This is a genomic window from Marinobacterium ramblicola, assembly GCF_019084545.1.
Lineage (GTDB): Bacteria > Pseudomonadota > Gammaproteobacteria > Pseudomonadales > Balneatricaceae > Marinobacterium_D > Marinobacterium_D ramblicola.
The window spans coordinates 115344-172778 of the sequence record NZ_JAHREP010000005.1 but is presented as its reverse complement, the minus strand read 5'-3'; the positions used below and the strand labels follow the sequence as shown (position 1 = coordinate 172778).

Here is a 57435-nt window from a genome sequence, read left to right as displayed (position 1 = left end):
GGCGGAACCAAACAGGCCGTTGCCGCGCTTGAGCAGCTCGCGCAGATCCAGCTGTAGGCGGCAGCACATGGAGCGCACCATGTTCGGCTCCAGGTCGGAGCGGATGAAGTTCTGGAAGTAGGGCAGGCCGTACTTGGCGGTGAGCTGGAACAGCCGATAGGCGTTGGCGCTGTCCCAGTCGAAATCCTTGGTGATGTTGTAGGTCGGGATCGGGAAGGTGAACACCCGCCCTTTGGCATCGCCAGCGTCCATCACCTCCAGGTAGGCGCGGTTGATCATATCCATCTCGGCCTGCAGATCGCCGTAGCTGAACGGCATCTCTTCACCCGCGATCACCGGCACCTGCTCCTTCAGGTCGTCCGGGCAGTGCCAGTCGAAGGTCAGGTTGGTGAACGGGGTCTGGGTGCCCCAGCGCGAGGGCACGTTGAGGTTGTAGATCAGCTCCTGCATGCACTGCAGCACCTGCTCGTAGGTCAGGTTGTCCTTGCGGATGAAAGGCGCCAGATAGGTATCGAAGGAGCTGAACGCCTGGGCGCCGGCCCACTCGTTCTGCAGCGTGCCGAGGAAGTTGACGATCTGGCCCACGGCGCTGGACAGATGCTTGGGCGCGCCGCTCTCGAGCCGCCCGGGAATGCCGTTGAGCCCCTCGAACAGCAGGGTGCGCAGCGACCAACCGGCGCAGTAGCCGGAGAGCATGTCCAGATCATGGATATGCAGATCGCCCTCGCGGTGCGCGAGACCGATCAGCGGGGTATAGACCTCGTTGAGCCAGTAGTTGGCGATCACCTTGCCGGACACATTCAGGATCAACCCGCCCAGCGAGTAGCCCTGGTTGGCGTTGGCGTTGACCCGCCAGTCGCTGCGCTCCAGGTACTCGTCGACCGTGCTCCTTACCTCTACGTTCGCATATCGTTCCATTGCCGCCTCACACTATATGTAGTGTTATTTTTAATCGCTCACCACAACATATAGACCATTATCGACAGCAGCACCGCACTCAGACATTGACTGACATCAAGGGCCGAAAAAAAATTTTCGCCTAGTATCAGGCAACCCTATCAGGAGCTTCAGTATGATCTTTCTGCCCCGCCCTCCTCTGCCCCTGCGCTTACTGCCCAGACTGTCTACCAACCTGCCTAAGCTGGTCAGCAAGGCCGAACCGCATCTCCCGTTCCGGGCCAAGGGGATGGTGCTGGAACGGCTGTTAAACCGGTTATTCCAGCAGCAACTGGAGGATGAGGAGTTCGAGTTTATGGCGCAGCGCCAGCTGGGGCTGGAGGTGAGGGATCTGGGAATACGGCTGGCGTTCGGCTATCGAGACGGGCGACTCAGGGTGGAACCGACCAGCGGCTCCAACAGGAGTCCCGACGCCTGGATTCGCGGCGATTCGCGCGAGTTTATTCGCCTGGCGACGCTGGAGGAGGATCCGGATACGCTGTTCTTTCAGCGCCGCCTGTCGATTGAGGGCGATACGGAACTGGGGCTGGCGGTGAAAAATCTGCTCGACAGTGTGGACTGGAGCGAGATGCCGCCGCTATTTCAGCGGGGTTTGCGGATTATCCGGCGTATGCAGGGATGAGCGGGGCTGACCAGGGTCTGCCGGTTCGGACGACGTGATTCGGCGCCGATCGGACTCCAGGCGGGATTGTTCCAGCGCGTATTCGGCGACGCTCCACTTGGCCTGAGCGATACTCTCTTCCATTTCTTCGCTGAGCGCTTCCAGTTGCTCTATCTCACTGAGAAGAGCATCGACATAGTTTTGCCCGATTAGCCCGTTATCGATCGATGCTTCCAGGCTTTTCAGCTTGCCCCTTATCAGTGCGATTCGGTTTCTGTTGGCGCTTAGCTGTTGCTGCTGCTCTTCGATGGTCGCGGCCGCCCGCTGTATCCGTTCATGCAGTTGCTCCAGCCTTTGTTGCGTCTCATCCCGTGGCTGCTCGACCGCCGGAACGCCTGCCACGGCATCGGCCGTGCTGACCTCGGCACTAAAAAGCGCCCAGCACAGCAAAAATGCCGGTCCAATGACACGCACCTTACTTACCGAGGGATACCGCAGCGACCAACGCCCCGTCATGCGTACTCCTTCCCCTTGGACGCACAGACAAACAGGCGTTTAACTTAGCAAAATCAGAACCTGATCGATACCGGTAAAAACCTCCTTTTTTGGTCAGAAATTTCCGAGACGGCAATCACACCCGATCCATCCCGGGCAGCCCATACCAGTAGCCATTGCACTGCCCCACCCTAAGCAAGGGAATCGACTCTGACTGTTCGCCGTTCAGGCGCCGGGCAAAACGTTCGACCACCTCGACCATCCCCTGACGCTGCGGACTCAGGCGCACCCGATTCACGCCCATCTGCCGCATGGCGTCCAGCTCGTGCTCCAGGTTGTAGTGTTCGCCGGACAGGGTCTGGATGCCGTTCATCGTGAACAACTCCTTGCCCTCCTGCGAGCGCACGGGGATGCCGTCCGGATACTCGATGCAGCAGAAGTTGCAGTTGTCCTTGGGCAGGTTGCGGTAGCGGGCGGTGAAGCAGCGCGCGGCATAGGCCAGCGGCAGACAGCCGTAGCCGAACACCTCGGTCTCCAGCTCCGGCAGACCACCATCCTGCGCCGCCTGCTGCAGCAACTGCTCCAGCGTCTGCGCCGACAGCTCCACCGGCATCACCCAGCGCCGCATGCCGCTGTTGTAGAGTCGCTTGAGCGTGTTCAGGTTGTAGATATTGATCGACGGGCCGGTGACGAACTCCACCCCCTGGTCGCTCAACAGCTGCACCGCGGCCATATCGTTGGCCTCGACGCGGAACTCGCCGTTGGCGCAGATGCGGCGTAGCATCTTCAGTTCCGACTCTGCCTCCAGCAGCGCCAGACCGGAGAGCACCACCTGCTTGCCGCAGGCGCGCAGGTCGCGGCCGATCTCGATCCAGTCGTCGAGCCTGAGCTGGCGCCGCTTGGAGCAGACCGTCTCGCCAAGGTAGACAGTATCCAGCGGTAGTTCCGCCATCTCGGCATAGAAGTTATACACATCCTGCTTGGGCCAGAAGTAGAGCAGCGGCCCCAGGGTCAGTTTCGGTGACTGTTCCATCTCACTCCCCTTACTGCCAGCTGCGGTGGTAGGCACCGAGGGTGGTAGTGCTGCCCTCGGACAGCGCCTCCAGCCCCTGGCCCCACTGCGGTTGTACCTTGAACTCGCCCGGCCGCGCAGCGCTGTCGAGCGCCTCGCGCCAGATCCGGGTCACCTGGGAGACATAGGCGGGGCTGCGCTGGCGCCCCTCGATCTTGACCGCCTGGATGCCGATCCGCTTCAGTTCCGGAATCAAGTCCAGGGTGTTGAGGCTGGTGGGCTCCTCCATCGCGTGGTAGATGTCGCCCTCCACCTCGAAGCGCCCCTTGCACAGGGTGGGGTAACCAGCCTTTTCACCGTCGCTGTAGCGATCGATCAACACCTCGTTCAGGCGTGACTCCAGCCCGCGCGAGGTCTCCTGCCAGCGTACGGCCTTGGCCGGCGAGCAGGCGCCGCAGGTGTTGGGGGATTCGTCGGTGAGATAGGAGGAGAGGTAGCAGCGCCCCTCGACCATGATGCAGAGGCTGCCGAAGGCAAACACCTCCAGCTCCACCTCGGTGTGCGCAGCCAGATGCTCCACCTGCGCCAGCGACAGCACCCGCGGCAGCACCGCGCGTTGAATGCCGAACTGCTGGCGGTAGTACTCCAGCGCCTCGTAGTTGGTAGCCGAGCCCTGCACCGACAGATGCAGGCGTAGCCCCGGATGGTGGTCGGCCGCGTAACCGAGCACGCCCATATCGGCGGCGATCAGCGCATCGACGCCCAGGTCGGCAGCCATGTCCACCGCGGCCTTCCAGGTACTCCAGCCCTCGGGCTGGGGATAGGTGTTGATGGCGCAGAGCACCTTGACGCCACGACTGCGGGCGTAATCTATCCCCTTCTCCGCCTTGCGTCGGTCGAAGTTGAGACCGGCAAACTGGCGCGCGTTGGTCTTATCGCGGAAACCGAAATAGACGGCATCGGCGCCGTTATCCACAGCCGCCTTCAGAGCGGGAAAACTCCCGGCAGGACACACCAGTTCCACAGCAACCTCCTGAGCGAAAACGAGTGCGCCCAGCCTAGCGGTTCGGGAATTACAGCGACATGATGCTTATCAAGGAGTGAATGCTTTACCAAGCGTGCGACAGAGCCTGTACCCATTCATCTGGGTAGCGCGGCCCGAAACCGATCAATCAAGCCTTTTCTTATCGGCATCCTCACGGCTTTTGGAACGCCAGCCCGCCACCCCACACACCAGTGCCAACACCAGCGCGCCACCGGCGATGATATGGATCTGACCACGGTCCCGCTCGAGTTGCGCCGCGGCAGCCGCATCGGGCGCGGCTTTTATCGCGCTCTCACTCGGTGCTTTGGAGATACTCCAACCCGACGCCATCAGCAAACACAAGGCCAAGGCGTACATAAACTCTTTCATCGCACTCTCTCCGCAGGCTCGGTGGGGCCACACAGTAACATCCCCCGCCGCAACCTCGCCAGCACCCTCCCCCTGCTGGTACAGGATTTGCTGTGACCTGCATACCTGTGACTCTATCTGGAGCAGTCTATGAACGGCACCATCCCGACAACCGAGACCTTCTTTCTGGCCTCCAAACGCTCGGAGATCGCCCTGCTGCAGCAGTTGATGGCCAGCTGCGAACTGGTGACCCAGGTCAGCAACCTGATCCATGAACTGCAGCGTGAGCGTGGCTTGTCCAACGTATTTCTCGCCTCTGGCGGTCTGCGCTTCGCGCGTCAGCGGCTGGAGCAGATCCCGAGCTCCGTGGACGCCGAACAGGGCTTCAAGAACCGCCTTCAGCAGCTGGATATCGAAAGCTGGACCCGCGTCGGCAGCGCCCGGCTGTTCAATAATATCGCCTACGCCCTGCATGGGCTGGACGGCCTCGATGCCCTGCGTGAGAAGATCGGCCACCGGTCACTGAGCGCCACCGAAAGCACCCAGGCCTTCAACCGCCTGATAACGGCGTTGCTGTCGGTGATTTTCGAAGCCGCCGATATCTCCGACGACCCCGAGATCACCCGTGCACTGGTGGCGATGTTCAACTTTATGCAGGGCAAGGAGTATGCCGGTCAGGAGCGCGCCTGGGCGGTGATCGGATTCGCTGCCGGCGAGTTCGACCAGTCGCTGCTGCAGCGGTTGTCAGACCTGGTCGACAGCCAGCAGCACAGTTTCCGTACCTTCGAGGAGTTCGCCCAAGCCCCGCCTATCGCCAGCTGGCGTGAGCTGGAGAGCCACGGCGAGACCCAGGAGTTTCTGCGCCTGCGCCTGCTGATCGCTCGTGTGCAACCGGGTACAGGCCTGCCCTCCGAGATCAGCGAGGTCTGGTATGACGCCGCCACCCGACGGATCGACAGAATGCAGCAGCTGGAGCGGCAGCTGGCCGATACGCTGCTGCAGCTCAGTCGCCAGCGCGTGCGTGAGGCAAACAAGGAGCTGAAAAAGCATCACGACAGCCTGGAACTGATCGCCTCGCTGCGTGAGCCCAGTGCATCGCCACTGACCATGCTGCTCGACCCGGAGCAGCCGTTCACACTCACGGAGGCGGGCAGTTCGGGTGCCGCCGGCAGCGACTGGGTACACTCGCTCTACGGCCTGGTCAAACAACAGGCGGAGGGGCTTAAGCAGATGCACGACGAGCTGGCGGCGGCCCGTCAGGCGCTGTCGGATCGCAAGACACTGGAGCGCGCCAAGGGGCTGCTGATGCAGTACCGGGGGCTGAACGAAGAGCAGGCCTACCGCCTGCTGCAGCAAACCTCCATGGCCCAAAACCGCTCACTGGCTGCCGTCGCACACAAGCTTATCACCGACATCGATCAGTTGAAGGGCAAGCCCGGCGGCCTGCAGCACTGACCGACCCGCGCTTCAATTCCGGCCATCAGCGAGCATAACGCTCCTTATTGGTGCACTGTTGCCGTCATCAAACTGCGGCATACCCAAGGCAAGATAAATTTTTCTATTCACGATTAATTATCATTTGTCTTAATATTGTCATCTACAACCTAATCACCCAGTTTCTGTAGCACATTCACCATGCTGTTCGACCTGGATCGTTTCCGAGCTCTCGGGGCTCGCCCCTGTCTACTGGATGCCAGCGGTATCCTACTCAGTTATGCGGAGCTGGCCGAGCAGGCCGCTCACTTTGCGGCCGCATTGGCGCCGTTCAAGCAGCCGGTGTTAATCGCGATCGAAGCCGTATCCGATGCTCAGGCGATTGCCTCCTATGTCGGCGCGCTGGCCGTCGGCCACGCGGTGATGCCGCTACCGACCGATGCCCCGGACAGGATGCGAGCGCTGGCGGAACGCTTTCGCCCGGCCCTGAGTTTTTACCGCCGCGACGGACACTGGGCACTGGAGCAGCACGACTGGCCAGCGGCCGAGCCACACCCCGAGCTGGCGCTGCTGCTGCAGACCTCCGGCAGTACCGGCCAGGGCCGCGGTGTGCGGCTGTCGCGCCAGGCAGTGGAAGCCAATGCGGTTGCCATCGCCGACTACCTGGATATCCGCGCGGATGACCGCGCCGCGCTGATCCTGCCGCTGCACTACTCCTATGGCCTGTCGGTTCTGCACTCTCACCTGCTGCAGGGTGCCTCGCTCTGGCTGCATGGGGATTCGGTACTCAACCCCGGTTTCAGTCAGGCGCTGGCGGACAGTGGCGCTACCAACCTGGCCGGTGTACCGCACCACTTCGCGCTGCTGGAGAGCACTGGGCTGGGCGATGCCCTGCCGGGCAGCCTGCGTTTCATAACCGTGGCCGGCGGCGCCATGGAGCCGGTCAAAGTGGTCGAGTGGGCCAACCGGATGGCGCAGCGTGACGGCCGTTTCGTTGTCATGTACGGCCAGACCGAGGCCACCGCCCGCATCGCCTGGCTACCGCCTGAACTGGCCCGCGACAAGCCCGATGCGATCGGCATCGCCATCCCCGGGGGCTCACTGGCCCTGCGTGATGAACGGGGTAATGAGATCAACACGGCAGAAGGCGAGGGCGAGTTGATCTATCGCGGGCCCAACGTGATGATGGGCTATGCCGAGGACTATCGGGAGCTGGCCCAGGGTGCCCAGCTCAACGAACTGGCTACCGGCGATCTGGCCAGGCGCGACGCCAGCGGTATCTATCGCATCACCGGCCGCCTGTCGCGCATGTCCAAGATCGCGGGGCTGCGCATCGGCCACGACGCGCTGGAGCGCGCCCTGGCTGACCAGGCCCGGGAGATCGCGGTCTGGGGGGATGACCGACGCATCCATATCGGCCTGGTGGGCACAATCCCGGCACTGCATGAGGTTCAGGCCAGGGCCGCGCAGCTGGCCGGTATCGCTACCCAACACCTGGCGATCCATCCGCTCACAGAACTGCCCCGGCGCGCCAACGGCAAGATCGACTATCCGGCGCTGAAAAACAGACATGCACAGAGCACACAGAACGGCAGCGTGCTGGCCGCATTTCGGGCCAGCTTTGCCCCGCGCAGCGTGCGTCCCGACGACAGTTTCAGCAGCCTGGGCGGCGATTCCCTGTGCCATGTGGAGCTGACACTGGCGCTGGAGGAGCGCCTCGGCGGCGTACCGACCGGCTGGGAGCGGATGCCGATCGCCGAGCTTGAACGCGCCCAACCCCGGGCGGGCAAGCGCCTGCCCACCGACCTGCTGACGCGGGTACTGGCGATCCTCGCCGTGGTGGTCAGCCACCAGACCCATTGGCCGGTATACGGCGGCGCCGCGGCGATGGTGATACTGATGGGGATGAGCCTCGCCTCGTTCCGCTGGAAAGCGCTCTGTGAGGGTGACCTGCGCACCTATTTCGCTCCCCTGCTCGGCGTATTGATCCCCTATTACGCGGTACTGACCGGCTACAGTCTGGCCTGGGGCGAGGTGCCCTGGGTATCGGCGCTGCTGCTGGGCAACTTCGCGCTGACCAAACCCTCGACCCATGAGATGCTGCCGTTCCTGTACTGGTTCGTCGAAGCCTATGTGCAGATCACGCTGCTGGTCGCCCTGCCCTTCCTGATCCCGCCGTTGCGACGAAGGCTCGCCAGGCTATCCCCCTTCCACTTCGGTCTCGGCTTGTTGGCGTTTGCGCTGCTGCTGAGGCTCACCCTTCCCGTGCTTTGGCCGATGAATGGACGGGCCCTGTTCACCGTGCCCTGGGTGCTCTACCTGTTTGCCTTGGGCTGGTGCGTGAGTGCAGCGCAGACCCACCGGGATCGCTGGCTGGTGATCGCCCTCGGCTGCCTGATCATGCCGCTGGCTGCATATCTCGGCGGCAACTGGTATGGCGGCTGGATCAAGTATATGAGCCTGCTCGGCGTACTCGCTCTGCTCTGCCTGGTACCGAGCATCCCGCTGCCCGGCTGGAGCCACCGTCCGCTGATGCGACTGGCCCAGGCGGCATTTGCGATCTACCTGCTGCACCGCCTGGTGCCCGAGGTGCTGCTGCCGATGCTCGGACTGGAGGGGCACTCGCCGCTGATCGACAGCCTGGCGATTGTCGGCGGCATCGGACTGGGCCTGCTCGCCGCAGCGCTGCAACGGCGGCTGGCCTCGGTACCCATCCGCCCCGCGCGTGGCATGGGCTGGCGCCTGAAAAACGCCCTTTCCTAACCGGCGACTCCGATTACATACCTTGGAAATGAACCTTAAATGCGCAGTCTCAACTGTCTGCGCACCATTTTTGACCTGGGGACGCGCCGGGAGACAAATCCGAGAAAACTTTTAATCTACTGATTTTATTAGACTTTCTATTTATCGCAAAGACTTGGCACGCTGACTGCTATATCCGAATCAGTATTTGAGCTAACGCTGGCTCAGATCTGACAAGCTGGGATTTCTGGATAATGGCGTCCATCACTGCACCTGCAAAAGGCGGGGCATGTGTGGACGCCATTTTTTGTTGCTCTCAGTCGGTTAGAACCCTTTGTGTGTGATCCCTTAACGTCGAACGAGGCAAAAATATGGCTTACTTAATTCCCGCAGAATTTGTAACCAAGATGGTGGATGCCGGTGAATCCAAGATCTACATGTCCACCCGTGACACCCTGATCCGTGGCTATATGGCCGGTGCCATTCTGGCCCTCGCGGCCGTATTCGCCGTTACCGTCGCGGTCCAGACCGGCGTGTTCCTGATCGGCGCCATGCTGTTCCCGGTCGGTTTCTGCATGCTCTATCTGATGGGCTTCGACCTGTTGACCGGCGTGTTCATGCTCACCCCGTTGGCCTGGCTCGATAAGCGCCCCGGTGTCACCCCCGGACAGATCCTGCGTAACTGGGGCCTGGTGTTCGTCGGTAACTTTGCCGGTGCTTTCACCGTCGCGGTGATGATGTCATTCATCTTCACCATGGGCTACAACACCGACGGCGGCGCCATCGCCGAGAAGGTCGCCAAGATCGGCGAATCACGTACGGTCGGTTATGCCGCCTATGGTGCCGATGGCTGGTTCACTATCTTTATCCGCGGCATGCTGTGTAACTGGATGGTCTCCCTCGGCGTGGTCGGCGCGATGATCTCCACCCATGTCAGCGGCAAGGTGCTCGCGATGTGGATGCCGATCATGCTGTTCTTCTTCATGGGCTTCGAGCACTCCGTGGTCAACATGTTCCTGTTCCCGTTCAGCATGATCATGGGCGGCAACTTCTCCATCGCCGACTACTTCATCTGGAACGAGATCCCGACCGCTCTGGGCAACCTGGTCGGTGGCCTGGCGTTCACCGGCCTGACCCTGTACACCACTCACGTGCGTACCGGTGCCAAGCGTGAGATCCCGGCCAGCGCCCCGTCCAAGCCGGCAACCGTGTAATTTTCCTTCCGAACCCCGGCCACCTGCGGGTGGCTGGGGCTTTTATGTACAGGATGTACGGTCCCGCAGACATCGGGCGGTAGTCGGCAGCAAATATGAGCAACCAACTCAAGCTCAGCATTGGCCAGTATTCGGACAAGGGCCGGAAAGCGCTGAATCAGGATTTTCACGGCGCGCTGATCCCGAAAGAGCCGCAGCTCAGCCTCAAGGGCGCCGCCCTGGCGGTAGCGGATGGCATCAGCTCCAGCAGCGTCAGCCAGATCGCCAGCGCAGCAGCGGTAAAATCCTTTCTTGACGATTACTTCTGCACCTCGGAGGCCTGGACCGTACGCACCGCCGCCGAACGGGTGATCGCGGCCACCAACTCCTGGCTGCACTCGCAGACCCGGCGCAGCGACTACTGCTACGACAAGGACAGGGGCTACGTCTGCACCCTCAGCGCGATGGTGATCAAGGCTGCCACCGCGCACATTTTTCATGTCGGCGACTCCCGCATCTACCGTGTCCACGAGCATGCGTTGGAACAGCTGACCAAGGATCATCGGCTCTGGGTCTCCCGGCAGGAGAGCTACCTGAGCCGGGCGCTCGGCATCGACGAACAGCTCGAGATCGACTACCAGGCGCTGGCGGTAAAGCCCGGGGATACCTTTATCCTCGCCACCGACGGCATCTACGAACATTGCGACACCCAGTTCCTGCTCAATACCCTGCGTGAGCACCCGACATCCCTCGACAACGCCGCCCGACAGATCGCCGAGCACGCGCTGGAACGGGGCAGCAGCGACAACCTGACCCTACAGATCGTCCGTGTCGACCAGGTGCCGGGAGCGGAACACGCCGAGCTGCAGTTGCAGATCGAGAAGCTGCCGCTGCCGCCGCCGCTGGAGCCGCGGATGCAGTTCGACGGCTACGAGATCGTGCGCGAACTGCACGCCACCAGCCGTAGCCATGTGTTCCTGGCCGTGGACCTGGAGAGCGGCAACCCGGCGGCACTAAAAACGCCCGCTATCGATCTGTCCGACGATCCGGACTATCTGGAGCGCTTTCTGCTCGAGGAGTGGATCGCCCGCCGCATCAACAGCGCCCACGTACTGAAGGCACAGTCGCCCAACCGCAGCCGCCACTACCTGTACACGGCGATGGAGTACATCGAGGGCCAGACCCTGCGCCAGTGGCTGCTCGACAACCCCCGTCCCGATATCGAAACCGTGCGTTCGATCGTCGAGCAGATCGCCCGCGGCCTGCGCGCCTTCCACCGCATGGAGATGCTGCACCAGGACCTTCGCCCCGACAACATCATGATCGACCGCCACGGCACGGTGAAGATCATCGACTTCGGCGCCACCCGGGTCGCCGGTATCGCCGAAGCCACCGTGGTCAGCCAGCAGGCACAGATGCTCGGCACCGCTCTGTTCACGGCGCCGGAGTATTTTCTCGGCTTCCCCGGCAGCACACGCTCGGACCAGTTCTCGCTCGGCGTGATCTGCTACCAGATGCTCTCCGGTCGTTTTCCCTATGGTACCGAGGTCGCCAAATGCCGCAACGCCAAGGCGCAGCAGAAGCTCAGCTACGACTCGGTGCTGGACGAAGAGCGGGAGATCCCCGCCTGGGTCGACGAGGCGCTGAAACGCGCGACCCATATCAGTCCGGAGAAACGCTACGACGACCTGTCCGAGTTCATCTACGATCTGCGACACCCCAACCGGGCGTTCCTGAACAAGACCCGGCCGCCGTTGATCGAGCGCAACCCGGTGCAGTTCTGGCAGGGCGTCTCGGCGCTGCTGGCCTGCGCGCTGATCTACCTGCTTGCCAACCCCCTCATGTGAACCAGACCCTAAACGAACCAAAAGGACTACACGATGATCAGCAATCGCGATGAAGTGACCCAGATGATCCTCTCCGCCAAGGTCAGCAAGGGGATCAAATGGAAACAGGTGGCCGAGGCGGTCGGCCTGTCCAAGGAGTGGACCACCGCCGCCTGCCTGGGGCAGATGACCTTCGACAAGGCGCAGGCTGAAACCGTCGGCAAGCTGTTCGATCTGTCCGACGAAGCGGTCGCCTGGCTGCAGATCGTGCCCTCCAAGGGCACCGGCGGCATCCCCACCGACCCGCTGCTCTACCGCCTGTATGAGATCGTCAGTGTCTACGGCGGCTCGATCAAGGAGCTGATCCACGAGGAGTTCGGCGACGGCATCATGAGCGCCATCGACTTCTCGATGGATATCCAGCGCGAAGAAGACCCGAAGGGCGACCGGGTGAATATGGTGCTGTCGGGGAAGTTTTTGCCATATAAGAGTTATTGATAAGGGTTGTCGGACGACCGACCGCTCTGGTGCCAATCCGGGCCGGTGGTACCGCTTCCGTGCGACACGCTTTACGTCGTCCTGACCGCTCGACTGCCGCCGTCCCTGGCGGCAGACGGTCGCCCGGAAGCGGTACCACCACCCCTCTGCAGCGCGGTGCCAGCCAGTGTGCTCACCCAAGGCGATCTTACGTGCTCCCTGCCGATCCAGTCTCTTGATATATCCCCGCGATCCGGTAACGTCTGAGGTTCCTATCCACGGGTATTGGCAGTGCAAGGATGCCCCTATGGCAAACAATTGGTCAGAATCCGAAGTTGAAGCAGCCGTCGAGGATTACTTCGACATGCTGCGTCTGGAACTGCTCGGCCACACGTACAACAAGACCGAACATCGGCGCACACTGCTGGAGCGGTTAAACAATCGCTCGCATGGCTCAGTCGAGCTGAAGCATCAGAATATCAGTGCCGTGCTGATCGAGATGGGAATACCCTATATCGAGGGTTATAAGCCACGCACGAACTACCAAAAGCGATTACTGCCCGAAGCGGTCGCGTCCTATCTTTCCTCGCATCCGGATATCCAACTCCTGTTTCAACAGGACGCCGGCGTCGTTCCGGCCGTTCCGACGGTCGGTGATCTTCTTGCAGCGATGGAGGCGCCTCCGCAACGGGAGGAGCGGCGAGAGTCCGGCATCCAGGAATCACTGGCTATTTATAATCCGGGCGGCATCAATTACCTTGAGTTGGAAGCACAAAACCAGCTACTGGGGGACGCCGGAGAGCAGTTCATCATCAACTACGAACGCGCACGTTTGATCCGTTCCGGCTGCGACTCTCTGGCGGACAGCATCGCGCAGGTATCGGTCACCGAAGGTCCGATGGCAGGCTTTGACATCCGTTCATTCGAGGTCGACGGGCGCGATCGCTTTATCGAAGTTAAAACGACAAAATACGGCAAGAACACCCCTTTCTACGTGACGCCCAATGAGTTGGCATTTTCGCGCAAGAACGCCGAGCGCTATTTCCTCTATCGGCTTTTCAGGTTCCGCACCGAACCGCGCGTGTTCGCTTTGCAAGGTCACCTACAGGAGCAGTTCAAGCTCCAGCCGTCACAGTATCTGGCAAAACCGTATTAGAACGACGGGTGGCATGCGCTATCCAGGGGTGATGCAGTCTCTTGCGGCTGACCCTCTGCGACATGGATGTCGCAGTGGAGCCCCCATGGAAGGGTTCACGGCGAGTCAGACGCAAGAGACTGCATCGGTCCGTATCTCCGGAGCTGCCGTACACCCTTCACCAGACTAGTGATTCGGCAGCTCCAACACCACCTCCAGCCCGCCCTCGGCCCGGTTACTCAACCGAATCTCGCCGCCGTGGGAGTGGGCGATGGTGCGGGCGATGGAGAGGCCCAGGCCGATGCCGCCGGTTTCGCGGCTGCGTGAGGTTTCGAGGCGAACGAAGGGATCGAACACCCGCAGCTGGTCCGCCTCCGGGATCCCCGGCCCCCTGTCGCGCACGGCGATCTGCAGAGAATCGCCTCGGACACTCAGCTCCACCTCGGCTTGCCCGCCGTACTTGCACGCATTCTCGATCAGGTTGGTCAGTGCGCGGCGGACCGAGCCGGGTCGGCACAGGTAGGGCACGCGCTGGGACTCGTCGTATTCGATCTCCTGGCCCAGGTCGCGCAGGTCTTCGCAGATGCTGCCGATCAGCGCCGACAGGTCGACCGTGCGCCGCTCCTCTTCGACCGAGGCTTCGCGGGTGAAGGTCAGCGTCGCTTCCAGCATCTCCTGCATCTGACCGAGGATGCAGAGCACCTTGTCGCGGCGGTCGGCGGGCTCGATAAATTCGGCATGCAGGCGCAGGGTGGTCAGCGGCGTGCGGAGGTCGTGCGAGATCGCGGCCATCATCCGGGTGCGGTCGCCGACGAAGCGCTGCAGGCGCTCCTGCATACGGTTGAAGGCACGGGTGGTGCGTATCACGTCTTCCGAGCCGTATTCCGGGATCGGCTCGTTCAGCTCGCCACGGCCGATACGGTCGGCCGCCTTGCTCAGGCAACCCAGAGGGGCCGACACATGGCGCACGATCAACACCACCACGGTGACCGTCAGCGAAAACAGCGCCAGCGCCACCAGCAGCGGCGCGATCCAGCCCGGCAGGCTGCTCGGCGATCTGAGCGTAGCGTTGAGCCACTGACCATCCGGACGCAGGATCGACAGGCTGGCGATCGGCAGCGCCGCTTCGCCCGGATCGAACAGCAGGTTGGGTTTGAGCAGGTTTTGTACCCAGCTGTAACACCAGTAATAGCGCGGGCTGATCGACAGCTGGGCATGTGCGGCATCGGCGTCGGCCAGCTCTCTGAGGCGTTGATAGAGCGGGTGATCCAGTGCCGCCCGGTTATAGGGATCCGCCGTGGCGCTATCGCCGATGCTGAACTGGAAACGCTCGCTGGTTACCGCGCCAAGCACCTCGCTGCGCATCGCCAGTGGCGTCTCATCCAGCAGGCGGTCCATCGCCGCACTGCGCGACACCAGATCCTCCATCTGGCTCAGGCGCACGGCGCGACCGCGCTCCTCGAAGAACACATACACGGTGGTCGCGTTGACCACGCCCAGGGCCAGGATCAGCAGACCGATCACGCGGCCGGGCAGGCTCTGTCGCAGGTAGCGCAGCATCACCGAACATCCACGGTGAGCATATAGCCGCCGCCCCATACGGTTTTGATCAGTTGCGGATGGGTGCTGTCGCGCTCGATCTTGCGCCGCAACCGGCTGACCTGGTTATCGATACTGCGATCGAACACCTCCGCCTGCCGCCCGCTGGTCAGATCGAGCAGTTGTTCGCGACTCAACACCCGGTGCGGGTGGGCCAGAAAGGTGGACAGCAGCTTGAATTCAGCAGTACTGAGCGGCACCGCAACCTCATCGCTGCCGACCAGTTCACGCCGGGCCACATCGAGTACCCAGCGGTCGAAGCTGAGCCGCTCCACCTGCAGCGGCTCGCGCTGACGCGGCAGCGCCTCGGCCCGGCGCAGTACCGCCTTGATCCGCGCCAGCAGCTCGCGAGGGAAGAACGGCTTGGTCAGATAATCGTCGGCGCCCATCTCCAGCCCCACCACACGATCGGTCTGCTCCGCCATCGCGGTGACCATGATGATCGGAATCTGGCTCGATTCGCGCAGTTGGCGGCAGAGGCTCAGGCCATCCTCGCCCGGCATCATCAGGTCGAGCACGATCAGGTCGATGGCGCTGACCTCCAGTATCCGCTTCATCTCCTGCCCGTCGCGGGCGGTGGTGACGCGAAAGTCGAATTGCTCGAGATAGTTCGCCACCAGGTCACGGATCTCCTGATGGTCGTCGACAACGAGAATGTGGGGGGTGTTGTTCATGATCATGCCAACCGGTAGTACTACTGCATCAGCTTATCCGATCACCGGGCGGTAGTGCGAACGCCAATTGTATCAATCTGTACCCGTTACAGAGGTTGATACAGATTGCGACAAAATGATCCGGGATCGAAAAACTTTTAATACATTTATCAGGCTTAATAGGTCAAAGGATCGGATCAGCCGAGGAGCTCACGTGACATCGATACTGGACAACCCTGTTATCCAAAGCGCGGTATTGCCACTGCTGCTGAGCCTTGGCCTGACCGGTCTTATACGGCTCGTGCTCGGCCCGGCATTCGGCATACGTCTGGCCGCCGTTGCAGTGACGCTCAGCTTCCTGGTCTGTCAGGCGCTGATCCAGGCCCCGGTGTTTCCCCCTCGTTCCTCGTCGCAGAAACTCCCCTATCTGGTGGCGGGAGCCCTGCTGCTGGGGCTGCTGATCGACAGCCTCGATCTGAGGGCTCGTGTGCAGCAGACTGCCATGGCGGTGCTGGCAATTACCGGCATCGGCTGGCTCCTTTACGGACGCTTCGACCGGATCGACGTCGCGGGCTGGATCCTGTTGCCGATGCTGTTCGCCGCACCGATGCTGGCTCAGCAGCGTTGTCTCGAGCGTCGAGACAGCCTGGATGGCGGTATCCTGCTGCTGTTGGCCAGTGCCGGTATCGGCGCCATCACGCTGATCGGTGCCTCGGCCTCCATGGCCCAGATCGGCTTCGCGCTGATGGCGGCACTCGGCGGTTTCCTGCTGTGGAACTGGCCGACCCGGCGCTTCCCGCTCAATGCCACCGTCCAGTTGAGTACACTGACCGCACTGTTGGCGCTGGCCACCCAGATGCTGTTTTACACCAAGGCCAATGGCTGGGCGCTGCTGTTGCTCACCCCGCTGCTGCTGGTAGACCGTGTTGGCCGCAACATGGAGAGTCAGGCGCTGCGCGCCCTGTTGGTGACCGGCACGGCTGTCGCGGTATGCGCCGTGGCCGTCGGCACCGCCTGGATGATGAGCGAGCCGAGCAGCTCAGGATACTGAAACACCGACCCGTTAGCCCCTTAAACCCAACTGGCTTCGACCAGACTGAACCAGAGGATAGGAAAGATGAACGTAAAAGCACTGTTTGGCGCTGGCCTGCTGGCGGCGAGCCTGTCTACCACCGGCATCGCCCAGGCGGCACCGGTACCCTACGCAATGGACATGGCGCACTCTGCCGTGGTGTTCAATATCAACCACCTGGGCTTCTCCAACATGTTCGGCCGTTTCGACAAGTTCGAGGGTGATGTGCAGTTCGATGCCGACAACATCGAAAACTCCAGCGTGACCATCAGTATCGATACCGAATCGGTCAACACCTTCCACGGCAAGCGCAACGAGCACCTGGCCTCGCCGGATTTCTTCAACGCCGCCGAGTTCCCGGAGATGACCTTCGAGAGCACCAAGATCACCAAGACCGGCGACAACACGGCCAAGCTCGAGGGTGAGCTGACCCTGCTCGGCGTGACCAAGCCGGTGACGCTGGATCTGGTGGTCAACAAAGTCGGCCCGCACCCGTTCAACAAGCAGCCGCTGGCCGGTTTCACCGCCACCGGTACGGTCAAGCGCAGCGAGTTCGGCATGAACTACGGCCTGCCGGCGATCGGTGACGAGGTGCACCTGCAGATCGACGTGGAAGCCACGCCGAAGTAAACCAGGCGGCAAACGAAAAAGCCCCGCATGCCTTAACGACAGCGGGGCTTTTTATTACTCCAAACTTAGTCCACGACGCTCACGCGATAGACCGATACCGTACTGCTGACCTCGCTGGTGACCACCAGCCAGCCGCTATCTCCGTTGGCTATGAACTTGAGTCCTTCCGGCGCCAGATCGCCCAGCTCCTCTATGTCCATGACCCCGGCCGCCTTCGGCGCTTTCGGGTTTTCCAGATCGTAGATGAAGATGCCGCTGGTTCGCTCCAGGCCGATAAAGGCGTACGGCTTGCCGTCCAGCTCACCGACCACGATCGACTCCGGCTCCGGCCCCTTGTCGTCGCTGCGGTTATCCTCCCACACCTCGGAGCCCTCACCGGCGTACTGAGCCAGCAGGGTCTCGAACTGGTTGCCGGAATCCCACACCCGCTCCGCCTTGCTGTTCCAGACCGAGAAGGAGCGGGCACCATAGGCATACAGTTTGTCGAAATCGCCGTCGCCATCCTCGTCACCCTGAGAGGTGGTCACCTTCAGGCGGCCGAGGTTCTGCTTCTTCTGCAGTTCGTCGATATCGAAACCGGCGAAGGCGGCCGGGTCCAACAGCAGATCCTTCACCCGCGCCTCCTCCGAGTAACCGTCGTAGTCGCGAGAGTCACCCTCGTTGGCGGAGAGGATATACACCTCGCCGTCGGCATCCAGAGCGGCGATGGCATCGGGCAGGTACATACCCAGTACCGGCCAGTTCTGCAGATTGATGCCGGCATCTTCGTTGCTGGCATCCAGCGTGTTGCTTGGCAGCATGTGGTCCTTGTAACCCAGGCCAACCACGTCGATTACCTTGGCTTTTTCGATATCGACGATCGCCAGGGCGTTGTTCTCCTGCAGCGAAACCCAGGCGGTCCTGGAGTCCGGCGATACCGCAATGTACTCGGGCTCGAAGTCCTGCGCGGCGGTTGCACCGGGTCCGAACAGGCGCACCTCGTAGCTGAGCTGGTCGGCGCCCTTGGCCTTGCCCTGGGCCATTTCAGCCGGGTTTACCCCGTTTTCGACACCGCGATTGGCATCGTTGCTGAAATGAAAGTCAGCGCTGCGCACCCGCCAGCTGCGTTGGGTATCGATAATACTGATCGAGCCTTCCGGATCCCGGGTGTAGCTGTCGTTCGGTTCGCCCTCGTTGGCCACCAGCAGATAGCGCCCATCAGGAGTGAAAGTCAGCATGTCCGGCAGCGCACCGACGCTGATCGAGCGCTGATAATTGCCGTCCAGATCGAACACCACCACCTTGCCGTTCTGCTGTTTGTTGTCAGCTTCGATCGCTACCGCAACCCAATCGCCGTACACGGCAACGCTGTTCGGGCCGCCACCATAGGGCGCAAGATCGATCTCGCTGGGCACGCCGCTCTCTTCGCTCATGGCGCTCAGCGCACCGTTTTCATCCAGCGCCAGGATACGCAGCTTGTTGTCGGTGCCGTTGGTGACATAGAGGCGTTGCGCGGTATGACTGTAGTCGGAAATCTCGGTACAGCCGCCTTCGTCGGTATCGCTGCAGGTCTCGGCGAAATGGCCGGTCTGGGTGACGGAGAATCCCGCCAGTGCGGTGTTGGTCAGCGCCACGCCCAGCGTCAACGAGAGTGCGGATGCAAGCAGAGTCGGTTTCATATCCAGTTTGTCCGTATCCGTTCATGAAGGGGAGCCAATACTCTGAACTCGCCGGATGACAGGCAGGCGACAAACCGGTTACAGATCAAACAGCTGTTTTCGGCGTGCCAATTTCGACAGATTCCCCCACCCGCTCTACGCTCTTACATAGAGATAGAGCTTAAATTCCCATGACAATGACAGCAGGCATGCGTTGTTGCAGCGGGAGGAGGTGGGCCATGAATCATCACCGGTTTTTCGACCGACTCTGGCACGACTATGTGGATATCACGCCACAGGCAGAGGCGATTCAGCAGCTGTTCGTCGAGCGCGGCGAGCAAATCATCAACGACCATGTGGCGTTTCGTACCCTGGCCGACAGCCCGGTAGCGCTGGCGCGGCTACAGCCGCTGCTGGAGCAGCTGGGCTACCGCGCTTACGGCCAGTACCGTTTCGAGCACAAGAAGCTGCATGCGCGCGCCTACATGCATACCGAGGATCCGACGGCGCCGAAGATTTTCCTCAGCGAACTGGAGATAGGCAAACTCTCCGACAAGGCACAGGCGATACTGCACACCTATATCGCCCAGATCCCGCGGGATGCCGCCTCCAGCCCCGATATCTTCTGGCGTGGACGACTCTGGGCCATGCCCACCTATGAAGCCTACCGTGCCCTGCGCGACGAGAGCGAATACGCGGCCTGGCTGTCGGTGCTGGGCTTGCGCGCCAACCATTTCACGGTCAGCGTCAACCACCTGGAAACCCTGCCCAACCTGAAGGCGGTCAACCACCTGCTGAAGGAGAAAGGGTTCGCCCTCAACGACCTGGGCGGTGAGATCAAGGGCTCGCCCAAGGTGCTGCTGGAGCAGTCATCGACACTGGCCGACCGCATCGCGGTGACCTTCGCCGAGGGCGAGACCCACCTCGTACCCAGCTGCTTCTACGAGTTCGCGCTGCGCTACGAGGAGTCTCCCGGCCAGCTGTTTCAAGGCTTCATCGAAGGCAACGCCGACAAGATCTTCGAGTCGACGCATAGTCGATAGCGGTCAAATCTCATGTAATGTGACGCCGGCACCGGCTTCAAGAAATGGGGCGCACCATAAAACGCAAAACCCGGGACAATAGCGGCTATCTGTTTAGCCACAAAACATTCTCAGTGAGCGTCGTCGTAACTGACCTTGATACTGATTGAGACTTTGAATCTGGATAGCCTGCCTGTATTGCCACTCGCGGAGACACCATGACTACCGAAACACTAAATCACCTACGCTCCCGGATTTTGACTCTCTCCAAGTCGGAACGTGCAGCGCCGGCCCGCGAGCTCATAATGAGCCTGGACGGCCCCGGTGACGACTCTGTTGAGCAAGCTTGGAAAGATGAAATCATTCGCCGTGTGTCCAAGGTCAAAAGCGGAAAAGCTACGCTGCTCAGCCGCGAAGAGTTCCGAACCAAGATGCGAGCGAGAATAGGCTTGTAACAGTGCGAACAGTAAGGATACTGGAAGAAGCCTGCAGGAAGCGATAGAGGCTGCAGCATGGTTCTAATATGAGCAACCTTGACTCGGAACCTAGTTTCGTTGCTATTGCTCATCACTCCCGAAAGCCTGGCTATTGGCAAGAATGCAGCACGCCGTAAGCCGAGATCCTCGTTATGCCGGGTGGTTGCGGCCGCATCGGGGCACAGCTGCTCGATATCACCCGGATAGCCGACCATTTAACTAATTACAACTTGCGTATATATACGCGCGGCGTTAATATTTTCCATGATCAAGACATTCAAAGACAAAGCGACCGCCACAATCTTCGACGGCAAAGTAGCCAAGAAGCTGCCGGGTGACCTTCAGGCAAGAGCCTTGACCAAGCTCCGCATGATCGAGGCTGCCACGCAACTGGATGACTTGCGGGTTCCACCAGCCAACCGTCTGGAAGCACTCAAGGGTGACCGCGCCGGGCAATACAGCATCCGCATCAACAACCAGTGGCGGATCTGCTTTGAATGGGAGGAGGGCCACGCCTACAACGTGGAAATAACCGACTATCACTAAGGAGGGTCTATGACCATAGATAAAACCGACATTAAAAAGCTGGACCTCGGGAACCACACCACCGGGGAACTGCTGCCGATCGCTCACCCTGGCACTATCCTGCAGGAGGAGTTCCTGGAGCCCCTGGAGATTACAGCCTACCGGCTGGCCAAGGATATCAGCGTACCTCCGGGGCGCATTACCACCATCATTAACGGTGGCCGGTCCATCACCGCCGATACCGCCCTGCGTCTGGCGCGCTACTTCGGCACCTCGGCCCAGTTCTGGCTGAACCTGCAGAGCGACTACGACCTACGCACGGCAGAACGGGAACTGGGCGACCGGCTGGACAAAGAGGTGCACCCACGGGCCGCGTAAGATGCTGCAGCAGGATACCAAAGGCTTCAGGCTCCACTTCATGGAGTAGGGAACACTGCTTCGAATCGATTTCGACCACAATCGCACTCTCTGCCGCAACAGCGCTAACGACATGATCAGCCAGACTAATCAATGTGAAATTTAGTCCCTAGCTGTCCAGAAGTTCGATCCAGTGCTGTACCGGCACCTCTGACTTGGTCTCCAGATGCAGCTGGCAGCCGATATTGGAGGTGACGATCCGCTCTGGATGGTCACCGGTCAGCGCCTCCAGCTTGTTGGCCAACAAGCGCTGACTCATCTGCGGCTGTAGAATCGAGTAGGTACCGGCGGAGCCGCAGCAGAGGTGGTTATCCCGGGTCTGCGCCAGCTCGAAACCGGCCTTTTTCAGCACCTGTTCCACCACCCCGCCCTGCTTCATCGCGTGCTGCAGGGTGCAGGGGCAGTGCACGGCGATCCTGCCCTGCGCCCTGGTTTTCAACCGACTCAAGTCCTCGGCGAGCAGGATCTCACCGATATCCCTAGTCAGCGCGCTGATCCGCGCCGCCTTGTCGGCATAGGCGGGATCATGGCGCAACAGATGGCCGTACTCCTGCACCATGGCGCCGCAGCCGGAGGCGGTCATGACGATCGCTTCACAGCCCGCTTCGACGGCGGGCCACCAGGCATCGATATTGCGGCGCATGAAATCCAGCCCCTCATCGTGCGCCGACAGGTGATAACTGACGGCGCCGCAACAGCCGGCGTCCGGCGCCTCCACCAGAGTTATCCCCAGGCGATCCAGCACCCGTGCCGCAGCAGCATTGGTATTGGGCGCCGCCGAGGATTGCGCACAACCGGCCAGCGCCAGCATCACCCGCTCATGACGCTGCTGGGGCCAGGGCGATGCCTGTCGCTTGGGCGGCAGCTTGCGCTTCAGCGCCTCCGGCAGCAGCGGGCGGAAGGTCTGTCCAGCCTTCAGCAGCGCCCCAAACCGCTTCGGATAGGGCAGGATCTTGCGCAGTCCCCAGCGCATCAAGCGCTCCGATGGCGGCCGTTGCAGCTTCTGTTCGATCAGCCCCCGGCCGATGTCGACCAGCCGCCCATACTCCACCCCGGAGGGGCAGGTGGTCTCGCAGCTTCGGCAGGTCAGGCAACGGTCCAGATGGGTCCGGGTTTTTTCGCTGACCTCATCGGTTTCCAGCAACTGCTTGATCAGGTAGATGCGCCCGCGAGGGCCATCACGCTCGTCGTTCAGCTCTTGGTAGGTCGGACAGGTCGCGGTGCAAAAGCCGCAGTGCACGCAGGTGCGCAGTATCGCTTCCGCCTCCTGGCCTTCGGGTGTTGACTGATAGTGTTGCAGTATCTCGGTTTTCATCTCGCTCCACCCACTACATCCAGCTATACAAACGTCCACGGTTGAACAGGCCGTCCGGATCGAACGCCTGCTTCAACCGCTGCTGCAGCCGCTGCATCGCCTCGGGCTGGCTATGCATCACCTCGGCGGTGCGGTCACCACCGCGGAACAGGCTGACCTGGCCACCAGCCGTGGCGGCCAGGCGCTCCATCTCAGCCTTATCCACCTGGCCCTGCTCTGCCCTGCCGAGGTACCAGCGCTGCGCCCCCCCCCAGTCGATCAGCCAGTGACCGTCTAGCTTCGGCATTCGCGCAGTCGGGTTGACCGAGAAGCGCCAGAGTGGCTGTTCTCCGGCAGTGGTAAAGAACGGCAACTGGTGGTCGCGCAGCTGCTGCCAGAAATCGTCGGCGTACTCCAGCGGCTCGCCGTCCCAGTAGCCGGCCGTTGCCGCCACCGCCGAGTGGGCGCCGCTGAGACGCAGATAGAGCTTGCCGTCGAGCCAGCAGGCGGCGCTCAGCGGCTTGGGTTCGGCGGCCCGGCGATTCATCATCGACAGCGCTTCGTCGGCGTCACACTCGAACACCAGGGTGCGGCTGTCGGAGGGTTTCGGCAGTACCTTGAGGCTGATCTCGGTGATCACGCCCAGGGTGCCCAGGGCACCGGCCTGCAGCCGCGAGACATCGTAACCGGCGACGTTTTTCATCACCTGGCCACCGAAACGAAGATGCTCGCCGAGGCCGTTGATCATCTTTATACCCAGCACCTGGTCACGTACCGAGCCCCACCAGGGGCGGCCCGGTCCGGACAGGTTGCAGGCCAGAGTACCGCCCAGGGTGGAGGTTCCACCGAACTTCGGCGGTTCGAAGGACAGCATCTGGTTATGCTCGGCCAGCGCCGCTTCCAGTTCGATCAGCTGGGTACCGGCACGGGCGGTCAGCACCAGCTCCACCGGGTGGTAACTGACGATGCCGCTATGACTGTCCAGCGACAGGATCTCCTGCCCGGGCTCGACCTGCCGACCGATAAAGGTTTTGCTGCCGCCGCCAACGATCTGCAACGGCCGCTTCTCCGTTGCCGCGGTCAGGATCTGCTCCTGTAGTTGGCTGCTGATATCACTCATGGTTGCACCTCCCGCTGTGCTGGGCCGCGGCACCCGCATTGGGTTCGATGTTGAGATCCAGGGAGCGGTACTCCTGACACTGGCGCAGCGTCGGCACCCCCTTGCCGGGATTCAGCGTCGCCTCTGGGTCGAACACCGCCTTGATACGGTGGAACTGCGCCAGCTCCTGGTCATTGAACTGCTTCGGCATCTGGCGGATCTTCTCCACCCCGACACCATGCTCACCGGTGATGCAGCCGCCAACCTCGACGCACAGCTCGAGTATCCTGGCGCCGAACTCCTCGGTTCTCTCCAGCTCGCCCGGCACGTTGGCATCAAACAGGATCAGCGGGTGCAGATTACCGTCACCGGCGTGGAACACATTGGCCACGCGCAGGCCGTAGGCCTGGGACATGCGCTCCATCTCGGTCAGCACATGGGCGAGCTGGCTGCGCGGGATGGTGCCGTCCATGCAGTAATAGTCCGGCGAGATACGCCCGACGGCGGGAAAGGCGGATTTACGCCCCTTCCACAACCGGGCCCGCTCCTCCTCGCTGTGCGAGGTGCGCACCGAGCTGGCGCCCAGACGGCGGAACAAAGCCTCCACCGCTTCGATATGTTCGTGGACCTCCTCTTCGGTACCATCCACCTCGCACAGCAGCAGCGCCTGGGCCTCCACCGGGTAACCCGCTTTGGCATACGCCTCTGCAGCCACGATGGCATGGCTGTCCATCATTTCCAGCCCCCCCGGAATGATCCCCTCGGCGATGATGGATCCGACCGCGTCGCCGGCGGTCTGTACCGAGTCGAAACCGGCCATCACCACCTGCGCGACCTCCGGCTTCGGCAGCAGCTTGACCCGGATCTCGGTGACGATGCCGAGCAACCCCTCGGAGCCGGTCAGCAGCGCCAGCAGGTCAGCGCCGCAGCTGTCCAGCCCCTCGCTGCCGATGCTGAGCCGTTCGCCCTCGACGGTGAGCAGTTCCACGCCGAGCAGGTTGTGCACGGTGAGACCGTATTTAAGGCAGTGCACGCCGCCGGAGTTCTCCGCCACGTTGCCGCCGATGGTGCAGGCGATCTGCGACGAAGGATCCGGGCCGTAGTAGAGGCCGTGGGCGTTTGCCGCCTCGCTGATCGCCAGGTTGCGCACACCGGGCTGCACCCGTGCCGCACGGGCCAGTGGGTCGATCTCCAGGATGCGGTTGAACTTGGCCAGCGACAGCACTACCCCCTCGGGGTGCGGCATCGCCCCGGCACAGAGCCCGGTACCGGCGCCTCGTGCCACTACCGGGATTCCCTCGGCGTGACAGATCTGCAGCACCTTCTGCACCTGCTCCACCGTCTCCGGCAGCACCACCAGCATCGGCATCTCGCAGTACACCGACAGACCGTCGCACTCGTAGGGCTTCAGCGTCTCGTCGTCGCTGATCACATATTCCGGATCGATAAAGGTGCGGAACCGATCGGCCAACGCCTGTCGGTTGCGCTTGCGATTCGCCGTTTCTGCCTGAATCATCGCTTCTCCCGTCCTGGCTCAGGTTCCGGCCCGAGCCGCAAGAAAATGATCGATACCGGCCTGGGCACAGGCCATATCCTGTTGCGGCGTACCGGAACTGAGACCGATACCGCCGACCACCTCGCCATCGACACTGACCGGCAGACCGCCGCCCACGGTACTGATCCGGCCACCCACTTCAGTATGGATGCCAAACGCCAGATTGCCCGGCACGCAGACGGCGTTGTAATCGTGGGTCGCCTTGCGCGCCGCTGCCGCCGTGAATGCCTTGTCCTGGGCGATGGTAACGCTGGTCACCTTGCCGCCATCCATACGCTCGAATGCGATCAGGTTGCCGGACTCGTCGACAACGGCGATACACATCGGTACCCCTATCTCCGTCGCCTTTGCCGCCGCCCCCTCGATCAGGATTCGCGCATCGCTGATATCCAGTCGTGTAATCGTTAACATGCTGCCCCCTGCATCGGTTGAATGCCTATTGCCTTTTAGGCGTGTTTTTCCGCTTCTGTGCCCGGCGATGGGCATGCAGCAGCGGTTCGGTGTAGCCGTTTGGTTGCTCGCAGCCCTTGAAGATCAGGTCGCAGGCGGCCTGAAACGGGATGCTGTCGGCGAAATTGGGCGCCATCGCTTCATAGGCCGGATCGTCGGCATTTTGTCCGTCCACCACTTCTGCCATCCGCCTGAGCGTCTCCATCACCTGATCATCGGTACAGATGCCGTGCTGCAGCCAGTTGGCCAGGTGCTGGCTGGAGATACGCAGGGTGGCGCGGTCCTCCATCAGCCCCACATCGTGGATATCCGGCACCTTTGAGCAGCCAATCCCCTGTCCGACCCAGCGCACCACGTAGCCGAGGATGCCCTGCGCGTTGTTGTCCAGTTCGGCCTGGATCTTCGCCGGGGTAAGGTGGATATCGCCGAGCAGCGGCGGTGTCAGCAGCTGTTCCAGCGGCGCCCGCTGACGGCCGGCCAGTTCGCGCTGACGGGCCTGCACATCCACCCGGTGATAGTGCGTGGCGTGCAGTGTAGCCGCGGTCGGCGAGGGTACCCAGGCACAGTTGGCGCCGGCCTGCGGATGGTCCAGTTTGGTCGCCATCATCTTGTGCATCTCGTCCGGCATCGGCCACATCCCCTTGCCGATCTGGGCCACACCGCTCAAGCCACAGGCCAGACCGATCGACACGTTGCGCTCCTCGTAGGCCTTGATCCAGGGTTGTGCCTTGATCGCCTCTTTCGGCAGCACCGGCCCGGCTTCCATGCTGGTGTGGATCTCGTCACCGGTGCGGTCAAGGAAGCCGGTGTTGATGAACATCAGCCGCTCACGTACAGCGCGGATCGACTCCATCAGGTTGGCCGAGGTGCGACGCTCCTCATCCATGACCCCGACCTTCAGCGTGTTACGCGCGAGCCCCAATGCATCTTCGACGCGGCTGAACAGCTGGTCGGTGAAGGCAACCTCCTCCGGCCCATGCATCTTCGGCTTGACGATGTAGATGCTGCCGCTGCGGCTGTTACGGTAGCGCCCCAGCCGCTTCAGATCATGGATGGCACAGAGGCTGGTGACCATGGCATCGAGAAAACCCTCGGGTACCTCGCTACCCTCGTCATCCAGCACCGCATCGCTGGTCATCAGGTGCCCCACATTGCGTACCAGCAGCAGACTGCGTCCGTGCAGGATCAGGCTACCGCCGCCGGGGGTGTTGTAGGTGCGGTCGGCGTGCAGACGGCGGGTGATCTCCTGGCCACCCTTGATGAAGCTGTCCTCCAGCGTGCCCTTCATCAGCCCCAGCCAGTTACGGTAGACATTGACCTTGTCCTCGGCATCCACCGCGGCCACCGAGTCCTCGCAGTCGATGATGGTGCTCATCGCCGCTTCCATCAGCACATCGCGCACGCCGCCGGGCGACAGCTTGCCGATCGGATGGGTGGAGTCGATCTGCAGCTCGATATGCAGACCGTGGTTGCGAAGTAAAACGCCGACTATCGCCCCTTCTTCCCGATAGCCGACAAACTGGTCCGGATCCTTCAGGCCGGTCTCACTGCCATCGTCCAGCGTCAGCACCAGCGCCGTACCGGAGGCGCCGAACTGCAGTCGGTACTCGTTCACCTGAGCGTGGGAACCCCGCGCCAGCGGCGCCGCCTGATCGAGAAAGCCGGCGGCCCAGGCAATAACAGCGCGGCCACGCTGCGGATTGAACTGCGCCCCGGCTGCCGCCCCGTCACTGTCATCGATCGCATCGGTGCCATACAAGGCATCGTACAGGCTGCCCCAGCGCGCATTGGCCGCATTGAGCGCGAAACGGGCATTACTGCAGGGCACCACCAGCTGCGGACCGGCGATGCGGGCGATCTCCTCGTCCACGTTCTGGGTGTCGATCCGGAACGGCTCACCCTCGGGCACCAGGTAGCCAATCTCACGCAGAAACTGACTGTAATCCTTCACATCGAAGGGCTGGTGTTTATGCTGTCGGTGCCACGCATCCAGCTGTGCCTGCAGCTGATCACGCTTCTGCAGCAGCTCACGGTTGATAGGCCCGAGATCCCGCACAATTGCTTCAAACTCGTGCCAGAAGCTCTCTGGATCAATACCCGTCCCTGGCGCCACTTCGGCCTCGATCAGCCGATACAGGGCAGCATCAATCTGCAGGCCGCCCACCTGGATTCGATTAGTCATGACCGGATCTCGTGTGTTGAGTTGTTAGCATGAAACAGGCGGGGCGCGAACCCCGCCAAGCGGTATTACTTACCTTGCATCAGCCATACACCAGGCTCGGCAACCAGGTGATCAGCCCCGGGAACAGGATGCAGAGCATCAATCCCGTTGCCTGCAGTGCCAGGAATACCAGCGAGGAGCGGAAGATCGTTGCCATAGAGATCTCCGGCGGGCACACCCCACGGATGTAGAACAGGGCATAGCCGAACGGCGGGCTGAGGAAGGACATCTGCATGTTGACCAGGTAAAGCACACCGAACCAGAGCACCACGTCATCACCCGGCACCGGCGGCAAACCGAACAGGCCGTCGAACTCCAGCGCCTGCACGATGGGGATGAAGATTGGCACCGCCAGCAGCAGGATGCCGACCCAGTCCAGGAACATGCCCAGGATCACCAGCAGCACCATCAGCAGGAACAGGATGCCGTAGGCGGACAAACCGGTACCGAGGATGGTTTCGGTGATAAACGCCTGGCCGCCCTGCAGGATGTAGAAGCCGACGAACACCGAGGCGCCGAACATGATCCACAACACCATAGCGGAAGCCTTGGCGGTGGTGACCGACGCCTCTTTCAGCGCCTGGACCGAGAAGGAACCGTGCTTCCAGGCCACCAGTACGGCACCGAAGGAGCCGATACCCGCGGCTTCGACCGGCGTTGCAATACCGCCGAACAGCAGTCCCAGCACCAGCATTACCAGGATGATCGGTGCGATCAGGTCCTTCAGCAGTGCCAGCTTGGCGCCGAAGGAGATACGCTCCTCAACCGGTACCGGCGGTCCCAGCTGCGGGTTGAGCCAGGTCCGTACCAGCACATAGGCGATATACATGCCGGAGAGCAGCAGACCCGGCACCACGGAGCCGAGGTAGAGCTCGCCCACCGACTGCTGGGCCACCACCGCGTAGAGGATCGCCAGGATCGACGGCGGGATCAGGATACCGAGGGTGCCCCCGGCCATGATCGAACCCAGCGCGATCTGGTGATCGTAGTTGCGCTTGAGCATCGCCGGCAGCGCGATGATACCCATGGTCACCACAGCGGCGCCGATAACACCGACCATCGCCGCGAGAATGGTGGACGCGATGATGGTCGCCGTGGCCAGACCGCCGCTGAGGCCGCCCATCCACTTGTACACCACGTTGAACATCTCCTCGATCAGCCCGGCGCGCTCCAGCATCGAGGCCATGAAGATAAACAGCGGTATCGCCGCCAGATCGGAGTTGGTCATCATCGGGAAGATACGGCCCGGGATGATGTTCAGCATCAGTGCATCGCCGACCAGGTAGATGAACATGACACCGAGACCACCGGTGACAAAGGCCAGCGGCAGGCCCATCATCAGCGCCACCAGCAGGGAGCCGAACATCAGGTAGGTCAGCGGTCCGATATCCACATTGCCGAGAATACCGGCCAGGCGGAACAGGAAGTACTCGTCGCCGTAGGGGTCATAGAAGACGGTGTTGATGGTCTCAACCAGGACGATAAAACCCAGTCCGATCGTTGCAACGATCATCAGCCAGGTACCGAGCTTGCCGATCAGGTTGTTACCGCGGCGATCCGCCGTATGAATTGCTGTAGCGGTCATTCTGCGCCCTCCTCGCCCATGCGCACGAACAGCGCGATATCTTTAATCAGCTTCGAGATGCCGGCGAGCAGGATCAGGATCGATCCCAGCAGCATCATCGCTTTCACCGGCCAGTACTGAATGCCCCAGGTCTCAACCGTGGTCTCCTGCATGCCGTACGCATCCTGGAAGAAGGTCCAGGAGGTGCCGGCCAGCGCCAGGGTGAAGATGAAGAAAAACATGGAGGTGAAGATATCCATCCCCACCCGGCCGCGCTCGGGCAACAGGTTGTACATCACGTCCACCCGCACATGGCCGCCATGCAGCAGGGTATGGGCCCCCGCCAGCAGGTACTGCATACCGAGCAGCAGGTAGCTCGCCTCATGCACCCAGATGGTGGGCATGTTGAAGAAGTAACGCATGATCACTTCATAGAAGTAGAAGCAGACCGCATTGATGGTCCACAGCGCGACGAACACGCCGGATTTGTCGCTGATCCAGTCAATGAAGCGAGTAAACACGTTACCCTGGAAATGGAGGTGGATGAGTGGATCCTCATCCGCCTGGACTTCACCCATGATCGGGTGTGACTCGGCTATTTGTCCCTGACGCTTCTCCGCGCGCTTGCTCAGCGCCATCAAAATCAGCGGCATCACCGCCAACCAGCCCCAGTAGAGCCAGTGCGGCATGACAAAGCCAAAGCCTTCGAGATCTGACATGATCAGCTACCTCATGACTACACAGAAAGATCGATGGGGGAGCGGAAACTCCCCCGTGGATTAAGACAGGGGATGGATCACTCCATGCCCTTGATATCCTCCTCGGTGATGTAGCCGACCGTATCGTTCATCATGTACTTGAGCTGCAGGTCGAAGATGGCGCGAGCATCCGCATCCTTGTTGGCCCACTTGTACCAGACCGGGATCGCCGCCTTACGGAAGCGCATCAGATCCTCCTGGCTGAGACGAGAAACCGCGTCACCCTCAGCCTTGAACTTCTCCATCGCCTCGATATTGCGCTTCTGGATCGTCAGGTAGTGGCGCTGGGAGTAGTTCTGCACCTGCTCCTCGACGATCTTCTGCAGTTTCGGATCCAGCTTGTTCCAGGCGCGCAGGTTGACGGTCAGGTCCATCAGGTCAACCGGCTGGTAGATCGACATCACCCCCGGCGGGCCAAACAGGATGTAATCGGTCACCTGGGAGAAACCAAGCTCGTAGTTCACCGCCGGGCCTACGTAGTCCGCCGCATCGATGGTGCCCTTCTCCAGCGCCGGGAAGATATCGGAGCCGGGCAGACTGACGGTGGACACGCCGAACTGCTGGAACACCTCGGCGACCATGCCGCCGGGCAGGCGGACCTTCATCCCTTTCAAGTCATCCAGGCTGTTCACCGGCTTCTTGGAGTGGATGATGTTGGCATCGTGCTGAATCGGACCGACATAGAACAGCCCGAACTTCTTGTAGATGTCGCGGGTCTTCTCCAGCATCCCCATGGAGTAGAACATGGTGTCCCACTGATGTGGCTGGTCGGGGCCTGCCGGATAGGAGGAGAGGAATACCGATGCCGGAATCTTGCCGGACCAGTACAGCGTAAACGGGTTCATCCCCTGCAGCACGCCATTGCGCACGGCATCGAACAACGCGTTGTTATCGGCGGCGACCGACTTGGCCGGGAAGGGCTTGAAGATCAACTCGCCGTTGGTCTTCTGCTCCATCTCGTTGCACCACTCCTCGAACAGGCTGTAGCCCACCGTTCCGGCATCCCAGACCGACTGGATCTTCCAGGTCTGTGCCGCCTGAGCGGGGCCCGCCGCCATCATCGAGGTACCGGCCACGACGGCACCGGCCAGGGCGATCGATTTCAGGAAGCTGCGTCTTGGCTGACGCCCTGAGTCAGCGACCTGCGTATCGGTGAGTAGATCTTGGTTATTCATCAATGCTCTCCAGAGTTCTTATTTTTAGCTTTGGATCGGGAACGTGAAACGATGAGCTAAAAGGCCCGGCTGCAACCGATCTAGCGCCGCGCAGGGCCTCATGCGCTGGAAGATTTGTCCACAGGCCACTATTCGTCCAGCGAATTCACCACTGGTCGGACCAGTTTTTTGTCTTCATACATGGACGCTAGGCACCGAATAGCCGATATTTATTCAGACAGGGCTAATATAGGGCCCGCCCCTCAACAGAATAAGAACAACTGGTCCAACCAGTCGCCGAGATGACCAATAAGCAGCCACTATCCACCGCCCAGTCGATCGCAACGCATCTGGAACAGATGATTCTGGATGGCAGTCTGGCGCCCGAACGCAAGATCCCCTCCGAACGGCAGTTGGCCAGTCGTCTCGGCGTGTCCAGAGCCATCGTGCGCGAAGCGCTGCATGAGCTGCATGGCCGGGGGATGATCGAAACCGTGCACGGCAAAGGTTCCTTCGTTGCCGGTATCGTGCCAACGGTGGATGAAAGCACACCGCTGATGCAGCTCTACACCGGCCACAGTCGAACCCTGTACGACCTGTTCGAGGTACGGGAACAGTTGGAGGGACAGGCCGCCGCACTGGCGGCGGAGCGTGCCACCGAGCAGGATCAATACCGTATCCGCAAGGCGTTCGAGGCGATGGAAGCGGCCGATCCGTTGACCAATGCCGACCTGGACCACGCCTTTCACCGCAGCATCGCCGAAGCCTCGCACAATCCGGTGCTGCTGCACGTGTTGAGCAGCCTGAAAAACCTGATGCTGGACTCGGTACAGGCGGCGGTGCTGAACCTGGCCCACCGCCAGGCGTTCAAGCAGCAGATCGACCGCCACCACCGGCAGATCTACCACGCGGTGATCAGTCGCCAGGCACGTTGGGCGAAAAAGGCCGCCATGGCCCATGTGCGCCATGTCAGCGAGTCGTTACGGCAGATAGAGGAGCAGGAGAAACGCCTGATCAGGGCCGCGCTGGAGCCGCAACCTGCCGCCAACGGCTAGAGCGGCCGGCAGCGCTGGTAATCGATCAACAGGATAAAGGTGTAGTGGTTCAATGATGGAAAAAGCTGGAGAGTGACGCCTAAATTGAGTTCCCGTTGCGGCAATTGCGAACTACATCGGGAATAAGAGCTTAATCACAGACTCCCTAATATGGGAGTCGCATCCTATGCAACGAATTGCGACTTCGGTAGACCACAGAGGTCACTAAAGTCCCTACGAGTGGACTCCACGACAATCGGTGCACCGCAAGCGTAGACGTGACAATTACGCATGTCCGGAAAGTCAGCCATAACCGCTTGATGTACGTTCCCGCCACGCCCGATCCACTGATCCTCTGGCTCTGGGGCACTCAACACAGGAATGAACGACAGACCTGGCATCACCTTCATGACCTGCTCCACCCACCCCCTAAGGTAAAGATCGGCACCACAGCGACCGCCCCAATAGAGGTACACCGGATGCTGTGAATCGGATTCAAGCAACTCCTCCATGATCGCCTTGATTGAGCTGAACCCGGTTCCCGAGGCCATCATAATGATCGCCGAGCCCGGCACCGCGGGTGCACCGCGGTAGTAGAGATCTCCAAAAGGGCCAGCAATGGACAGGCAGCCCGACTTACCACTGGTTTCCAGCACTTTGGCGATGAACCGACTACTCGTGACTTCCCGAACATGCAGTTCGATCGTTCTCGATGTACATGCGCCGCTGGCAATGGAAAAACTTCGCCGTGTACCATCGGCCAGAACCAGATCAATGTACTGGCCTGGACGATAGGAAAAGCTGTCGGCATCCAGTGCCAGTGTGATGCCGAGAATGTCGGAGGACAGTCGGTTGATATCCTGAATCTGGCACGCAATGAGTCCGTTCAAGTGAGGCTCCTCTCTACAGGTTCTAGTTGGCTGATCAGCTGATGTCTACTCGTCCAGCACCGGATAGATGACGATTCCATGGCCTGAAGCGGCTGCCCCCTGCAACGCAGGCAGCACCTTCTGTACCTGGCCCGTTGTGATGCTATGGGTGGTAATAATGATGTCAGCCAGATCGCCCTCGCGTTCGTCCTGGAAAATGGCGCTGACCGACACATTGGCGCTGGCAAATATCGAACTGACCTCGGCCAGCACACCCACTTTATTTTCGACCTTCATCCGGAAGTAGAAGCGGCTCTGCCTGGCATCGGAAGCAATGTACGGCCTTGCCTTGATCGCGTTCCGTTTGAAACCCATGTTCGGAAGTCCCACGTAGTTTTCACCCCGCGAGCCTTTAGCAAGATCGATCAAGTCGGCTAGCACCGCACTCGCGGTCTGTACGCCACCGGCACCGGATCCGTAGAGGAAGGCTGAACCGAACAGGTCACCGGTCAGCGCGATGCCGTTCATGGAGCCGTTGACATGTGTCAACATGGATGCGTTCGGCACCAGCGTCGGGGCCACCGAGACCCACACCTCACCGCCTTGCAGTTGGGTCTGAGCAATGAGTTTGAGCTGGTAACCGAGCCGGGCCGCCGCCGCTATATCGACCGGCTCAACCCTGGTGACGCCCTTGAAATCCACCGCCGAAAAATTGACTGGGACACCAAAAGCCAGCGAACTGAGCAAGGTGATTTTGTGTGCTGCGTCTTCGCCATTCACATCGAGGGTCGGATCCGCTTCGGCGTAACCTTTCTGCTGTGCCTGGGCCAGCGCTTCGTCGAACGACGCTCCATGCTGGCTCATTTGCGACAGGATGTAGTTCGAGGTGCCGTTTAGGATCCCGATGAGCGAGGTCACCCGGTTGGCGGCCACCGACTCCTTCAGCGTTTTGATGATCGGGATGGACACCGCCACCGCGCCCTCGAACAGTACACACACGCCCATTTGATCGGCGAGTTCGAAGATCTCTTCACCATAGAGAGCTAGCAATGCCTTGTTGGCCGTGATGATGTGTTTTTTATTGGTAATCGCACGTATCACTAGGTCTTTGGCGATGCCCGTGCCACCAATGAGCTCTATCACGACATCAATGGAGGGATCATCGACCAGCGCCCAGCAGTCCGTGACGATCTCGCAGCCTTCGGGTACATGCCCTTCGGCGCGCGCCACTGTACGGGTGGCGACCTTGACAATCTCCAGTTGCACGTCGGTCTTGGACGCAATCAGATCCCGATTCGACATGAACTTCTGTACCGTCGCCGAGGCGACGTTGCCGAATCCCAATACACCTATTTTCATGACTATCTCACTCTGTTCGAAGACTTTTTGTTCAGTTGCTCAACAACATCCGGGGGTTGTCGTTGAGCAATAGATTCATTGCGCGGAGTTAAGACGCTCACGCATTTCGCCGGTCAGGGGTATATTCAGGTCGAAGCCCATGCTTGGCAGTCGCCCGGTAAACCAGGTGGCGTACGTGGTTTCGAAGGGGCCCACTGCCATGAGCCTCTCCAGCTCGACGTCAACTTCAGCTTGGAAAATCGAGTCTCCCAGGCGAATCATGAAACCGTAGGGTTCACCACCGATGCGATGTGGCAGCAATTGCACATCGGCAATCGCCGCGTTGAGCATCAGGGCCTTCAGGATAACCTCATCAGCCACTATGGCATCGACCTGCTCATCCTGACAAAAGCTCTTGAAGGCCGATGCGATGTTTGCACTGCCGCAGAATCGATAGTCGACATCGGCGCTAGGCCACGCCATGAGTGCCGCGTGGCTGGTCGATCCTTGTATTCCGACGACCGTTATAGCTCCCTTTGGCTTGCCAGCGCTGCTCAAAACGGTGCTCTTAACCAGAATCCGGTGCGAGGTGAAGAAGATCGGTCGGCTGAATCGGTTTCTGGTTTTCCGCTCGGGAGTGATCGTGGTGGAGCCGCATTCGATGTCGATGCTGCCGTCTTCCAGCAGTGCCAAACGTGTTGAGGACGTCACTTCAACAGCGCGAATTTGACAGCTGTCGATGCCATGTCGGCGGCAAATCCCGGCCATGACCTGGCGGAAGAGGTCAACCGAATAGCCCTGCGGCACGAACGATGGTTGGGTGCAATACGAAAACGGCGGCGTGTGTCGCTGAAAACCGACGTGGATCACGCCGTCTTTACGGACTTTATCAAGGACAGAGGGTGTCGGCATGGCGCTTCCTAGTAGCAATGATGGGTTTGAGGTAGTCGATGATGTGTTGCTGAGCGCTTAACGGATAAAGGTGTCCGCCATGGATCTCGGTCAGCGCGAACGAGCCGGTGGTCAGCGTCGCCCACTGCGCCATGGCATCCCGGCCCACCAAGCCGTCGTCGCTCCCATACAGGCAGTGCACATCAAAGGGATAAGGTCCGTCGGGCGTCTGCGGGAGTTCCCGATCCATCCAGGCCAGATCGTGTTCGAAGGTCAGGCAAAACAGCGCTCGTACCTCTGGATGGTCAAGCGCTTCTGGATAAGGCTCACCCATTCGTGCAAACCAGCCCCGTAGATCGGCAGTGGGGTTCAGTGCGCCGAGACGACGTGGCTGCGGTGACTGCGCCGATAGGATCAACGTGGCGCACACACCATGACGCTTCCACAGCATGCCGGCGACCGCCCAGGCGAGCGAGGCCCCCATGCTGTGCCCGAAAATAGCCAGTGTGCGCGGCGCAAGTGCCATCAGAGCCTCTGCGAGCTGCCAAGCAATGTGCTCCAGGGGTTGCGTGAGCGACTCCTGCAGCCGGTCTTCCCGTCCGGGTAACTGGACGAACGCGAGCTTTACCCAGTCGCCCAGCAGACAAGACCAGTCATTGAATACCGAGACGCCCGCCCCTGCATGAGGAATGCAGGCGAGTACGTCCCGTGAATCGGCACCGCTAAATCGGATCAATCGGCAAGGGTTCTGGGCCATGAGTGACTCAAGACGGCAATCGTTCAAGGCTGTCTCTGTATTCATTCGCCAGTGCCCGATACTCCAGTGCCGTATCCCTCAGATTTTGAAGATCACTCTTGCTTAAATCCACCAGCCTCTTGGCCGGGGAGCCTGCAATCATGCAGCCGGGAGCAAAATGAGGGCCAGCACTCAAGACCGAGCCCGCCGTCACCAGCGAGTCTGCAGGTACGCTGGAGCCATTGAGCAGGATGGCACCGATGCCAATCACCGAATTCTCGCCGACGGTGCAGCCATGCAGCACCGCGGCATGTCCTACGGTGACATTTTTATCGATGGTCAATGGATAGCCGGGGTCAGCATGCAGCACTGCATGCTCCTGAATGTTGCTGCCTTCCTTGATCACAATGGGTGCCTTGTCACCCCGGATTGTCACCCCGGGCCAGATGCTGACATTTTTCTCGATTCGAACATCGCCAATGATGATGGCATTGTCGAACAAATAGGCGTCAGGATGGATCTCGGGCGTCACGCCCTTGAAGCGGTAAGTGGTCATTGCTGCTCACGTATCAGAGAGGAAAGAAGACGCAGGCTATTCAGTGTGTCGCTACCGGTTACTCCAAAATCGACGAGACAGGCCACTTCATCGACCCCCATCGACTTGAATGTTTTCAGTATCGTTGCGGCACGTTCGGGGCTGCCGATCAGGGAACTGGTGTTGATATAGCGACTGAACACCATGTCGACAAAATCATCGCTGTCCGTCCCAACCGCGCTGATGGCATTAACCTTCGCGTCCTTGTCAGTATTCGCCGTTTGGTGTTGGCCCACGAACGACTTGAGGTAGTCACTCAACGGCGCTCGAACCGTTTCGATCGCCGCATCGTCACTCTGGTCCAGATAGGTATGGAGCATCAGCGAGACAACCCCTTTAGCCGGATCAAGCCCCGCTGCAGCCCTCGCCTCACGGTAGATTCGAATACGTTTCTCTAGGTCCTTGGGACCGAAGTTGATTAGCGCCGTCAGAACGTTCAGGCCGTTATCTCCGGCAAAGCGCCAGGCTTCTTCCTTCTGCGAAGTCGTGAGCCAGAGTGGCAACTGCCTCTGCACGGGACGTGGATAGGTGACGATCTTCTGTGTGTGGCCGTTGGCATCAATCCTTGAGCACTCAACACCTTCCCATAGGGAGGACAGTTCACGACGGTAGTCATTCATAATGTCGAACCTCGCGGTGAAGTTCTCCGATTTCAGAACGAAATCGCGCACATGCCAACCGGGAGCCAACGCCAGATCCACCCGGCCGCCAGACAGGTTGTCAACCACTGCCCACTCTTCCGCCACCCGCATTGGATCATGCAAGGGCAGATTGATGCTGCCAGCACGAAGTCGGACATGCCGCGTCACTGTTGCCAATGCCGCTGCGAGAACCGACGGATTCGGATAAGCGCCTCCTACTTCGGTGAAGTGCCGCTCCGGCGTCCAGATGGCATTGAAGCCACTCTCATCGACGAACTTTGCCACCTCCAGCAGCAGCTCGTAGGGGTTCTGTCCGATACTCAATCCGGAAAAGAAAATGACGCCCAATTCCGGGATCGTCTTACCTGGAGCCGCCTGCGTCGAAGCAGATGAATCGTCGGGTAGCAACGTCTTGAGCCGGGAGCGCAACGCCGCCATTTGACTAGGTGAAAACTTGGCTGCTTCAGACATGTTCAACCTCGTCTTCAAGCAATTGCTCGGCGATCTGCAAAGACATCGCAGTCACCGAACTGTTGCCGTAGAAACCACGCAATGGAATGTCCAAGTTAAAGGTTTCGCGCAACTTGTTGATCATCTGAATTGCGATCAAAGAGTTACCGCCCAAATCGAAGAAGGACATTGTCGGATCGATCTCCTCCCCAAGATAAGATTCGTAGATGCCCAAAACGAGGGCTTCTACCGGGTTGGCTTCATTCGTAACCTGTGGCCCGGGCAGAGCCTGCTTGACAGGAGCTGCGCTTGGCAGTGGCACAACGACAGAGCAGGCCGTTGTGGTGCCGGTAGCCTCTCCGCTTGGGCGAAAACCAATCACCGGATCGATCCAGTGCCGGGTCTTTTCGAAGGGATAGACAGGCAGTGCGGCGTTGCATTTACCCTCGACGAAAGGTGCTAGTTCGAGAGTCCCGGACAACGTCCAATATGCAGCGATCACCGAGAGAAACGATTGATACTCCTCTTCCGCCGCCCCAAGTGCTGGCACGATCCGCGCCGGATCGGCGGATTTCACCTCCCAGTTCGATTGAATCAAGTTCTTCATGGCGAAGCCATGGCCGACCTCCACGAAGGTACGTACACCCAGCTCCCGCAATGTCTGGATCGACTTGGAGAACTGCACGGTTTTGAGCAAGTGGTCAGCCCAATAGACCGGGTTTTTGTACTCGTATTCAGTCAGTAGACGGCCAGTTATGTTGGAAATAAGCGGAATCCGTGCCTGACCGAACTTGACCTCTTTCATGTAGGCCATGAACTGCGTGGCGCCCTCTTGCATCAATGGAGAATGGAACGCGTGAGAGGTACGCAAGCGTTGGTGCGCCACACCCGCAGCGGTGGCCTTGGCGACGATCTCATCTATGCGCTCGAAGGAGCCCGCCAACACGCTTTGTGTCGGTGCGTTGTGGGCGGCGATGGCTACGCCACCGAGCTGTTGCTCAAGCCCATCCAGCCGCTCGATCGCCAGCATCTCTCCCGGCTCGCATTTATCCATGCACTGGGCGCGCTTGATAATCAGTGCGGCTGCGGTATGCAGGTCGAAAACCCCTGAGAATGCTGCGGCGATTACCTCGCCCAAACTGTGGCCGAAAACGAAATCCGGGACGACGCCAAACTCATTGAGAGTCTGGGCCAAGGCCAGCTCTACCGCAAACAGCAGTGGTTGGGCAATGAGCGTTGAGGTGATGTCTTGGGCTTTTTCTAGGTGCCAGAGGTAGGCCGACAGATCGAGGTCATGCTCTTCCCTGAAGACTGCCAAGATGCGCTCGAGGTTGAGCTTGAAAGCCGGGCATTGCAACGCAAGGTCCGCTCCCATCTCAATATTCTGGGTGCCTTGTCCGGAGAACACAAAGGCCGACAAGCTGGAGTCGCCGCTGATAAATTGATGGAAGTTGCCGGCTGCCAGCAGCGACTTGGCCTGGCGATTGGACTGTGCAACTAGGGCGACCCTGCAAGGAAGAATAGGCCGGCCGTGGTAGGCGGTATGCATCGTATCCAGGAGAGGCGTGGATGTTTGGTCGAAGTACTGTTGGTAATCGCTGACCAATCGCTCGACAGCTGGACGAGACTTAGCCGATAGTGTAAATATCCCGGGCTTGTCGGTCGGTTCCACGAGCTGCGAATCGACTACAGTCTGTCGATAGCCTTCAAGGATCATATGGCAATTGGTTCCCCCCATGCCGAAAGCGCTGACGGCTACCACTTGGGCTCGTTGCGGATCCAGCACCTGCTCCTGGCCTGTCACATAAAAGCGAGAGTCTTCCAGTTCAAGAAGCGGGTTAGGTGTAGCTAGAAACAAGGTGGCCGGGATTGTTTTGTGTTTGAGAATCAAAGCGGCCTTGATCAGGCCAATCACCCCGGCAGCGATGTTGAAATGCCCGAAGTTACCCTTGAGGGAGCCGATGCCACAGGCAAGGCCGGCCTCACCATACGCCTGCTTTATCGCTTCTACTTCAATCGGGTCACCCAGCGTGGTGCCAGTGCCATGAGCCTCGATGTACTGTATGTCCTGAGGATCGATACCCGATAGTTCAATGGCCTCGGCCAACGCTTGAACTTGGCCATTCACACTAGGGGCGGTGAAGCCCACCTTACTTGCACCGTCATTGCTAATGGCGGCGCCCTTAATGACCGCGTAAATATCATCGCCATCGAGAATCGCCTGTTGCAGCGGTTTGAGCAGCACAAGCCCCAGGCCGTTGGTGAATAGCGTTCCGTTGGACTCCGCATCGAGCGGGCGGCAATTTCCGTCGGGAGAAAGCACACCATCCGGTTGGTAGAGGTAGCCCGTATGCTGCGGTACCTTGATGTTTACCGAACCGGCAATGGCGGTATCGCATTCGCCGAGCATTAAGCTTTGGCAGGCAGCATGAACTGCCACCAGCCCTGTGGAACAAGCGGTTTGAACGTTAACGCTCGGACCGCGCAAATTCAGCTTGTAAGAGATTCGGGTGGCCAGAAAGTCCTTGTCATTGCCATGGCGAATCATCATTTCACCCAGCGAGTCGACTACATCACTTCTTTCCAGTACACCGAACAGATAAGAACTGAACGCCGAGCCTGCGAACACGCCGATGCGGCCAGGGAAACGAGCGGGATCAATGTTTCCACGGTTGAGCAAAGTGACCGACGACTCAAGCATCGCGCGTTGCTGTACATCAAGTACATCTGCCTCAATGGCACTCATATCGAAATACTGTGAGTCGAATCGATCGATATCCGGCAGTACACCTGCACGCTTGACATAATTAGGATGTCGCAGCCGTGATGCGGCTACACCACTGCGCAGGATGTCGTCATCTTCAAGATCAGATAGGGTACAAGTCCCGTCACTAAGTACGGTCCACAACTCTTCGATGGAGGCTGCGCCCGGAAGCCGGCAGTCCATGGCGATAATGGCGATTGAGCTCTGGTCACAATTCGATTCAGTGGTCATTGCACACTCTCTTGGTTGGTTCGACGGGCGCGCGAAGCGATCAGACTCCGTCGATGGACAAGCCGGGGGGCGGATGGCAAATCGTTTCTAGTGGCACGCAGAGCTGTAGTTTCATCACCGTGCGCGCGAACTAGGTCGACCTGGCTATTAATGGTGGAGTACTGAAACAACCGAACAAGGGGAATTTTTACGTTAAATTCGCGCTGCAGTTGCTCATGCAAAACGACGATGGACAGGGAATTCCCCCCCAGGTCAAAGAAGTTCTGCGAGCGACTCAAATGTTGACGTTCGAGTACTTCTCTCCATACGTTTTCAAGCCGCTGTATCGCACTGCGATTTTCATCGCGGTGTGTATTCGCTGCGAATTCGATCGGTTTGTTTGCAAGCTCCGTCAAACGCTTGCGATCAAGCTTGCCGTTGGGCAACCGCGGTAATGCGCCATGGACATGCACGTCGGAAGGCAGCATCACCGACGGCAGCCTGGCACGCAGGTAATCCATCAACTCATCGACGGCACAGGTCTCGGATTCAACGAAGGCGATGATGGTCTTGGTAAATCGCGTATTCCTGGCGCAGACAAACACAGTGTTAATGCCTGGAAACGCCAGTATCACTGATTTCACTTCGCCCAGATCAATGCGTACACCATTGATCTTGATCTGGTCGTCCTGACGTCCAAGTATCTCGATCTCATTATCGGGATTGGTACGACCGATATCTCCAGTGCGGTACACAGCAAGGCTTGGGTCGGGAGCAAAAACACCGGCTACGAAGGGCGAGATCAACGCCCCATCAGCAAAATAACCATGAGAGCAGTAAGGCGTCGCAATGCAGATCTCTCCGGTTTCGCCGACACCACAGGTGGTTCCATCTTCGGCCAGGACAAAACTGATTGCCCCTTCGATCGGATTACCAACAGCCTGAATGCCGTCCGCCAGCGGCATGATCAGGCGTTTGAAGTGCTTGGCAAGCGTAGTTTCGGTTGGGCCGTACAAATTGATCACTTGCGAGTCTGGAAATAAGTTTGTCCACTGCGTCACCAATCCAGCATCCAGCGGCTCGCCCGCAAAAAACGTATACCGGAGGGATTCGATGGCCGGCTCACCCGCCTGCTGAGTGACCCACAAGCGGGCAATGGAAGGCACCATGTGCACAGCGGTGATCGCATTTTCTCGGATGAATGAAAGGGCAGCCTGGGCACCGAGCTGTCGTTGCTCGGGAATGCAAACTGTCGCCCCGCTGATCAGCGGCGTGAAAACATCGCGAAACCAGACATCAAACGACAGGTTCGTGAACTGAGCGAATCGATCGTCTGGCCTGATCGAAAACTCACTGCGCTGCCAGTCTAGGAACTGCGACAAGCCATTGTGGCTGCCGACAATCGCTTTGGGTTTACCCGTGGAGCCGGACGTGAAAGCGATGTACGCATAGTCGCTGCCCGCCTTCTCGAAAATGCTGGCACACTCTTCGGTCGGCGGTTCGACGACCTCGATCAGCGACTCCTGCGCTTGGCAACGAATCACGCCGCGCGTAGGTACTGCGCTCAACATGGCCTGCTGGCGTTCAGCAGGCAATCCGGAATCAATCAGCATGAGCGTGCAGTCCGCATCCCAAACAGCCAGTGCCGTGGCGATCGCCTGCGCTGAACTTTGCGCAATGACGGCCACGATACTACCAGCGACTACAGCGCTTGCCTCGATATCGGCCTTTATCTTTTGAACGGTCTTGTGCAGTTTGGCATAGGAAATCCGCGAATAACCCTCGCAGAGTGCGATGCGCTTAGCATGCGCCTTACACGCACGCTGAACCAATATATGAACTGCGTCGAAAGTTCTGACTGATGGTGTTAAGTCTTCCATGATGAACCACCTGAAAATGAGTTAAACGCCTACTTGGTGAAAGGTCGCTAAGACTGAAGCCGCGATCATGAATAGGACGCCGAACACTTTGTTGAGTGTTTTCATGTGGGCTGCGGTTTTCAAATAGGACAGAGCCTTGGAGGCCAACCCGGTATAACCCGCCATAACCACCAGGTCGGTGAAGGCGAAGGTCAATGCGATGAAGAGGTATTGAGAGGGCAAGGACGCCTTGTAATCGATGAACTGCGGAATAACCGCCAACATGAATAAGTAGCCCTTGGGGTTGATCACGTTCAACGCCCAGCCTTTGGACACAAGACGTCCCACGGTGGTGGTGTGGACTTGATCACGGTTGATGCTCACTGGCAAACCTTTGGACAGCCACTGGCACACACCGAGGTAGAACAGGTACGCCACTCCGGCCCATTTCAAGACGTTAAAAGCAAGTGGAGACTCCTGGATCAACGCGCCCAACCCGATCACCACCGCGATAAAAACGGTCCACAAACCCAACACCAGACCGACGACGCCGAAGTACCCGCGGCGAAATCCATAGTTGAGTCCATTGGTCATTGAAAACACTGAGCCTGCACCTGGCGAAAGTGAAAAAATCCACGAAGCCAAAAAGCAGGTAATCCAAATATTGATAGTCATGTTTAGTTCTTACTGAACAGTGTTGAGTTAGTTTCAAACAAATAAAATCTGTGGCAGTTAAATAAAGCAAAAGCTCTCAGTTATTAATAAGAGGTGCTATCCGAAATTCACAAAAACAAAATTCGGGCGTACGAATACGTCAAGCCTATATGCAAAAATAAATCTGACCTGATTTATATTACAGTTTAAGTGCCTGCTTAACGCGCGAATTAATTCCCACCTCCGAAAACCTCGAGGTGCTATAGGAAAGGGAAGCAACTTTGCTCTACAACTGTGTCGCATGCCTCGGCAATATCTTACTATCAATACAACGCCCACACCTGGACGCTAAAGCCAAAGCTTTCAGATAGGTATATAAACAAGGGGCACGCCACGAGAGAGCGAACTTGCTGCTCTCGGTGCTATTTGGGTGATGGCTGCATTTTTTTACTATCCTTAGTAAATTAATCCATTTTTGTGAAATTATCATTGGGGCTAGTTAAAGTCAAACTTATATATTGGGCTATATAAAATAGTGTTGAACTAAACCGCTTCGCGGTAGCCCCCCCTGCACAGATCCTGCGCCTACTGCATAGATGAAAGCTCGCGCAGATCGTCATACATATATGCTGGTAACTTTCAGGCTTGAACGGCTACCAGGCTAAGGATGTGTCCGTCCTGCAAATCAAATAGACCGTCTAACTCATGACCGCTACACCATTCAGAAGATAGGTCAGTCAACAACCGTAGCCGCGCGTGACCATCAGCACTCCACTCCAACATCTCGGCGTGTTCGAAGTAGAAGTACTTGCCAGTCAGCGGGTAGAGAGCCTTAAACAGACTCTCTTTGAGCGAGAAGGTCAGCGTCACGCCGAATGCTACGTCTCGCAAAGCTAGGCGTCGCCTCTCTCTCGGAGTGAGAATCTCTGCGGCCAATCGGATAGATTGCTCCTCTCCTAGCAGACTTTCTATATCAAGACCGAGGCCGCGCCACTCAACGCTACGGGAAACAATCGCAGCAGCAAATCTCCCTGAGTGGGTGATCGAGCCACATATGCCGCTGGGCCAGACCGGAGCACGATTCTCGCCAAGACTAGGCGTCTCGTCTCGCCCAATGAGGTGGGAGATGGCGGCGCGTGCACAAAGGCGCCCAGCAAGGAATTCCGCTCGGCGCTTAACAACCGCTCGCTGGATACTCGCTGGCAGTTCGACATCATAATGGGCGAAGGTCTCATCAGCTAAACGAGTTGGATCGAAGCTCGTGCTATACAAAAGCGCGCCCAAAAGTCCCTGCGGCAGAGACCAGTGCACTTGCGGCAGCGACAGAAAATTGTCAGTACTACTTATATCTAAAGCTCTGCTTGTGGAACGCTCGAAAATCAGCATTGAAGTACCGTACGTATTTTTCATGAAGGTTTAAACAAAAACGACTGAAAGCCTTGGACATCCCTCATATAGAGGACGGTCCATTTTTTGCCGCTTTTCCAACAAGAGCTTCATATACCATCTCTCAGATAAGCAATCTCAGTTGATTGTTTAGTTGAGCACACGGTTCTTTCAGCCGTGCCAACAATCCATTGGTCGACAGCGATTCTACAGGCAAATAGGCCTCAGTCGGTAGAAACGCGCGAATTCAACTCTGAAGTGCGACACCTGCCTATGCAGCCTGAAGGTATTCTTGTAACACGATTTCAGGCTGCCTGAACCCGAGGCATTTGCGCGGTCTCAGGTTTAAGCTCTTTTCTGCTCGCCGTACCTCCTCATCCGTGATCAGCCTCAGATCCATGCCTTTCGACAAACGCTACCCCACCTCCGGTGGCACGATCATTGAAAGCTAAAAACCAGCAAATTATGGTTTTAGCTAGCGTCAACAGTGCTATTTTGGAAAAATCCCAGCCGATCTGTCGAACCATGCCCCGTAAGGAGACAAATGAAAGCCATTGAGGAGATTATCCGGGATAAATATGCACAGCTCCCCACCCAAGAGCGGAAGCTGGCGGACTTTATTCTGGACCGCCCGAGTGATCTGGCTATTTTCAACAGCGCCGAACTCGCTCGCCTCTGTGGTGTATCCAAGGCAACCGTGAGTCGCATGTTCAAACGCCTGGGGTATTCCTCCTTTAAAGAGGGACGTGTAGAGTCGCGTCGCCAGCGCCAACAAGGGGTTCCCGTTGTAGAAGGAAAAGCCTCCAAGCGCACGTACGCCCCCCATTTCGAGCGTGAGATCAACAATCTCAAGCTACTGCAGGCATCCCTGTCCGAAGACAGCATGAGCGAGATGGCGGAGGCGCTGGCAGCGGCACGCTTGATTAAAGTCGTTGGCTTTCGTAACAGCTATCCCATTGCGCTGCATATCAGGCAGCAGCTGATACAGGTGCGAGCCGGTGTTGACCTGGCTCCCCTGCCCGGCCAGACGCTGGCAGAAGAGCTGGAAGGGCTGGGGGCTGACGACATGGTGATTTTCATCGCCTTTCGGCGACGTCCGAAACTCTTTGATAAGGCCCTGAATCATATGATTCAGCGCAAGATACCGGTGTTGCTGATCACCGATGCATCTCTCAGGAAAATCGCCGACCGGGTCAAGTGGTGGGTCGAATGCCCGTTGGAAAGTGTTTCCGGTTTCGATGGCTACAGCGCGGCCATGAGTTTCGCCACACTGATCTGCAATACACTGCTGCATCAGATGGCCGTCACCGGGCAGTCGCGTATCCTGTCGATCAGCGATGCCTATAGGGAGATGAACGAGCTCGACTTCATCTAACGACAACTGTTTCACCCACCCTGCACGCCCGGTATCAGGTCAGGCTCCCGCTCAAGGCACTGCTTCAGTGCACTCGATAACGCCAATTTTGGCAGGCTTCTCCGTCAGCTCACCTTAGGTCGCTGATATTTAACGACATCCCATTACTGGCACTTATGTTGCAGAAATATACACGCATGAAACAAAAGTCTCATAAGAGTATTTCAATGAAACCTGGAGGACCTGCAAATGCCTCATCTGTTCAAGAAAGTCGCACAATGGCTCAGCCTGTTCTGCTTGTGTTTTTCTACACTGCACGTCAGTGCAAATCAGCTCGACGATATTGCCCAACGGGGCGTGCTGGTCGTCGCTGTTCCTCAGGATTTCCCCCCCTTCGGATCGGTCGGGCCTGATCTGCAGCCGATGGGGTACGACATCGATGTGGCCCGCTACCTGGCGGAAAGCCTGGAGCTGAAACTTGAGCTGGTACCGGTCACCAGTGCCAACCGGATCCCTTACCTGCAAACCCGCAAGGTCGACTTGGTGATCTCCAGCATGGGCAAGAATCCCGAGCGGGAAAAGGTGGTCGATTTCTCCCGCGCCTACGCCCCATTCTTCCTAGGCGTTTTTGGCGAATCCGCCGCTGACGTCAAGGCCGCCGCCGATCTGGCCGGCAAGACGCTTGGCGTGACTCGGGGATCGGTCGAGGATCTGGAGCTTTCCAAGCTGGCGCCGGAAAGTGCCGTTATCCAACGCTTCGAGGATAACAACACCACTATCTCCGCCTACCTCTCGGGTCAGGTCGATCTGATCGCCACAGGCAACCTGGTTGCAGCGAAGATCGCAGAGAAAAACGGTAACCGGGAGCTGACCTCCAAGTTCGTAATCAAGAACTCTCCCTGCTTTATCGGTGTCCGCAAAGGCGAAACCGAGCTGCTCGCCAAAGTGAACGAACTTGTCACCGCGGGTTTAACCTCTGACACGCTCGACGGTCTATCGATGAAATGGTTCAAGGCTGAGCTGCCCGCTGACCTTAAGTAAACAGCAGGTGGATGATCGGCATGGATTACACCTTTCAGTTTGCAGAGCTCTTGCCCTATACGAGTCTCATCGTTGACGGGTTGCTATGGACAGTGGCTCTGACCCTGATCACCACCTTCCTGGGGTGCCTGCTCGGCACCTTGGGCGCCGCGGCCAGGGCCGGGCAACACAAATTTCTGAAACACGCGGTCGGAATCTATGTGGAGCTGATTCGCAATACGCCCTTTATCGTCCAGCTGTTCTTTATCTTCTTCGGGCTGCCCAGCATCGGCATCAAATTGAATGCCTGGGAGGCGGGACTGCTGGCCATGGTGATAAATCTGGGAGCCTATAGCACTGAAATCATTCGTGCGGGCATTGAGGCAACGCCGAAAGGGCAGTTGGAAGCAGCCCGCACTCTGGGTTTAAGCCGTGTACAGACGTTCATACGCGTCGTGTTGCCACCGGCTCTACAGAAGATCTATCCGGCCCTGACCAGCCAGTGCATCATCGTCATGCTGGGCTCGGCAGTGCTGTCGCAGATCTCCGTGCAAGAATTGACCTTCGCCGCTAATTTCATCCAGTCGCGCAACTTCCTCAGCTTTGAAGTGTACCTGGTAGTCGCACTGCTCTATCTCCTCTTGGCGATACTGATGCGTCAGTTGTTCAAGGCGGTGCACTACTACGCCTTTCCCAACTTGAGGGCTCGCAAATGAGCGAATTTACTGACTGGGATATTCTCCGTAATTTGCTGTTGGCCGCCCGCTGGACCGTCGCGCTTTCACTGATCGCGTTTGCCGGGGGCACGCTGGTGGGTCTGTCGCTGACCTTCATGCAGATCAGCGGTCGAGCGGTGCTGGTGCGGATCACGCGACTCTATATCGAACTCTTTCAGGGCACGCCCCTGCTGATGCAGCTGTTCCTGGTGTTCTTCGGGATCTCTCTGTTCGGTATCGATGTGTCGCCCTGGACCGCCGCGGCGTTGGCGCTGACGCTGTTCAGTAGCGCCTACCTGACCGAGATCTGGCGCGGCTGCATCGAGTCGATCCCGCGCGGCCAGTGGGAAGCCTCCCGCTGCCTGGGTTTGAGCTACTTCGAGATCATGCGCCATATCATTTTGCCTCAGGCCCTGAGGGTCGCCGTACCACCAACGGTGGGCTTCTCGGTGCAGATCGTCAAGGGCACGGCGCTGGCTTCGATCATCGGTTTTGTCGAGCTGACCAAGGCCGGCACCATGCTCAACAACGCGACCTTTGAGCCCTTCAAGGTGTTCGGTTTTGTCGCACTTATCTATTTTCTGCTCTGTTACCCGCTGTCGGTAGCAAGTCGTATGTTGGAGAGAAAACTTCATGCCACTGGTTAGCATTGACAATGTTCACAAGTACTACGGCGATAACCATGTACTTAAGGGGATCGATTTGCGCATCGATGCCGGCGAAGTGGTCTCCATCATCGGCCGCAGCGGTTCCGGCAAGAGCACACTGCTGCGCTGTATCAACGGACTCGAAACCTACAGCGAAGGCGGCATCATCGTCGACCAACTGGAGGTGAAAGACGACGATCGCCAGATCCGCAAGCTCAGCAAAAGTGTCGGCATGGTGTTTCAACACTTCAACCTGTTCCCCCATTTAACGGTGGGCCAGAACATCACGCTGGCGCCAAAGTTGGTCCGCAAGTTATCCACGGAAGAGGCGGCTGAAACTGCGCGCGAAGTGTTGCGGAAGGTCGGCTTGCAGGACAAGTTCGACAGTTACCCCGGCGAGCTGTCCGGTGGTCAACAGCAGCGGGTGGCGATCGCTCGCTCCCTGGCGATGAAGCCCAAGGTGCTGCTCTGCGACGAGATCACCTCGGCGCTCGATCCCGAGTTGGTCGGAGAGGTTCTAAGAGTACTGGAAACACTGGCAGCGGATGGGATGACGCTGATTCTGGTCACCCACGAGATGAATTTCGCCCGTGATATAGGGGATCGAGTGATCTTCATGCATCAGGGCAAAGTGTGGGAAACCGGCGAAGCGAAGGCGGTATTCGCCAATCCGCAAACGCCCGAACTGCAGACCTTCATCAATGCCGTGCTGTAACGCCAACCCTTTGTATAGCCAAAGATAGATCCAGGTATTTTCGATCGATGACACAGTTTGCAGCTCACCTCCCTTTCGACCCCCAAAAATGGGTAAATCTCGCCGACTCACGCCTTGGTGCTCAGGCGATCTCCGTTACCGATGACTGGTTTGCCGATGTGAACCGAATGTTGCAACCTACCGAGCCGGTCTGGAAAGAGGGGGTTTATGATGACAACGGCAAATGGATGGACGGTTGGGAATCGCGCCGCAAACGCGGAGCCGGTCACGATCACGCCGTCATCCGCTTGGGTGTCGCCGGCACTGTCCGGGCGATCGATATCGACACCCGCTATTTCACCGGCAACTATCCCCCTTCAGCCTCTGTTGAAGCCTGCTACTGCCCCGACGGAGACCCCGGCACCGATACCTGCTGGACCGAGATCCTGCCTTCGGTGTCACTGCAGGGCAACAGCCGGCATCTATACGAGCTTGATAACAGCGGCGTTTGGTCTCACCTGCGGCTCAACATATACCCCGACGGCGGCATCGCCAGACTGCGGGTATACGGAATACCTTATCGCGATTGGTCCGCACACCCTGCGCACCAGCCTGTCGATCTGGCCTCGTCCCTCAATGGTGGACGCGCTCTGGCCTGCAGCGACCAGCACTATGGTCATATGGGGAATATCCTGAACCCCGGCAGAGGGGCCAATATGGGAGACGGCTGGGAAACCGCCAGAAGGCGTACGCCCGGATACGACTGGGTTATTGTTGCCTTGGGACATCCCGGCCTGATTCAGCAGGTGATCGTCGATACTCACCATTTCAAGGGCAACTTCCCCGACAGCTGCAGCCTACTCGGCGCTTATGTAAAAGGCGGTACCGATGAGCAGATCGAAGCCCAGAGCCTTTACTGGCAAGAGCTGCTTCCGTCGCAGAAGCTGACCATGGATGCAGAACATCGCGTTGAAGCGGAGCTGAACGATATCGGCCCGATCACGCACGTTCGGCTCAATATCTTTCCAGATGGCGGGGTCAGCCGTCTACGTTTGCTCGGCCTGATCGACTCTGTTACTCATAACCGATAGAAACCAGATGCGTACTCTGTACCCTCAGCCACTTAACCAGGAAAACTTCGCGCCTTTTGGCAAGGTCATCGAAACCTAGTCGCAACCATCCCCGGCCAGCAGCACCCGATCGACAAAGGCGGTCATCAGGTGGTTGGAGTCGGGCGTTTCCACGGCGTTGTCCAATACCGTCTGCAGATGATCATCACCGTCGGTGTAGTGCGCCTTGTAGTAGGTCAGCCGCTCGACCAGGATCCGCTTGTCCACCTCGGGATGAAACTGGAACGCCCAGAACCGTCGGCCCTGTACGCGGAAGGCGTGGATACACTGCTCGGTATAGGCCAGCACCTGGCACTGCTCGGGCAAGGTATCGGTGTACTGGCGATGCACCGATACCGCCATGAACGGGTCCGGCACTTTGCAGAACAGCGGATCATCGACCGCCGCAGCCGTGAGTGAAATCGGCAGCGTGCCCATCTCGAAGCCCTGGTCACGATGCAGGATCTCACCACCGAGCGCCAGCACCGCCAGCTGGAAACCGAAGCAGGAGGCGAACACCGGCAGATCCTGCTGCAGGCAGTTCAAAATCAGGCGCTGGGCATCGCTGACGAAGGGGTAACGCTCCGGCTCCAATACGTTGGCTTCGCTGGCACCGCCGACCAGCAGCGCATCGTATCCATCGGCTACGTCAGCGCCGAAGTTCGGTGTATCGAACAGATTGAGGATATCGATCTGCTCGGGTTCGAGCCTGCAGTAGTTGGCGAAGCTCTGGTGCTCTTCGTGGCGCACCTGTTCGCCGTCACGGATCTGCAGCAGCAGGAGTTTGAGTGCGGATCTTGATCTCGGCATCGCTAGTCCCCTCTGCGGCCAACACCTGGCTCTATGCAATCTAGCGGGTTCAACCGCAGTAGAGCAACCCGAAATCCAGGGCGGCTCACAAAGCCCCTTATGATGTCGTATGCTTGAGGTATGTGTCGTTTAAATAAGGCTCTACGCTGTGTCCAAGCCTATCCAGACTGTTGAAGCGAACACCCGCGGCCGCGATTTCCTGGTCGGTGACATCCACGGCTGGCTCGAGCCATTACAGGCGGAGCTGGATGCCATCTGTTTCGACCCGGCCGTTGACCGGCTGTTTTCGGTCGGCGATCTGATCGATCGCGGGCCCGATTCCGAAGCCTGCCTGCTGCTGACGCGGGAACCCTGGTTCTACGCGGTGCGCGGCAACCATGAACAGATCCTGTTCAACTGGCTCGCCGACCCAGACAGCATCGATGTAACAGACTGGATGCGCTACGGTGGTAAAGCCTGGATGGAAAACGGACCGAAGCACTTTTTCTGGAACCATCAGGAGCTTCGCGCCTACGCCGAGGAGCTGGCCGAGACGATGCCCTGGGTGATTGAACTGGAGCTGCAAGATGGCCGCCGGATCGGCATCAGCCACAGCACGGTTCCGGTAGATGATTGGCTCGACCTGAAGCTCAGACTGGCGACAGAGCCGGCACTGCGTGAGGAGATGATCTGGGCACGACCGGTCAAGAATCCGCAGTTCACCCATTGGGTCAACGGCATCGACATGACCGTGCACGGTCACGTGGTCCTGCCCCATGTGCAGAAGCGCGGCAACGGCGTCTATATCGATACCGGTGCCGCGCTACTCGGTCTGCAACCGGGCACTGTCCCCGAGATTCCCTACCCGAAGATCAGCACCCTCGAGGTCAGCCAGCTGTTCAATATTCCGGACGACTACCTGCTCGCCTGAAACCCTTGCTCAACCCAGGTTCTGCTCGCGCTGGGCGCGCTTCTCCTGGCGATAGAGCAGAACCCCGGCGATCGCCACCGCGCTACTGACCAACAGTACGATGATCGTCGCCAGCGCATTGATCTCGGGGCTGACCCCCAGGCGCACGCTGGAGTAGACCACCATCGGCAGCGTGGTCGCACCCGGGCCGGAGACGAAACTGGCCACCACCAGATCATCCAGCGACAGGGTGAACGCCAGCAGCCAGCCCGCGGCCAGCGCCGGTGCGATCAGCGGCAGGGTGATGGTGAAGAACACCTTCAGCGGCCGCGCACCGAGATCCAGCGCCGCCTCCTCCAGCGACTGGTCCATGTGCGCCAGCCGGCTCTGCACGATCACCGTGACATAGGCCATGGCGAAGGTGGTGTGGGCCAGGGTGATGGTAAGCTGGCCACGTCCATCGGGCCAGCCGATGCTGTCCTGCATCGCCACGAACAGCAGCAGCAACGACAGGCCGATGATCACCTCCGGCATCACCAGCGGCGCCGTCACCATCACCTGCAGCGTGCCACGACCGCGAAAACGGCGAAAACGCACCAGCGCCAGTGCCGCCAGCGTACCCAGCACCACGGCGCCGCACGCAGTGGTCGCCGCCACCTTGACACTGAGCCAGGCAGCATCGAGCAACTGCTGGTTATGCAGCAGCTCGCCATACCACTTGGTGCTGAATCCGGCCCATACCGTGACCAGTCGGCTCTCGTTGAAGGAGTAGACGATCAAGCTCAGGATCGGGCCGTAGAGGAAGGCGTAGCCGAACATCAACGCGGTCATCAACAGCGGGAAGCGACGTTTCATACGGCCTCCTCTCGCTGTTCGAAGTGGCGTAGCGCCACGAACGGGATGATCAGCACCACCAGCAGCACCGCGGCCAGCGACGAGGCCAGCGGCCAGTCCTTGTTGCTGAAGAACTCGGTCCACATCAGCTTGCCGATCATCAGCGTATCGGGGCCACCGAGCAGATCCGGGATCACGAACTCACCCACCACCGGGATGAATACCAGCATGCCGCCGGCGATCACACCGGGCAGCGACAGCGGCAGGGTGATGGTCAGGAACTGTTTCCAGGGGCGACAGCCCAGGTCCGCCGCCGCTTCGAGCAGGGTCAGGTCGAGCCTTACCAGCGTCGCATAGAGCGGCAGCACGACAAAAGGCAGATAGCTGTAGACGATGCCGATGTAGACCGCCAGCGGCGTGTGCAGGATCTCCAGCGGCTGATCGATCAGACCACTCCAGATCAGGAAATTATTCAACAGACCGTTGCCCTTGAGAATACCGATCCAGGCGTAGACGCGGATCAGGAACGAGGTCCAGAACGGCAGAATGATCAGCATCAGCAGCGGCAGACGCCAGTGGCTGGGCGCGCGCGCGATGGCGTAGGCCATCGGGTAGCCGAACAGCAGGCAGAACAGGGTCGAGATCGCCGAGATCTTCAGAGAACCGAACAGGGCGCCGCGGTAAAGCGGGTCCTCCCACAGCAGCAGATAGTTGCCAAAGTTGACCGAGATCGATACCAGCCCATCCTCGACCTCGCGGATCAGGTCCATATAGGGTGGTTGAGCCAACACCGGCTCCGACAGGCTGATCTTGAGCACGAACAGAAACGGCAGCAGGAAGAACAGCCCAAGCCAGAACCAGGGCACGCCGATGATCAGCCCACGCCCGCGCAGAGGCGACAGCGGCAGACCTTTCATTGCGTCAGCACCCCGCAGCTGTTGGCGGGCCAACCCAGTACCACCTCATCCTCCCAGCTCAGCGGCTGCTCCGCCAACGCCTGAACATTGGACTGGGTGAACTGGATACGTTTGCCGGTGGCCAGCTCCACATGGTAGATCGACACGTCACCGAGGTAGGCGATCTCCTTGATCACACCACTGACGCGGTTGGCCAGCTGGGCGTCGCCGCTATCCAGGCGCACCTTCTCCGGCCGTACCGCCAACGTCACCGGAGTACCGGCGAGCAGCGGCTGACCGTGGATCACCTCCAGGTCGCAGCCCGCCTCCTCGCTGCGGATCCGCACCCGGTTCTCCTCCTGGCTCAGCACATGGCCGTCAATCAGATTGATCGAGCCGATAAAGTCGGCGGCGTAACGGGAGTTGGGGTACTCATACAGGCGGCGCGGCGGATCCACCTGCTCGACCCGACCATCGCGCAGCAGCGCGATACGGCTGGACATGGTCATCGCCTCCTCCTGATCGTGGGTGACGATGATGAAGGTGATCCCCAGTCGCTCCTGAATATTGACCAGTTCAAACTGGGTCTGCTCGCGCAGCTTCTTGTCCAGCGCACCGAGCGGTTCATCCAGCAGCAGGATCTTCGGATGCTTGGCCAGCGCACGCGCCAGCGCCACACGCTGACGCTGGCCGCCGGAGAGCTGGTGCGGCTTGCGCGCAGCCAGCTTGTCGATCTGCACCAGCGCCAGCATCTCCCGTACCCGCTCCTGGCGCCGGGCCTTGGGCATCCCCTCCTGCTTCAGGCCGAAGGCGATGTTATCGGCCACGCTCATATGGGGAAACAGCGCATAGGACTGGAACATCATGTTGACCGGCCGCTCATAGGGCGGCACGTCGGTCACATCCTGACCATCGATATAGATCTTGCCCTCGGTGGGCAACTCGAACCCGGCGAGCATGCGCAGCAGGGTGGTTTTGCCGCAGCCGGAGGGGCCCAGCAGGGAGAAGAATTCACCGCTGTGGATATCGAGGCTGATACCGTCGACGGCGTAGAGTTCACCGAAACGCTTACTGACGTTTTCGATGCGGATGATCGGTTCGCCTTCAGGGGCCTGCCAGGGCTCCTCAGGCTTGGATTGACGCAGACTGGACATCTATCAAACGGCTCTCGCTTCAGACACTTTGGGGAACGCAACACACCAAACACTTAAACAGGACCATACATCCTGAATATCGCCGCTCCTGCGCATAAGCGCCAAGGATGGCGTGTATGCCGCTTTTGCAGGAGCAAAAAGCGGCCCATGCGCCCGCGGCATACCGTACTTCCTGTACATTGCCGCTCCTGCGCATCCATGCGCCCGCGGCATACCGTACTTCCTGTACATAAAAAGCCCCCGGAGATCCGGGGGCTGGGGTGGTTAATTACACGCTTGAAGCCGTATTACTGGCCGGTCTTGATCCGGGTCCAGGCACGGTTCATGACACGGATCTGACGCTCACTCGGGGTCTTCAACACCACCAGTTTCTCCTGCGTCTCCTTCGGCGGGTAGATACCGGCATCGTTACGGATCTCCTCATCCACCAGCTCAGTGGCCGCAGCGTTGGCGTTGGCGTAGGCCACGTAGTTGGTGATCGGCGCGATCACTGCCGGATCCAGCAGGTAGTTGATGAACTTGTGTGCAGCGGCGGGGTTCGGCGCGTCGGCCGGAATCACCATGACATCGGTCCACACCACCGCGCCTTCAGACGGTACGACATAGGCCACATTCACGCCGTTACCGGCTTCGTCGGCACGGTCGCGGGCCTGAAGTACATCACCGGAGTAGCCATGGGCGACACAGGTGTCACCGTTGGCCAGATCGTTGATGTACTGTGAACTGTGGAAATAGCGCACGTACTGGCGCACATTGTTGACCACGTCGGCGGCTTCGTTGATCGCCTCGGTACTGAAATCATCGACCGGTTTACCCAGGTAGGCACGCGCCGCGGTCAACACCTCGGTGGAGTCATCCATCAGCGAAACACCACAGGCAGACAGCTTGGACACGATCTCCGGATCGAACAGCAGACGCCAGGTATCCAGCGGCATATCGTCGCCCAAGATCTCCTTCACCTTGTCCACATTGATACCGATACCGGTGGTGCCCCACATATAGGGAACCAGATACTGGTTGCCGGGGTCTATATCGCTCAGGGAGTTGAGAATCACCTTATCCAGATTGTCGTAGTTGGTCAGTGCCGACGGGTCGAGCTTCTGGTAGAGGCCCGCCTGGATATGGCGGTCCGCGAACGGGCGTGCGGTCGGGAATACCAGATCGTAGCCGCTGCGGCCGGCCAGCAGCTTGGCTTCGGCAACCTCATTGGAGTCGTAAACGTCATACACCACCTTGATACCGGTTTGCTGCTCGAAGTTGGCAACGGTGTCTTCGGCGATGTAATCGGACCAGTTATAGACATGCAGCTCCTCAGCGCTGGCCAGGTTGGCAGTTGCCAGCGACAGCGCCAATGCAAGGGTTGTGACACTCGAAATAGCAGCTTTCATTGCTTCTGATTCTCCAACAGGATCCCTGAAAATTCGACCTCCGCCCCGGGCGGAATCTGGATGTTGTGCGGCTCCCTGAAAATTCGATCCGCCAGCGCCGAATATGAACAAATTCACGGCAAAACAAAAGCGTTTTCAGATGCCGTCAAATTAAAAAAATAGACAGCTATCTGCCCGTTTTCAAAGTCAAAACTGCAAAGAAAGGGAAATATTAATCAGCAAGCTGCCGCTTATGTCATCAGATTCACACACAACTGCAACGAAGCTGACACCCTGAAAACGTTTAATGATCGTCGAATAAAAGAGGAAAAATAGAATGAAAAGTGAACATCACACCACCGAAGAGCTGCACCGTCTGCTCAAACGCGGATACTCCGCCGACGATCTTCGTCATCTAAAGGCCCCCGCGGATATGGTCGAACGCGCTGTTGCGCAGTATCAGGAACAGATGCGCCAGCGACAGCACGATCGCAACCTGCACAGCCAGGCGACCTATGCCATGCGTTTGCAGAGCCGCTAAGCCCCCATCCTGCGACAGTCACAGATCAACTTTTGCGCATTCAGGCCCTATTCACCACTTTAGCGCTATTTACTCGTTCAAGGGGCGTACCTACACTTAAGCCCTGCTTATGGTTTGGCGGACTCTCCGTCGATTGCACTGTCAAAGGAAATACAATATGAAAAAAGTGATGATTCTGGCAGCTGCTGCTGCCCTGCTGGCTCCGGCTGCTGCGATGGCAGAGCGTACCGGTGAAGAGCTGTACAACACCAAGTGCTCCGTCTGCCACGCAGCGGGCATCGCCGGTGCGCCGATGCTCGGCGATGCTGCCGCCTGGGCTCCGCGTGCCGAGAAAGGCATCGATGGTCTGCTGGCGACGGCCAAGTCCGGTCTGAACGCCATGCCGCCGATGGGCACCTGCATGGACTGCTCTGACGATGAGATGAAGAGCGCCATTCAGTACATGCTGGATAACTCCAAGTAATTCAGCTGCACCAGTAACAAAAAACCGCCCTGCTAAGCAGCGGCGGTTTTTTGTTGCCCGGATAAACGGCGATTAGAAGATCTCACCGGGCCTCAGCCCCTGTCCTTCGGTATCCCCCTCCGG

At 59.2% G+C, this 57435-nt stretch carries 55 protein-coding genes and 1 pseudogene (2 of these 56 running past the window's edge); 23 read left to right on the top strand and 33 right to left on the bottom strand.

The features are described from left to right. Positions 1–918: the 5' portion of a ribonucleoside triphosphate reductase gene (locus KQ940_RS05465; RefSeq protein ID WP_217412422.1), read on the bottom strand. 810 nt of this gene lie to the left of the window's left edge; the window shows 918 of its 1728 coding nt (coding positions 1–918); the start codon lies at positions 916–918; its stop codon lies beyond the left edge, outside the window. 154 nt (positions 919–1072) lie between these two features. Between KQ940_RS05465 and ubiT the strand changes: the two genes are divergently transcribed. Next, complete coding sequence (ubiT, locus tag KQ940_RS05460; RefSeq protein ID WP_217412421.1) at positions 1073–1579, top strand: ubiquinone anaerobic biosynthesis accessory factor UbiT; 507 nt, start codon at positions 1073–1075, stop codon at positions 1577–1579. On the opposite strand, the gene KQ940_RS05455 is transcribed toward ubiT, so the two are convergent. The 4 genes from KQ940_RS05455 to KQ940_RS05440 form a co-directional block, all read right to left on the bottom strand. Next, complete coding sequence (locus tag KQ940_RS05455; RefSeq protein ID WP_217412420.1) at positions 1535–2074, bottom strand: coiled-coil domain-containing protein; 540 nt, start codon at positions 2072–2074, stop codon at positions 1535–1537. The two genes, ubiT and KQ940_RS05455, sit on opposite strands and share 45 nt — an antisense overlap. A gap of 115 nt (positions 2075–2189) precedes the next feature. Next, positions 2190–3086: a U32 family peptidase gene (locus KQ940_RS05450; protein ID WP_217412419.1), complete on the bottom strand. Its 897-nt coding sequence runs from the start codon at positions 3084–3086 to the stop codon at positions 2190–2192. A gap of 10 nt (positions 3087–3096) precedes the next feature. Next, on the bottom strand, positions 3097–4089 hold the full coding sequence (gene ubiU / locus KQ940_RS05445) for a ubiquinone anaerobic biosynthesis protein UbiU (protein ID WP_217412418.1): 993 nt from the start codon (positions 4087–4089) through the stop codon (positions 3097–3099). Positions 4090–4233: 144 nt separating this feature from the next. Next, entirely contained in the window at positions 4234–4479 is a 246-nt protein-coding gene (locus KQ940_RS05440) for a hypothetical protein (RefSeq protein WP_217412417.1), read from the bottom strand. Between the two features lie 129 nt (positions 4480–4608). Between KQ940_RS05440 and KQ940_RS05435 the strand changes: the two genes are divergently transcribed. The 6 genes from KQ940_RS05435 (at position 4609) to KQ940_RS05410 (ending at position 13286) form a co-directional block, all read left to right on the top strand. Further along, positions 4609–5913 carry a nitrate- and nitrite sensing domain-containing protein gene (locus tag KQ940_RS05435; protein ID WP_217412416.1) on the top strand — a complete coding sequence of 435 codons (1305 nt, stop codon included), beginning with the start codon at positions 4609–4611 and terminating at the stop codon, positions 5911–5913. Between the two features lie 180 nt (positions 5914–6093). After that, a complete protein-coding gene (locus tag KQ940_RS05430) occupies positions 6094–8655 on the top strand; it encodes an AMP-binding protein (RefSeq protein ID WP_217412415.1) in 2562 nt (853 codons plus the stop codon). A 350-nt stretch (positions 8656–9005) separates the two neighbouring features. Then, a complete protein-coding gene (locus KQ940_RS05425; RefSeq protein ID WP_217412414.1) occupies positions 9006–9848 on the top strand; it encodes a formate/nitrite transporter family protein in 843 nt (280 codons plus the stop codon). A 95-nt stretch (positions 9849–9943) separates the two neighbouring features. After that, a complete protein-coding gene (locus tag KQ940_RS05420) occupies positions 9944–11674 on the top strand; it encodes a bifunctional protein-serine/threonine kinase/phosphatase (protein WP_217412413.1) in 1731 nt (576 codons plus the stop codon). Between the two features lie 33 nt (positions 11675–11707). Continuing rightward, on the top strand, positions 11708–12151 hold the full coding sequence (gene cynS, locus KQ940_RS05415) for a cyanase (RefSeq protein WP_217412412.1): 444 nt from the start codon (positions 11708–11710) through the stop codon (positions 12149–12151). Between the two features lie 286 nt (positions 12152–12437). Further along, positions 12438–13286 carry a protein NO VEIN domain-containing protein gene (locus KQ940_RS05410; protein ID WP_217412411.1) on the top strand — a complete coding sequence of 283 codons (849 nt, stop codon included), beginning with the start codon at positions 12438–12440 and terminating at the stop codon, positions 13284–13286. A 165-nt stretch (positions 13287–13451) separates the two neighbouring features. Here the strand turns inward: KQ940_RS05410 and KQ940_RS05405 are convergent, their stop codons facing one another. Then, complete coding sequence (locus tag KQ940_RS05405) at positions 13452–14825, bottom strand: ATP-binding protein (RefSeq protein WP_217412410.1); 1374 nt, start codon at positions 14823–14825, stop codon at positions 13452–13454. Next, a complete protein-coding gene (locus tag KQ940_RS05400; RefSeq protein WP_217412409.1) occupies positions 14825–15538 on the bottom strand; it encodes a response regulator in 714 nt (237 codons plus the stop codon). Before KQ940_RS05400 ends, KQ940_RS05405 begins: the two co-directional genes overlap by 1 nt. 193 nt (positions 15539–15731) lie before the next feature. Between KQ940_RS05400 and KQ940_RS05395 the strand changes: the two genes are divergently transcribed. Then, positions 15732–16568, top strand: a complete 837-nt coding sequence (locus tag KQ940_RS05395) for a hypothetical protein (protein WP_217412408.1) — start codon at positions 15732–15734, stop codon at positions 16566–16568. Positions 16569–16634: 66 nt separating this feature from the next. Beyond that, complete coding sequence (locus tag KQ940_RS05390; protein ID WP_217412407.1) at positions 16635–17219, top strand: YceI family protein; 585 nt, start codon at positions 16635–16637, stop codon at positions 17217–17219. Between the two features lie 65 nt (positions 17220–17284). Here KQ940_RS05390 and KQ940_RS05385 read toward each other — a convergent pair whose 3' ends face one another. Beyond that, the gene (locus KQ940_RS05385) at positions 17285–18877 is read right to left on the bottom strand and encodes a choice-of-anchor I family protein (RefSeq protein WP_217412406.1); all 1593 of its coding nucleotides are present in this window, start codon (positions 18875–18877) and stop codon (positions 17285–17287) included. Between the two features lie 218 nt (positions 18878–19095). Between KQ940_RS05385 and KQ940_RS05380 the strand changes: the two genes are divergently transcribed. The 4 genes from KQ940_RS05380 to KQ940_RS05365 all read left to right on the top strand — a co-directional run bounded on the left by KQ940_RS05380 (position 19096) and on the right by KQ940_RS05365 (position 21257). Beyond that, positions 19096–19899 carry a DUF1338 domain-containing protein gene (locus KQ940_RS05380; protein WP_217412405.1) on the top strand — a complete coding sequence of 268 codons (804 nt, stop codon included), beginning with the start codon at positions 19096–19098 and terminating at the stop codon, positions 19897–19899. A 197-nt stretch (positions 19900–20096) separates the two neighbouring features. Then, a complete protein-coding gene (locus KQ940_RS05375) occupies positions 20097–20333 on the top strand; it encodes an addiction module protein (protein ID WP_217412404.1) in 237 nt (78 codons plus the stop codon). Between the two features lie 285 nt (positions 20334–20618). Continuing rightward, a complete protein-coding gene (locus tag KQ940_RS05370; RefSeq protein ID WP_217412403.1) occupies positions 20619–20900 on the top strand; it encodes a type II toxin-antitoxin system RelE/ParE family toxin in 282 nt (93 codons plus the stop codon). A gap of 9 nt (positions 20901–20909) precedes the next feature. Beyond that, positions 20910–21257 carry a HigA family addiction module antitoxin gene (locus KQ940_RS05365; protein WP_217412402.1) on the top strand — a complete coding sequence of 116 codons (348 nt, stop codon included), beginning with the start codon at positions 20910–20912 and terminating at the stop codon, positions 21255–21257. Between the two features lie 148 nt (positions 21258–21405). Here KQ940_RS05365 and glcF read toward each other — a convergent pair whose 3' ends face one another. The 8 genes from glcF to dctP all read right to left on the bottom strand — a co-directional run bounded on the left by glcF (position 21406) and on the right by dctP (position 31412). Then, positions 21406–22611, bottom strand: a complete 1206-nt coding sequence (glcF, locus tag KQ940_RS05360) for a glycolate oxidase subunit GlcF (RefSeq protein ID WP_217412401.1) — start codon at positions 22609–22611, stop codon at positions 21406–21408. A 13-nt stretch (positions 22612–22624) separates the two neighbouring features. Then, complete coding sequence (glcE, locus tag KQ940_RS05355) at positions 22625–23710, bottom strand: glycolate oxidase subunit GlcE (RefSeq protein ID WP_217412400.1); 1086 nt, start codon at positions 23708–23710, stop codon at positions 22625–22627. Beyond that, positions 23703–25205, bottom strand: coding sequence for an FAD-linked oxidase C-terminal domain-containing protein (locus tag KQ940_RS05350; protein ID WP_217412399.1), 1503 nt, complete (start codon positions 25203–25205; stop codon positions 23703–23705). The genes glcE and KQ940_RS05350 overlap by 8 nt, the downstream gene beginning before the upstream one ends. Before the next feature lie 18 nt (positions 25206–25223). Then, entirely contained in the window at positions 25224–25655 is a 432-nt protein-coding gene (locus KQ940_RS05345) for a GlcG/HbpS family heme-binding protein (protein WP_217412398.1), read from the bottom strand. A gap of 25 nt (positions 25656–25680) precedes the next feature. Then, the gene (locus KQ940_RS05340) at positions 25681–27876 is read right to left on the bottom strand and encodes a malate synthase G (RefSeq protein ID WP_217412397.1); all 2196 of its coding nucleotides are present in this window, start codon (positions 27874–27876) and stop codon (positions 25681–25683) included. 79 nt (positions 27877–27955) lie between these two features. After that, entirely contained in the window at positions 27956–29500 is a 1545-nt protein-coding gene (locus tag KQ940_RS05335) for a TRAP transporter large permease (protein WP_217412396.1), read from the bottom strand. Further along, the gene (locus KQ940_RS05330) at positions 29497–30198 is read right to left on the bottom strand and encodes a TRAP transporter small permease subunit (RefSeq protein WP_217412395.1); all 702 of its coding nucleotides are present in this window, start codon (positions 30196–30198) and stop codon (positions 29497–29499) included. Before KQ940_RS05330 ends, KQ940_RS05335 begins: the two co-directional genes overlap by 4 nt. A gap of 77 nt (positions 30199–30275) precedes the next feature. Next, positions 30276–31412: a TRAP transporter substrate-binding protein DctP gene (gene dctP, locus KQ940_RS05325; RefSeq protein ID WP_217412394.1), complete on the bottom strand. Its 1137-nt coding sequence runs from the start codon at positions 31410–31412 to the stop codon at positions 30276–30278. A 281-nt stretch (positions 31413–31693) separates the two neighbouring features. Here dctP and KQ940_RS05320 point away from each other — a divergent pair, with 281 nt between their 5' ends. Then, a complete protein-coding gene (locus KQ940_RS05320; RefSeq protein ID WP_217412393.1) occupies positions 31694–32446 on the top strand; it encodes an FCD domain-containing protein in 753 nt (250 codons plus the stop codon). Between the two features lie 164 nt (positions 32447–32610). Here KQ940_RS05320 and KQ940_RS05315 read toward each other — a convergent pair whose 3' ends face one another. From KQ940_RS05315 to KQ940_RS05265, 11 genes and pseudogenes are all read right to left on the bottom strand, one after another. Beyond that, positions 32611–33315: an FAD-binding oxidoreductase gene (locus KQ940_RS05315; protein WP_217412392.1), complete on the bottom strand. Its 705-nt coding sequence runs from the start codon at positions 33313–33315 to the stop codon at positions 32611–32613. Between the two features lie 45 nt (positions 33316–33360). Next, entirely contained in the window at positions 33361–34653 is a 1293-nt protein-coding gene (locus KQ940_RS05310) for a homoserine dehydrogenase (RefSeq protein ID WP_217412391.1), read from the bottom strand. 75 nt (positions 34654–34728) lie between these two features. Beyond that, positions 34729–35544: a transporter substrate-binding domain-containing protein gene (locus KQ940_RS05305; RefSeq protein ID WP_217412390.1), complete on the bottom strand. Its 816-nt coding sequence runs from the start codon at positions 35542–35544 to the stop codon at positions 34729–34731. After that, positions 35522–36325: a thioesterase II family protein gene (locus KQ940_RS05300; protein ID WP_217412389.1), complete on the bottom strand. Its 804-nt coding sequence runs from the start codon at positions 36323–36325 to the stop codon at positions 35522–35524. Before KQ940_RS05300 ends, KQ940_RS05305 begins: the two co-directional genes overlap by 23 nt. Continuing rightward, on the bottom strand, positions 36288–36815 hold the full coding sequence (locus KQ940_RS05295) for a gamma carbonic anhydrase family protein (protein WP_217412388.1): 528 nt from the start codon (positions 36813–36815) through the stop codon (positions 36288–36290). The genes KQ940_RS05300 and KQ940_RS05295 overlap by 38 nt, the downstream gene beginning before the upstream one ends. Beyond that, positions 36812–37966, bottom strand: coding sequence for a MupA/Atu3671 family FMN-dependent luciferase-like monooxygenase (locus tag KQ940_RS05290; protein ID WP_217412387.1), 1155 nt, complete (start codon positions 37964–37966; stop codon positions 36812–36814). The genes KQ940_RS05295 and KQ940_RS05290 overlap by 4 nt, the downstream gene beginning before the upstream one ends. Further along, positions 37959–40940: a type I polyketide synthase gene (locus KQ940_RS05285; RefSeq protein ID WP_217412386.1), complete on the bottom strand. Its 2982-nt coding sequence runs from the start codon at positions 40938–40940 to the stop codon at positions 37959–37961. The genes KQ940_RS05290 and KQ940_RS05285 overlap by 8 nt, the downstream gene beginning before the upstream one ends. After that, on the bottom strand, positions 40937–42799 hold the full coding sequence (locus KQ940_RS05280; RefSeq protein ID WP_217412385.1) for a non-ribosomal peptide synthetase: 1863 nt from the start codon (positions 42797–42799) through the stop codon (positions 40937–40939). Before KQ940_RS05280 ends, KQ940_RS05285 begins: the two co-directional genes overlap by 4 nt. Before the next feature lie 21 nt (positions 42800–42820). Next, positions 42821–43453: a LysE family transporter gene (locus tag KQ940_RS05275; RefSeq protein WP_217412384.1), complete on the bottom strand. Its 633-nt coding sequence runs from the start codon at positions 43451–43453 to the stop codon at positions 42821–42823. A 618-nt stretch (positions 43454–44071) separates the two neighbouring features. Then, positions 44072–44818, bottom strand: a complete 747-nt coding sequence (locus KQ940_RS05270; protein ID WP_217412383.1) for a 4'-phosphopantetheinyl transferase family protein — start codon at positions 44816–44818, stop codon at positions 44072–44074. A 271-nt stretch (positions 44819–45089) separates the two neighbouring features. Further along, a pseudogene (locus tag KQ940_RS05265) lies at positions 45090–45230 on the bottom strand (IS30 family transposase); the annotation flags it as partial. Between the two features lie 132 nt (positions 45231–45362). On the opposite strand from KQ940_RS05265, the gene KQ940_RS05260 reads away from it, so the two are divergent. The 6 genes from KQ940_RS05260 (at position 45363) to alc (ending at position 50340) form a co-directional block, all read left to right on the top strand. Beyond that, a complete protein-coding gene (locus tag KQ940_RS05260) occupies positions 45363–46193 on the top strand; it encodes a MurR/RpiR family transcriptional regulator (protein WP_217412382.1) in 831 nt (276 codons plus the stop codon). A 228-nt stretch (positions 46194–46421) separates the two neighbouring features. After that, positions 46422–47213, top strand: a complete 792-nt coding sequence (locus KQ940_RS05255; RefSeq protein WP_217412381.1) for a transporter substrate-binding domain-containing protein — start codon at positions 46422–46424, stop codon at positions 47211–47213. An 11-nt stretch (positions 47214–47224) separates the two neighbouring features. Further along, positions 47225–47908 carry an amino acid ABC transporter permease gene (locus KQ940_RS05250; protein WP_425515621.1) on the top strand — a complete coding sequence of 228 codons (684 nt, stop codon included), beginning with the start codon at positions 47225–47227 and terminating at the stop codon, positions 47906–47908. Next, the gene (locus KQ940_RS05245; protein WP_217412380.1) at positions 47905–48555 is read left to right on the top strand and encodes an amino acid ABC transporter permease; all 651 of its coding nucleotides are present in this window, start codon (positions 47905–47907) and stop codon (positions 48553–48555) included. The genes KQ940_RS05250 and KQ940_RS05245 overlap by 4 nt, the downstream gene beginning before the upstream one ends. Further along, positions 48542–49270 (top strand): amino acid ABC transporter ATP-binding protein, encoded by a 729-nt coding sequence (locus KQ940_RS05240; protein ID WP_246589743.1) that lies wholly within the window; start codon positions 48542–48544, stop codon positions 49268–49270. The genes KQ940_RS05245 and KQ940_RS05240 overlap by 14 nt, the downstream gene beginning before the upstream one ends. A gap of 47 nt (positions 49271–49317) precedes the next feature. Further along, entirely contained in the window at positions 49318–50340 is a 1023-nt protein-coding gene (alc, locus tag KQ940_RS05235) for an allantoicase (protein ID WP_217412379.1), read from the top strand. Between the two features lie 75 nt (positions 50341–50415). Here the strand turns inward: alc and KQ940_RS05230 are convergent, their stop codons facing one another. Continuing rightward, positions 50416–51168, bottom strand: a complete 753-nt coding sequence (locus KQ940_RS05230; protein WP_217412378.1) for a type 1 glutamine amidotransferase — start codon at positions 51166–51168, stop codon at positions 50416–50418. Positions 51169–51316: 148 nt separating this feature from the next. Between KQ940_RS05230 and KQ940_RS05225 the strand changes: the two genes are divergently transcribed. After that, the gene (locus tag KQ940_RS05225; RefSeq protein WP_217412377.1) at positions 51317–52078 is read left to right on the top strand and encodes a metallophosphoesterase; all 762 of its coding nucleotides are present in this window, start codon (positions 51317–51319) and stop codon (positions 52076–52078) included. A 9-nt stretch (positions 52079–52087) separates the two neighbouring features. Here KQ940_RS05225 and KQ940_RS05220 read toward each other — a convergent pair whose 3' ends face one another. From KQ940_RS05220 to KQ940_RS05205, 4 genes are all read right to left on the bottom strand, one after another. Next, the gene (locus KQ940_RS05220) at positions 52088–52912 is read right to left on the bottom strand and encodes an ABC transporter permease subunit (protein WP_217412376.1); all 825 of its coding nucleotides are present in this window, start codon (positions 52910–52912) and stop codon (positions 52088–52090) included. Beyond that, entirely contained in the window at positions 52909–53808 is a 900-nt protein-coding gene (locus tag KQ940_RS05215; RefSeq protein ID WP_217412375.1) for an ABC transporter permease subunit, read from the bottom strand. Before KQ940_RS05215 ends, KQ940_RS05220 begins: the two co-directional genes overlap by 4 nt. Next, positions 53805–54941, bottom strand: coding sequence for an ABC transporter ATP-binding protein (locus tag KQ940_RS05210; RefSeq protein WP_217412374.1), 1137 nt, complete (start codon positions 54939–54941; stop codon positions 53805–53807). The genes KQ940_RS05215 and KQ940_RS05210 overlap by 4 nt, the downstream gene beginning before the upstream one ends. Positions 54942–55228: 287 nt before the next feature. Beyond that, positions 55229–56329, bottom strand: a complete 1101-nt coding sequence (locus KQ940_RS05205; protein WP_217412373.1) for a polyamine ABC transporter substrate-binding protein — start codon at positions 56327–56329, stop codon at positions 55229–55231. A 316-nt stretch (positions 56330–56645) separates the two neighbouring features. On the opposite strand from KQ940_RS05205, the gene KQ940_RS05200 reads away from it, so the two are divergent. Further along, a complete protein-coding gene (locus KQ940_RS05200; protein ID WP_217412372.1) occupies positions 56646–56849 on the top strand; it encodes a hypothetical protein in 204 nt (67 codons plus the stop codon). A 157-nt stretch (positions 56850–57006) separates the two neighbouring features. Next, entirely contained in the window at positions 57007–57312 is a 306-nt protein-coding gene (locus KQ940_RS05195; RefSeq protein WP_217412371.1) for a c-type cytochrome, read from the top strand. A gap of 72 nt (positions 57313–57384) precedes the next feature. On the opposite strand, the gene KQ940_RS05190 is transcribed toward KQ940_RS05195, so the two are convergent. Further along, a protein-coding gene (locus KQ940_RS05190; protein ID WP_217412370.1) for a flagellar motor protein MotB crosses the window boundary here: on the bottom strand, positions 57385–57435 show its 3' portion. The gene runs 876 nt beyond the window's last position; the window shows 51 of its 927 coding nt (coding positions 877–927); the start codon falls outside the window, past its right edge; its stop codon occupies positions 57385–57387.

Excerpts from the sequence above, each read along its gene's own strand:
- KQ940_RS05405 (WP_217412410.1), bottom strand. The coding sequence starts at position 14,825 with ATGCTGCGCTACCTGCGACAGAGCCTGCCCGGCCGCGTGATCGGTCTG.
- KQ940_RS05310 (WP_217412391.1), bottom strand. The coding sequence starts at position 34,653 with ATGAAAATAGGTGTATTGGGATTCGGCAACGTCGCCTCGGCGACGGTA.
- KQ940_RS05215 (WP_217412375.1), bottom strand. The coding sequence starts at position 53,808 with ATGAAAGGTCTGCCGCTGTCGCCTCTGCGCGGGCGTGGGCTGATCATC.
- KQ940_RS05280 (WP_217412385.1), bottom strand. The coding sequence starts at position 42,799 with ATGGAAGACTTAACACCATCAGTCAGAACTTTCGACGCAGTTCATATA.
- KQ940_RS05370 (WP_217412403.1), top strand. The coding sequence starts at position 20,619 with ATGATCAAGACATTCAAAGACAAAGCGACCGCCACAATCTTCGACGGC.
- dctP (WP_217412394.1), bottom strand. The coding sequence starts at position 31,412 with ATGAATAACCAAGATCTACTCACCGATACGCAGGTCGCTGACTCAGGG.
- KQ940_RS05240 (WP_246589743.1), top strand. The coding sequence starts at position 48,542 with ATGCCACTGGTTAGCATTGACAATGTTCACAAGTACTACGGCGATAAC.
- KQ940_RS05250 (WP_425515621.1), top strand. The coding sequence starts at position 47,225 with ATGATCGGCATGGATTACACCTTTCAGTTTGCAGAGCTCTTGCCCTAT.
- KQ940_RS05290 (WP_217412387.1), bottom strand. The coding sequence starts at position 37,966 with ATGTCTGAAGCAGCCAAGTTTTCACCTAGTCAAATGGCGGCGTTGCGC.
- KQ940_RS05195 (WP_217412371.1), top strand. The coding sequence starts at position 57,007 with ATGAAAAAAGTGATGATTCTGGCAGCTGCTGCTGCCCTGCTGGCTCCG.
- KQ940_RS05410 (WP_217412411.1), top strand. The coding sequence starts at position 12,438 with ATGGCAAACAATTGGTCAGAATCCGAAGTTGAAGCAGCCGTCGAGGAT.
- KQ940_RS05420 (WP_217412413.1), top strand. The coding sequence starts at position 9,944 with ATGAGCAACCAACTCAAGCTCAGCATTGGCCAGTATTCGGACAAGGGC.
- KQ940_RS05380 (WP_217412405.1), top strand. The coding sequence starts at position 19,096 with ATGAATCATCACCGGTTTTTCGACCGACTCTGGCACGACTATGTGGAT.
- KQ940_RS05255 (WP_217412381.1), top strand. The coding sequence starts at position 46,422 with ATGCCTCATCTGTTCAAGAAAGTCGCACAATGGCTCAGCCTGTTCTGC.
- KQ940_RS05425 (WP_217412414.1), top strand. The coding sequence starts at position 9,006 with ATGGCTTACTTAATTCCCGCAGAATTTGTAACCAAGATGGTGGATGCC.
- KQ940_RS05365 (WP_217412402.1), top strand. The coding sequence starts at position 20,910 with ATGACCATAGATAAAACCGACATTAAAAAGCTGGACCTCGGGAACCAC.
- KQ940_RS05230 (WP_217412378.1), bottom strand. The coding sequence starts at position 51,168 with ATGCCGAGATCAAGATCCGCACTCAAACTCCTGCTGCTGCAGATCCGT.
- ubiT (WP_217412421.1), top strand. The coding sequence starts at position 1,073 with ATGATCTTTCTGCCCCGCCCTCCTCTGCCCCTGCGCTTACTGCCCAGA.
- KQ940_RS05300 (WP_217412389.1), bottom strand. The coding sequence starts at position 36,325 with ATGAATACAGAGACAGCCTTGAACGATTGCCGTCTTGAGTCACTCATG.
- KQ940_RS05335 (WP_217412396.1), bottom strand. The coding sequence starts at position 29,500 with ATGACCGCTACAGCAATTCATACGGCGGATCGCCGCGGTAACAACCTG.
- KQ940_RS05200 (WP_217412372.1), top strand. The coding sequence starts at position 56,646 with ATGAAAAGTGAACATCACACCACCGAAGAGCTGCACCGTCTGCTCAAA.
- KQ940_RS05295 (WP_217412388.1), bottom strand. The coding sequence starts at position 36,815 with ATGACCACTTACCGCTTCAAGGGCGTGACGCCCGAGATCCATCCTGAC.
- KQ940_RS05430 (WP_217412415.1), top strand. The coding sequence starts at position 6,094 with ATGCTGTTCGACCTGGATCGTTTCCGAGCTCTCGGGGCTCGCCCCTGT.
- KQ940_RS05205 (WP_217412373.1), bottom strand. The coding sequence starts at position 56,329 with ATGAAAGCTGCTATTTCGAGTGTCACAACCCTTGCATTGGCGCTGTCG.
- KQ940_RS05285 (WP_217412386.1), bottom strand. The coding sequence starts at position 40,940 with ATGACCACTGAATCGAATTGTGACCAGAGCTCAATCGCCATTATCGCC.
- KQ940_RS05305 (WP_217412390.1), bottom strand. The coding sequence starts at position 35,544 with ATGCCGACACCCTCTGTCCTTGATAAAGTCCGTAAAGACGGCGTGATC.
- KQ940_RS05375 (WP_217412404.1), top strand. The coding sequence starts at position 20,097 with ATGACTACCGAAACACTAAATCACCTACGCTCCCGGATTTTGACTCTC.
- KQ940_RS05320 (WP_217412393.1), top strand. The coding sequence starts at position 31,694 with ATGACCAATAAGCAGCCACTATCCACCGCCCAGTCGATCGCAACGCAT.
- KQ940_RS05220 (WP_217412376.1), bottom strand. The coding sequence starts at position 52,912 with ATGAAACGTCGCTTCCCGCTGTTGATGACCGCGTTGATGTTCGGCTAC.
- cynS (WP_217412412.1), top strand. The coding sequence starts at position 11,708 with ATGATCAGCAATCGCGATGAAGTGACCCAGATGATCCTCTCCGCCAAG.
- KQ940_RS05340 (WP_217412397.1), bottom strand. The coding sequence starts at position 27,876 with ATGACTAATCGAATCCAGGTGGGCGGCCTGCAGATTGATGCTGCCCTG.
- KQ940_RS05385 (WP_217412406.1), bottom strand. The coding sequence starts at position 18,877 with ATGAAACCGACTCTGCTTGCATCCGCACTCTCGTTGACGCTGGGCGTG.
- KQ940_RS05450 (WP_217412419.1), bottom strand. The coding sequence starts at position 3,086 with ATGGAACAGTCACCGAAACTGACCCTGGGGCCGCTGCTCTACTTCTGG.
- KQ940_RS05345 (WP_217412398.1), bottom strand. The coding sequence starts at position 25,655 with ATGTTAACGATTACACGACTGGATATCAGCGATGCGCGAATCCTGATC.
- KQ940_RS05270 (WP_217412383.1), bottom strand. The coding sequence starts at position 44,818 with ATGCTGATTTTCGAGCGTTCCACAAGCAGAGCTTTAGATATAAGTAGT.
- KQ940_RS05435 (WP_217412416.1), top strand. The coding sequence starts at position 4,609 with ATGAACGGCACCATCCCGACAACCGAGACCTTCTTTCTGGCCTCCAAA.
- glcE (WP_217412400.1), bottom strand. The coding sequence starts at position 23,710 with ATGAGTGATATCAGCAGCCAACTACAGGAGCAGATCCTGACCGCGGCA.
- KQ940_RS05260 (WP_217412382.1), top strand. The coding sequence starts at position 45,363 with ATGAAAGCCATTGAGGAGATTATCCGGGATAAATATGCACAGCTCCCC.
- alc (WP_217412379.1), top strand. The coding sequence starts at position 49,318 with ATGACACAGTTTGCAGCTCACCTCCCTTTCGACCCCCAAAAATGGGTA.
- KQ940_RS05440 (WP_217412417.1), bottom strand. The coding sequence starts at position 4,479 with ATGAAAGAGTTTATGTACGCCTTGGCCTTGTGTTTGCTGATGGCGTCG.
- KQ940_RS05455 (WP_217412420.1), bottom strand. The coding sequence starts at position 2,074 with ATGACGGGGCGTTGGTCGCTGCGGTATCCCTCGGTAAGTAAGGTGCGT.
- KQ940_RS05330 (WP_217412395.1), bottom strand. The coding sequence starts at position 30,198 with ATGTCAGATCTCGAAGGCTTTGGCTTTGTCATGCCGCACTGGCTCTAC.
- KQ940_RS05210 (WP_217412374.1), bottom strand. The coding sequence starts at position 54,941 with ATGTCCAGTCTGCGTCAATCCAAGCCTGAGGAGCCCTGGCAGGCCCCT.
- KQ940_RS05275 (WP_217412384.1), bottom strand. The coding sequence starts at position 43,453 with ATGACTATCAATATTTGGATTACCTGCTTTTTGGCTTCGTGGATTTTT.
- KQ940_RS05350 (WP_217412399.1), bottom strand. The coding sequence starts at position 25,205 with ATGATTCAGGCAGAAACGGCGAATCGCAAGCGCAACCGACAGGCGTTG.
- KQ940_RS05400 (WP_217412409.1), bottom strand. The coding sequence starts at position 15,538 with ATGAACAACACCCCCCACATTCTCGTTGTCGACGACCATCAGGAGATC.
- KQ940_RS05390 (WP_217412407.1), top strand. The coding sequence starts at position 16,635 with ATGAACGTAAAAGCACTGTTTGGCGCTGGCCTGCTGGCGGCGAGCCTG.
- KQ940_RS05245 (WP_217412380.1), top strand. The coding sequence starts at position 47,905 with ATGAGCGAATTTACTGACTGGGATATTCTCCGTAATTTGCTGTTGGCC.
- glcF (WP_217412401.1), bottom strand. The coding sequence starts at position 22,611 with ATGAAAACCGAGATACTGCAACACTATCAGTCAACACCCGAAGGCCAG.